The following is a 57472-nucleotide window of genomic DNA, read 5'->3' on the forward strand; positions in this document are numbered from 1 at the left end:
TTTTTGTTTTACTTTGCTTTGTGAGCGTCTGGGTTACCTTTACAGGTTCCATCACCACATTTACCGTATAGGTACAAACTGTGGTTAGTCAGAGTCACGTTGTACTTGGCCGCAATCTCACGTTGACGTTCTTCAATCACGTTGTCAGAAAACTCGATCACTTCGCCACAATCAAGACACACTAGGTGGTCATGATGATGTTGAGTTGATAGTTCAAAGACAGATTTACCGCCTTCAAAATGGTGGCGCGTTACGATTCCAGCATCATCAAATTGGTTTAATACTCGATAAACAGTCGCAAGACCAATCTCTTCACCAAGATCGATCAGTTTTTTGTACAACTCTTCAGCACTGATGTGTTGGCAGTCAGGTTGCTGTAGTACTTCTAATATTTTAAGTCTAGGTAGTGTTACCTTGAGACCAGCATCCTTGAGCGCTTGATTATTGTCTGACATATACTTTCCTGTTGATGATCTGCAGTGTTGAACAGAATTCAATATTGTCACCATTATAGGGCAGGTTACGATAACAATAAACCACGAACTTCAAAGGGTTACTCATATTTATTGTAAAGTTGTGGGGTGTCACGGATAAAACTGGTCTAATCAGTTACAATTCATTAACTTTAGTTGGTTGGGTATTAGCGTAGTTATATGAGTTCTTTATTTTCAAGGGTTTACAGGCCTGGTTTTGTTAAATTTGCTTTAAATGTTTGGCCGCCATTTTGGGGGGCTGGGATAAAAATCCTCTTTATTAGCGATGATTTCCGCCAAGTAAGGGTTCGATTGAAGCTACGCTGGTGGAATAAAAATGCCAATCGCAGCCAGTATGGCGGCAGCATATTTTCACTCACAGATCCTATCTATGCGTTGATGCTTATGGGGATTTTAGGCGAGCAGTATTTTGTATGGGATAAACAAGCAAGCATTGACTTCGTTCAGCCTGGACGAGGCGATCTGTTTGCCGACTTTGATCTATCGATGGGGCAACTTGATGATATTTATCGTCAGACTCATTTTGGTGATAAGAGTTTCCCTGAATTCGTCATCCATATAAAGGATGAGCAAGGCGAGGTTGTTGCGAAGGTACAGCGTAAGCTCTATGTGCGTAAAAAGCCGCAATACCGCCAAATGGAAGACAATGAGGTATAAAAAAACCTCCCGTAGGAGGTTTTTAGAAATTAGCCTTCTAGCTCAGCTAGGCACATTTCATCGTAAATCTGTTTACACCAGTTGTTTACACGCTCTTCGGTAAGTTCTGGTTGACGATCTTCGTCAATGCATAGACCAACAAATTGGCTGTCGTCGCCCTCAACAAGGGCTTTAGACGCTTCAAACTCGTAGCTTGCCGCTGCAGTGTAACCTAGGATTGTGCCGCCTTTTGCTTCAACGATGTCACGTACTGTGCCCATCGCATCACAGAAGTACTCTGCGTAATCTTCTTGATCACCACAACCAAAAATAGCAACAAGCTTGGTAGAGAAATCGACTTGCTCAAGTTCTGGGAAGAAGTCATCCCAATCACATTGCGCTTCACCGTAATACCACGTAGGGATACCGAGTAGAAGAAGATCAAAGTTATCAATGTCTTCTTTGCTGCTTTTCGCAATGTCTTGAACGTTAACTAGTTGTTTACCTAGTTGTTTTTGAATCATCTTTGCAACAGCTTCGGTGTTACCAGTGTCACTACCAAAGAAGATACCTACACTTGCCATAGAATCATTACCTTTACAATTGTCTACTTATTAGCATTTGGCTAAGAGTTAACCTAAGCCTGTTCCTTCCCAACTTAGCTGAATTAAACCTTTAACGATAAATCCAGCACAACCGAGAAACAGAACTAACCACACGATGCGACGCCCAAAAGGAGGAACATTACCTGCCTTCAATACATCTTTAATCGCCATACCAATTAAGAAAAAGATAGCGGCGAACAACAGGTCGAGACCAATAGACTCGATCATGTTCATGTAGTCGTAAAGCATGGTATCCCTTTATGCTAATTTACTTGCGCAGCACTATACCACTGTTATTCACCAAAGTTAATGCGATCGTCTCTCACTTTATGCTTATACCTTTATAAATCAGTATCGCTGCATTCTACGCGATTAAAATCGTTGTTAACCGTGTTATCGCATCGCTTTAAAGTTATCGGTTAGTGTTAAATCATTGCGTTATTGAGCAATAAATTTACGAATAGTACGCAAAACCTCTGCTGGCTTTTCCGCGTGCAACCAATGCCCTGTATTAGCAATGACGTGTGCTTTTACGTGCTGAAATTGCGCTTGGATCTGTGCTTGATGCGCGGGCAGCAGGTAATCAGAGTCGGCACCTTTAATGAACAAGGTAGCAGTGGCAATCTTGTTGATAGGCTGCCAGCCAATAATATTGTCGTAGTTGTCCCAGAGATTTGCGACATTAAAACGCCAAGCAAGGTGATCATCATGTTTATACAGGGATTTACTCAAAAATTGACGCACGCCTTCAATTTCAATGTGCTCAGCGAGAATAGCCATTGCCTGTTTACGGTCGGTTGGTTTATGCGCCTCGACCGCTTTTAGGCCGGCAAACACGTTAGTATGGCGATGTTGGGTGTATGCCACTGGGGCCATGTCGAGTACGATCAGTTGTTCAACTTGGCTCTCTAGCTGTTCAGCCACTTTGATCGCGACCTTACCACCCATAGAGTGGCCAATGAGCGTGAAGCGCTCTATGGCCAAATGTGTGATTAGTTGGGCAACGTCATGGGCTTGATCTGCATAAGAATGATCGCGCGAATGTGATGATTGGCCATGGTTACGGAGATCGATACTCAATACTTGGTGATCTTGTTTTAAGTCGCGCGCAAGAAGACCAAGGTTATCGAGATTACCGAATAAACCGTGGATCAAAACAATGGTGTGACCCTCACCTTCGAGTTTGTAGTTCAGCTGTTGTGACATTTTATCTTATTCGTGACTGGTTTAACGTAGAGTCTGAGAGAAGATCTCGCTATAATCGCCACAGAGTTTAAACATAGAGATTGTGAAAAGCGAATGAAAACAATTGAGGTTGATGAGGATCTATACCGTTACATCGCAGGTCAAACCCAACATATCGGTGAAAGTGCATCCGATATTTTGCGTCGATTGTTGAATGTAGATGGACAAGTTCAGGCCGCTCAACAGCAACCTATCATTGAGCCTATCGGCTTAGTGGTGAGTAAAGATGCTGTTAAAGAAGTTCAATTGGATGGCGTGAAAGAAATGCGTTCTCTGTTGATTTCAGATGAGTTTGCTGGCCTTAAAAAAGCCATTGACCGTTTTATGCTAGTTCTTTCAACGTTACATCGTATTGATTCAGAAAGCTTTTCGGAAGCGACTCAAGTTAAAGGTCGCAAGCGTGTTTACTTTGCTGATAACGAGCAGACTTTGCTTGCTAATGGCAACACCACCAAACCGAAAGCGATTCCAGCATCACCTTTCTGGGTGATTACTAATAACAATACCAGTCGTAAAAGACAAATGGTTGACCAACTCATGTCACGGATGAGTTTCCCTGCAGACTTAATTGAAAAAGTAACCCTCTCAATCTAGTTTGTAGCACAGAGCCTCATAATATTCGTTCACACAGTTATGAGGCTTTTTTGTATCTATAAAATTTAGAAAGGATGTCAAAATGGCTATGCACCCGAGAGCTGGACAAAAGGCTCAACAACAGGATTTACACAATATTCCTGCGTTAGTTTCAAATTACTTCTTATTGCAACCTGAACCAAGTAACCCAGCACACAAAGTTGAGTTTGGTACATCTGGTCACCGCGGCACGGCAGACAAAGCGACGTTTAATGAAAACCATATCTTGGCGATCGCACAAGCGATTGCTGAAGTACGTGCCGAGCAAGGCACTAAAGGTCCGCTGTTTGTGGGTAAAGATACTCACGCATTGTCTGAACCAGCATTTGCCAGCGTACTTGAAGTGTTGGTGGCGAATGGTGTCGAAGTAATTGTTCAGCAAGACAATGGCTACACGCCAACTCCGGGTGTATCTCATGCTATTTTGACCTACAACCTTGCACATCAAGATAAAGCGGATGGCATTGTGATTACGCCATCACACAACCCACCGCAAGATGGTGGTATTAAATACAACCCGACTCATGGTGGCCCTGCGGAAGATGCGCTGACTAAAGCGATTGAAAACCGTGCTAACGTTCTGATTGCTGAAGGTTTGCAAGGCGTGAAACGCATGCAGCTTGCCGAGGCGAAAGTATCACCACTGTTTAAGCAAGTGGATCTGGTTAAGCCTTATATTGATGATCTAGTGAATGTCATTGATATGGAAGCGATCCAAAAAGCCAACTTAAAGCTCGGTGTTGATCCATTGGGTGGTAGCGGTATCGATTACTGGCGTCAAATTGGTAAAGCGTACAATCTCGATCTGACTTTGGTGAGCGAAGCCATTGATCCTACGTTCCAATTTATGTCATTAGATAAAGATGGCGTGGTACGAATGGATTGCTCATCGCCATACGCAATGGCGGGTCTGTTGGCGCTTAAGGACGATTATGACTTGGCATTTGGTAATGATCCTGATTACGACCGCCATGGCATTGTGACCGCAAAAGGTTTGATGAATCCAAATCACTTCTTAGCGGTCTGTATCGATTACCTGTACCGTCATCGTCAAGGCTGGGGTAAAGAGGTTGCGGTAGGTAAAACACTGGTTTCTAGTGCTCTGATTGACCGTGTTGTTGCCGATCTTGGTCGTGAACTATGCGAAGTGCCAGTTGGTTTTAAGTGGTTTGTGGATGGCTTATACAGCGGCCAGTTTGGTTTTGGTGGCGAAGAGAGTGCAGGGGCATCGTTCCTGCGTAAAGACGGCACACCTTGGTCAACCGACAAAGATGGCATCATTCTATGCTTACTCGCGGCGGAAATTACGGCAGTAACCGGTAAAAACCCACAACAATATTACGAAGAGCTAGCGGCGAAGCATGGCGAATCGAAATACAACCGTATTCAAGCGGTGGCAAATGGGCCACAAAAAGACGTATTGAAGAAGCTTTCTCCAGAGATGGTCGCTGCCGATACGCTTGCTGGTGACGCGATCACTGCTCGTCTTACGCACGCACCAGGCAATGGCGCTGCAATCGGTGGCCTGAAAGTGACCACGGAAAATGGCTGGTTTGCCGCTCGTCCATCAGGGACTGAAGATATCTACAAGATCTATTGCGAAAGCTTTAAAGGTGAAGAGCACCTTAAGCAAATCGAGCAAGAAGCTCAAGAGATCGTAAACCAAGTGTTCAAGGACGCCGGTTTATAGCATCAAGTTTGATGTTGATAAAAAAGAGCTGACGAAAGTCGGCTCTTTTTTTGAGAATCGAGAGGCGAGAATAGAGCAAAAGCGTCGAGCGCAGCGTTCTGTTTTCGCTTCTCATATCTCGCTTCTCATATCTCGCTTCTCGTATTTTCTCGCTTCTCGAAGCGTAGCGTTCTGCTTTTCACCTCTCGTCTCTCGAAGCGTAGCGTTCTGCTTTTCACCTCTCGCTTCTCGAAGCGTAGCGTTCTGCTTTTCACCTCTCGCCTCTCGAAGCGCAGCGTTCTGCTTTTCACCTCTCGCTTCTCGAAGCGTAGCGTTCTGCTTTTCACCTCTCGTCTCTCGAAGCGCAGCGTTCTGCTTTTCACCTCTCGCCTCTCAAAGCGATGCGTTCTTCTTCGCTCACCCGTGCGGCCAGCGATCGGGCACTACAAACCAAAATTGACCGTCTTTGGTTTGGGCATGGATAAAGCGCTCAGGACTGGGGTTAATCGGCTCTAACTGCTCTCCTAAGCCAATCGCCCAGCGCTCTTTTGGCAGGTGAAACAGCGGTTGCTTGATTTGTTTAGATTGCGAGTAATAACACCAATAGCCATTGATGAGTTGGCCATTGAGCGGATAGCCAAGACAATGGGTTGGGATAGTTTCGTCACTAAACGGGTTGGTATAGAGTCGCCCTTGCATCAACAAATGATGAGATGCCACTTCAAGCTGTGGATACTGCTGGTGGAAGGTGTCAGAACAAGACATTGCCAATTGATGATTGAGCATGCGATCGAGCTTTTTATCAAGCTGATCATGGGCATTGGGGCCAAACCATGTTCCTTGATGCAGTAAGTAAAATTTGATCGCCACTTCCCAATGCTCAAGTTGATCGCGTTGCTGGTTATGCAATAACAGATCAATAGCACCGAGCGTTTTACCCGCTTGGTTTAGCTGTATTTCTTCCATCGCAACGTGGTAAATGTCACTGTGCTTGAAGGCTTCAGTACACAAGTGTTGATAAAGAAAACCTAAGCGGCGATTACCATGATACTGGCTGTTCTTAGCAAGAGGTTGTACCTGCAAATGGCTGATATCACTAAAGGGCTGATCGGCTGTAATCAGGTTAGGCTGGGTAAGAATCCAATCATAAAAATCAGTCAGGGCAGTCATGATAATCCGTTAGCAATTGTTCGCGTTTTTTTCGACATTAAGCAGTGAAGTTGCTATAACCACGACAATACACGTCGCTCAAGTCAGGATACTGGAAAGTAAGATGAATAATCTACAACTAGAAAAATTACTTAACGAAAAATTGTCCCCTCAATTGATCAAAGATTACAGCCCAAACGGTCTGCAAGTCGAAGGGGCGGCTGAGGTTAACGTCATCGTGACTGGCGTCACGGCGTCGCAAGCGTTAATTGATAAAGCGGTTGAGCTTAACGCCGATGCGCTGTTGGTGCATCACGGCTATTTTTGGAAAGGCGAACCAGACCCAATTAGAGGCATGAAAGGTAAGCGCATTCGTACCTTGATTAAAAATGACATCAATCTATTGGGTTATCACTTACCACTCGATATTCATCCTGAGCTGGGTAATAACGCGCAATTAGCCCGTTTGCTTGAGATTGAAGTAGAAGGTGGCCTTGAAGGTCATCCTCAATCAGTGGCAATGTTTGGTCGCTTAAAACAGCCTCTAACGGGTGCTCAGCTTGCGGAACGCATTAATCTAGTGCTCGATAGAGCCCCATTGCATATTGCGCCTGACAACGCTGACAAGTTGATTGAAACGATTGGTTGGTGCACAGGCGGTGGTCAAGATTACATTGAATTGGCGGCGCAACACGGCTTAGATGCGTTTATCTCTGGTGAGATTTCAGAGCGTACCACTTACAGTGCGCGTGAGCTTGATATTCATTACTTCGCTGCAGGCCATCATGCAACGGAGCGCTACGGTATTAAAGCGCTGGGTGAGTGGCTAGCCGCTGAGCACGGTTTGGATGTGACCTTTATTGATATCGATAATCCGGTTTAAGGGCGACTTTGTCTTGAAGAACGCTTTGCTTCGAGAGGCGAGAGTTTGAGAAGCGAGAATTTGAGAACCGAGAGCGGACTTCGTCCTTTGAGAGGCGAGAATAGAGAGCTTAAAAGCGAGATCCCCAACTCGCTTGTGCCTCGCTCTTGAGGATGACGATAAAGTTCAGGACTTAAACGATGTCATTCTCGATAGCGACGAAGGAGCGTAATCGGGAATCTCTCGAATCTCGCAGCGAAGCGTTCCTGAGAGCGCAGCTCGTTTTCGAATCTCTGTTCTCGCACCTCTAAAAAGAAAGGGTTGACGCTTTCACGCCAACCCTCACAATTATTCGCTTCTCGCTTCTCGCTTCTCGCTTCTCGCTTCTATTCGCGCTCGTGAATTGGTGCAAACTCGCGTTGTGTTTGACCAGTGTAAAGCTGACGAGGACGACCGATACGGTTAGCAGGATCACTGTGCATTTCATTCCAGTGTGCAATCCAACCGATGGTACGAGACATCGCGAAGATAACCGTAAACATAGAAACAGGAATACCAATCGCTTTAAGAATGATGCCTGAGTAGAAATCTACGTTCGGGTAAAGTTTCTTCGATACAAAGTACTCATCAGACAGTGCGATTCGCTCAAGTTCCATCGCAACATCCAGCAGTGGATCTTGGATATTAAGCTCTGTCAGTACTTCATGACACGCTTCACGCATTACCGTTGCACGAGGATCGTAGTTTTTGTAAACACGGTGACCAAAGCCCATTAGTCGGAATGGGTCATCTTTGTCTTTCGCGCGCTCAACAAACTCAGGAATGTTATCGACACTGCCGATCTCTTCCAACATCTTCAAGCAAGCTTCGTTTGCGCCACCGTGAGCAGGGCCCCAAAGCGATGCAATACCGGCTGCGATACAGGCAAATGGGTTAGCACCAGAAGAACCCGCTAGACGAACCGTTGAGGTTGATGCGTTTTGCTCGTGGTCTGCGTGCAGAGTGAAAATTTTATCCATCGCACGGGCTACAACAGGGTTCACTTCGTATTCTTCACATGGGTTAGCAAACATCATGTGTAGGAAGTTTTCCGCATAGTTAAGATCGTTGCGTGGGTAGATGAATGGCTGGCCAATGGAGTACTTGTAACACATAGCCGCCAATGTAGGCATTTTGGATAGTAGACGATATGCCGCAATTTCGCGGTGAACATCGTTATTGATATCAAGTGAATCGTGGTAGAAAGCTGCAAGTGCGCCAACCACACCACACATAACCGCCATTGGGTGTGCATCACGACGGAAACCATGGAAGAAGCTAGCGATTTGCTCATGCACCATAGTATGACGAGTGACGGTTGTTTTAAATTGTTCGTATTGCTCACGAGTAGGGGCTTCACCGTAAAGAAGAATGTAACAAACTTCTAAGTAGTCAGCATTATTCGCTAACTGATCGATAGGGAAGCCACGGTGTAGTAGGACACCTTTGCCGCCATCGATGTAGGTGATTTGAGATTCACAAGATGCAGTGGCAAGAAAACCTGGGTCAAAGGTAAAGTAGCCATTTGCTCCAAGTTTACGAACATCGATTACTTGAGGACCAATTGTCCCATCCATAATCGGCAGTTCGATTGGCGCTTTACCTTCAACGTGAAGGGTCGCTTTCTTATCCGCCATAACAATCTCCTTTGTTTATTATTTAATCCATCCAGGATGTTTATGTGCCATTTTTGTACGTCTCTTCACGTGCAAAGTCAATTATTCTCCTCTGATGTGTGCACTTGTTATTATTTTTTGCGCGTAATAAGTTAAAAATCTGGTCTGTGTAGCAAAAATTGTTACATCAATTGTATTAGAATGTTGCCAATCGTATAGTAACGATGTGAAATTTGAGAGAAACCTAATAAATTCAAGGGTCGAAAGTAATATTTTATAGATTCTCGGATGTTGTTGTTAACATTGTGTTTACAATTTTAGAGTCTTATTTGGTGGCTTTTTGTTAACTTAATGTTAAATTTTGTTGGGTTCAGCTCTCGATTTCTTTAATAACTATAAATGCTCTAGTGAGCTGAGTGAGCAAGCCCGTGAAAGAAAGAAAGTCAAGACCTGTAAACCTAGACTTGCAAACCATGCACTTTCCGATCACTGCTATCGCATCCATTGTCCATCGTGTGGCGGGTGTGATTACATTTGTAGCAGTCGGTATCCTGCTGTGGTTGCTGTCTCTATCTCTATCCTCCCCTGTAGGATTTATGAAAGCGGCTGACCTAATTGATGGTTGGTTCGTAACATTTATTCTGTGGGGCATACTAACCGCTTTAGCCTACCACATTGTTGGCGGTATCCGTCATCTGCTGATGGATATGGGCTATTTTGAAGAACTCGACACAGGTGCGTTAAGCGCTAAAGTCTCTTTTGCTGTGACTGGTGTGTTGTCGTTACTTGCGGGGATTTTGGTATGGTAAAACACGTTTCATCCTTTGGTCGTAACGGTGTACATGATTTCCTATTGATTCGTGTCACTGCCATTCTTATGACCTTATACACGATCTACTTGGTGAGCTTTTGCGCGTTCACCGATATTTCTTACGTTTCTTGGACCCAATTTTTCGCGGGAACCTTCACCAAAGCCTTTACCATGGTGACGCTGACTTGCGTATTGATCCATGCGTGGATAGGCCTCTGGCAAGTTCTGACTGACTATATCAAATGCGCCAAATTGCGTGGTGGATTGCAAGTTGGTGTGGTGGCATTGCTATTAGGTTACTTCTTCTCTGGTCTGTTTATTTTGTGGGGTGCGTAAGTGTCTATTCCAGTTCGTGAATTCGATGCCGTAGTAATCGGCGCAGGTGGTGCGGGCATGCGTGCTGCACTACAAATCTCTGAGCAGGGCCTTTCATGTGCGCTGCTGTCTAAAGTTTTCCCAACTCGTTCTCATACGGTTTCTGCTCAAGGTGGTATTACGGTTGCGCTTGGTAATGCGCACGAAGATCATTGGGAACAGCATATGTACGATACCGTGAAAGGCTCCGATTACATCGGTGACCAAGACGCGATCGAATACATGTGTAAAAACGGTCCTGAATCGGTGATTGAACTTGAGAAGATGGGCCTACCTTTTTCTCGTTTTGATAACGGTACAATCTATCAACGTCCGTTTGGTGGTCAGTCGAAAAACTTTGGTGGCGAACAAGCCGCTCGAACAGCTGCGGCGGCTGACCGTACAGGTCATGCGTTATTGCACACCTTGTATCAACAAAACATCAAACACAAAACCACGGTCTTTTCAGAGTGGTATGCGCTTGATTTAGTCAAAAATGAAGACGGCGCCATTCTCGGTTGTACCGCACTTTGCATGGAAACGGGTGAAGTGTGCTATTTCAAATCTAAAGCAACGATTCTGGCTACGGGTGGTGCAGGGCGTATTTACGCATCAACCACTAATGCGCACATCAACACCGGCGATGGTGTTGGTATGGCAATTCGTGCCGGTGTACCAATGCAAGATATCGAAATGTGGCAGTTCCACCCAACCGGTATCGCTGGCGCAGGTGTGCTGGTGACGGAAGGTTGTCGTGGTGAAGGTGGTTACCTTCTTAATAAAGATGGCGAACGTTTCATGGAACGTTACGCACCCAATGCCAAAGACCTAGCAGGTCGTGACGTGGTTGCTCGCTCAATGATGATTGAGATTCGTGAAGGTCGTGGCTGTGATGGTCCTTGGGGTCCACACATTAAATTGAAACTGGATCACTTAGGTAAAGAAACTCTTGAGTCGCGCCTACCAGGTGTATGTGAGTTATCACGCACCTTTGCTCACGTCGATCCAGTCAAAGAGCCAATTCCAGTTATACCGACTTGTCACTACATGATGGGCGGTGTGCCGACCCAAGTTTCTGGCCAAGCGATTAAACAAGATGACGCGGGTAATGATGTTGAAATCCAAGGCTTGTTTGCCTGCGGTGAAATTGCATCAGTATCGGTACACGGCGCAAACCGTTTGGGTGGCAACTCATTGCTTGACCTCGTGGTATTTGGCCGCGCAACGGGACTGCACCTTGGTGAAGTGCTGAATAAGCAAGCAGAGGCGAAACCTGCAACAGACGCTGATATTGAGCGTTCACTTGAGCGTTATAACCGTTGGGAAAACAGTACTGACGGTGAAGATCCTGCTCAAATTCGTAAAGACCTTCAGCAGTGCATGCAAAATAATTTCTCGGTATTCCGTGAAGGCGATGCAATGGCCAAAGGTCTTGAAGAGCTAAAAGTGATCCGTGAGCGTCTGAAGAATGCGCATCTTGCTGATAAATCGACGGAATTTAACACCCAGCGTATTGAGTGTCTTGAACTCGAAAACTTAATGGAAACAGCTTACGCGACAGCCGTTGCCGCTAACTTCCGTACTGAAAGCCGTGGCGCTCATGCTCGCTTTGACTTCCCTGATAGGGATGATGAGCAGTGGCTATGTCACTCCATATACAACCCTGAGACTGAAGCAATGTCGAAGCGTAATGTGAATATGGAGCCAATACATCGTGAAGCTTTCCCGCCGAAAGCTCGTACATACTAAGGGAGGATAAATGATGAAAATGAACTTCTCTTTGTATCGTTACAATCCAGATGTTGACGATAAACCATATATGAAAGACTACATTCTTGAGGTAGAAGAAGGCTCAGACATGATGCTTTTGGATGCGCTGATTCTACTCAAAGAACAAGACCCGACAATTTCATTCCGTCGCTCATGCCGTGAAGGTGTGTGTGGTTCCGATGGTTTGAATATGAACGGTAAAAATGGTCTTGCTTGTATTACACCGCTATCAGCGCTTGCTGGAGATAAGATTGTTATTCGTCCGTTACCGGGACTTCCGGTTGTTCGTGACCTTATCGTAGATATGACGCAGTTTTACGATAATTACGCGAAAGTGAAGCCGTTCTTGCACACCGAAGGGGCGTTGCCACCATCACGCGAGAATCTTCAAACGCCAGATGAGCGAGCACATCTTGATGGTTTGTATGAATGTATTATGTGTGCATGTTGTACAACTTCGTGCCCATCGTTCTGGTGGAATCCGGATAAATTTATCGGTCCAGCGGGTCTATTAGCGGCGTATCGTTGGCTAATTGACAGTCGTGATACTGCAACAGATGAAAGATTGTCCGATCTCGACGACGCTTTTAGCGTTTTTCGTTGCCATGGCATAATGAATTGTGTAAGTGTTTGTCCTAAGGGATTAAATCCGACCAAAGCAATTGGCCATATCAAGACAATGCTGGTCAATCGCTCAGTGTAGATAGAGATAAGATTGCCGCTGTTCATTGATGAACAGCGGCTTATTACAAGCTCGGGATAGACCGAAGCAAACGTGAAAACTACTGGTTAAGGGAAAATATGCACAACGGCGTGATGAAGGCATGGCTCGAGTCTTCACACTTGGCTGGCGCCAATGCAACGTATGTAGAGGATCTCTACGAACTGTATCTAAGTGATCCCGATCTGGTAAGTGAGGAGTGGATTCGTGTATTTGATGGGCTGCCTAAGCCTGATCAGGATGTAGTTGAACAACCGCATTCACGTGTCCGTGATTACTTCCGTCGACTCGCTCAAGAAACAAAGCATTACAATGTCCAAGTTAGTGACCCCGATGTCGATGCTAAACAAGTTAAAGTACTTCAGCTGATCAATGCGTACCGTTTCCGCGGCCATGAAGCAGCTGAACTTGATCCCCTCGGTCTATGGAACCGCCCTCCGGTGGTTGAACTAGATCCTTCATTCCATAATCTTACCGAAGACGACTTAGAAGAAAGCTTCAACGTAGGTTCATTTGCTATTGGTCAAGAGACCATGCGATTGAAAGATATTCTTGCTGCGTTGAAAAAAATCTACTGTGGTTCTATCGGCGCAGAATACATGCACATCATCGATACTGAGCAAAAGCGTTGGATTCAACAACGTTTAGAGCCAGTGGTTGGTGAACCTCAGTTTTCTGCAGAGGAAATGCGTGACTTCTTAGATGAATTGACTGCAGCGGAAGGCCTTGAGCGATACTTAGGCGCGAAATTCCCTGGTGCGAAGCGTTTCTCATTGGAAGGTGGCGACGCCATGATCCCAATGATGAAAGAGCTGATTCGTCATGCGGGTAAAAGTGGTATGCGCGAAGTCGTGATTGGTATGGCCCACCGTGGTCGTCTCAACATGCTGGTTAACGTTCTGGGTAAAAAGCCGCAAGATCTGTTTGATGAGTTTGCCGGTAAACACGGCGAATCATGGGGTACCGGTGATGTAAAATATCACCAAGGTTTCTCGGCTGATTTTGCTACACCGGGCGGCGATGTTCACTTAGCATTGGCATTTAACCCTTCTCACCTTGAGATCGTCAACCCAGTGGTTATGGGCTCGGTACGTGCACGTCAGGATCGCCTCGGCGATAAAGATGGCAGCACAGTACTGCCAATCACCATTCACGGTGACTCAGCAATCGCGGGTCAAGGTGTAGTGGCAGAAACATTCAATATGTCACAAGCACGTGGTTATCGCGTCGGCGGTACGGTGCGAGTCGTGGTCAACAACCAAGTTGGTTTTACCACCTCTAACCCACGCGATATGCGTTCAACCATGTACTGTACTGATATTGCAAAAATGGTGCAGGCTCCGATCTTCCACGTTAATGCTGATGATCCAGAAGCGGTGGCATTCGTGACGCGAATTGCGCTTGATTACCGTAATGAGTTTAAGCGTGATGTAGTGATTGATTTGGTTTGTTACCGTCGCCATGGTCACAACGAAGCGGATGAGCCGAATGCGACTCAGCCGCTGATGTATCAAAAAATCAAAAAGCACCCAACTCCTCGTAAACTTTACGCCGACGTTCTAATTGAACGTGGTGACTACGATATTGAAACCGCCACGCAGATGGTCAATGAGTATCGTGATGCGCTAGATCGTGGTGAAGTTGTGGTGAAAGAGTGGCGTCCAATGGCGTTACACTCGGTTGATTGGTCTCCGTACCTTGGTCACGAGTGGGACACTCAATGGGACAGCCAATATGGCAGAGAACGTTTGGTTGAACTTGGCCATCGCTTATGTCAAGTACCTGAAAGCCACAAGCTGCAAAGCCGTGTAAACAAGCTTTACAACGATCGTATCGCGATGATGAGCGGCGAGAAAGCGGTTGACTGGGGTATGGCTGAAACATTGGCTTACGCCACCTTAGTTGACGATGGCAAGCGTATCCGTATTTCGGGCCAAGATGCTGGCCGTGGCACCTTCTTCCACCGTCATTCCGTTTTGCACAATCAAACAGATGCTAGTACCTATATTCCACTGGCGAATGTGCATGACAAACAAGGTCCATTCCAAGTGATTGACTCGGTGTTGTCTGAAGAAGCGGTATTGGCCTTTGAGTATGGTTATGCAACCGCAGAGCCGAGTGGTTTAACCATTTGGGAAGCGCAATTTGGTGATTTTGCCAATGGTGCTCAAGTCGTGATTGACCAATTTATCTCATCGGGTGAGCAGAAATGGGCACGTCTATGTGGCCTGACAATGTTGTTACCTCATGGTTATGAAGGTCAAGGCCCTGAACACTCGTCAGCCCGTTTGGAGCGCTACCTACAATTGTGTGCAGAACAAAATATGCAGGTGGTCGTTCCTTCGACTCCGGCTCAGGTTTACCACATGATCCGCCGTCAGGTTGTGCGCCCAATGCGTCGTCCTCTGATCGTGATGTCTCCTAAATCTCTTTTACGTCACCCATTGTGTACGTCGAGTTTAGAAGATTTATCAGCAGGTACATTCCTTCCAGCGATCCCTGAAATTGATCAACTGGATGCGAAGAAAGTTAAGCGTGTTGTGTTCTGTTCGGGCAAGGTTTACTTCGACCTACTTGAGCAGCGTCGTAAAGATGAACAACAAGATGTTGCAATTGTACGTATCGAGCAGCTTTATCCATTCCCTCTGGAAGAAGTGAAAGCCGCGATTGAAGCGTACACCAATGTCGAAGACTTCGTTTGGTGTCAGGAAGAGCCTCAAAACCAAGGTGCTTGGTACTGTAGCCAGCATAACTTCCGCGCAGCGATTCCAGCAGGAACGGATCTGAAATACGCAGGTCGTCCAGCATCAGCATCGCCCGCTGTAGGTTATATGTCGGTTCACTTGAAACAACAAAAAGCGTTGGTTGAAGATGCTCTGACGATTAGTTCAAACACCTCAGATTCTAAAACCCCGAATAAAGAACTAGAAGTATAAGGAAGATAGAAATGACAATTGAAATTCTGGTTCCAGATCTACCTGAATCAGTCGCTGACGCAACCGTGGCTACTTGGCACAAACAACCGGGCGATATTATCGCTCGTGATGATGTTTTGGTTGATATTGAAACAGATAAAGTGGTTCTTGAAGTTCCAGCACCAGAAGCGGGCATACTTGAAGCCATTATTGAAGTTGAAGGTGCGACGGTTTTGTCGAAGCAGTTAATTGCCAAGATCAAACCAGGAGCGGTTGCTGGTGAACCAACAACCGACACGACGGAAGAGTCTCAAGCTTCCCCTGATAAGCGTCATAAAGCATCTCTAACGGAAGAGAGCAACGATGCACTAAGCCCTGCAGTTCGTCGTTTATTGGCTGAGCATGGTCTGGAAGCTCATCAGGTTAAAGGTACCGGTGTTGGTGGCCGTATTACTCGTGAAGACATTGATGCGCATTTGGCTAACGCGAAAGCGGTGCCAGCAGTGCAAGATGAAATCGCACCAGCGCCGGCTGCTGCTCGTAGCCAAAAGCGTGTACCAATGACACGTCTACGTAAGACGGTGGCAAATCGTCTGCTTGAAGCGAAGAATAGTACCGCGATGTTGACGACGTTTAATGAAGTCAACATGAAACCAATCATGGACTTGCGTGCACAGTACCAAGAGCAGTTTGAAAAGCGTCATGGCATTCGATTGGGCTTTATGTCGTTCTATGTAAAAGCGGTAACGGAAGCGCTAAAACGCTACCCAGAAGTGAATGCATCGATCGATGGAGAAGACATCGTTTACCACAACTATTTCGATATCAGCATGGCGGTTTCTACGCCACGTGGCCTAGTAACACCAGTGCTTAAAGACTGTGACACATTGGGTTTCGCCGATGTTGAAAAAGGCATTAAAGAGCTCGCAATCAAAGGCCGTGACGGTAAGTTAACGGTTGATGAATTGATGGGCGGTAACTTTACCATCACCAATGGTGGTGTGTTCGGTTCTCTGATGTCAACGCCAATCATCAATCCGCCACAATCGGCTATCTTGGGTATGCATAAGATCCAAGACCGTCCAATGGCCGTTGATGGCAAAGTTGAAATCTTGCCAATGATGTATTTGGCATTGTCTTATGACCACCGTTTAATCGATGGCCGTGAGTCAGTGGGCTTCCTTGTGACCATTAAAGAGTTACTTGAAGATCCAGCACGTCTCTTATTAGACGTTTAATATCGCTGAAACGTCGAGTTATCGCCGATAGCTCGACGCTTAAAGTGGCAGAGGCTAGACTCGCTCAACGGTCCGGCCTTCATTTGAATCGTATTGCGATTGATTTGAGAAGACCCTACAGACGTAAAAGCAGTGCTCAAACTGTGACGTTATGGAAATTATAAATCCCTTAAGGGAATAATAAACGGAATATCAAAATGAATTTGCATGAATACCAAGCCAAACAGCTGTTTGCAGAATTCGGTTTGCCTGTGCCAGAAGGCTACGCTTGTGACACCCCACAAGAAGCGTTTGAAGCGGCGGGCCGTATTAGTACTGAGAAGAAAGTCGTTAAGTGTCAAGTTCACGCTGGTGGCCGCGGTAAAGCGGGCGGCGTTGAATTGCACGATACGAAAGATGGCGTAAAAGAATTTGCGCAAAAGTGGCTAGGTAAAAATCTAGTAACTTACCAGACTGACGCCAATGGTCAGCCGGTATCGAAAATCCTAGTCGAAGAAGCGTCAAGCATTGCTAACGAACTTTACTTAGGCGCGGTTGTAGACCGCTCGACTCAACGTATTGTATTCATGGCTTCAACCGAAGGTGGCGTGGAAATTGAAAAAGTAGCGGAAGAAACGCCGGAACTTATTCATAAAGCGGCTATCGATCCACTCGTTGGCCCTCAGGCATATCAAGGCCGTGAGCTGGCGTTTAAACTGGGCCTTAAAGGCGACCAAATTAAACAGTTCGTTAAGATCTTTATTGGTCTTGGCGAGATGTTCGCGCAATACGATCTTGCGCTACTTGAAATTAACCCTCTGGTGATTACTGGCGATGACAATCTATTGTGTCTCGACGGTAAAATTAATATTGATTCAAATGCACTCTACCGTCAGCCAAAACTGCGTGAAATGCACGATCCTTCGCAAGAAGATGAGCGTGAAGCACATGCAGCTCAGTGGGAGCTAAACTACGTCGCACTGGATGGCAATATCGGCTGCATGGTGAATGGTGCCGGCCTTGCGATGGGTACGATGGACATCGTTAATTTGCACGGTGGTCAGCCAGCTAACTTCCTTGATGTTGGCGGCGGCGCAACCAAAGAGCGCGTAACAGAAGCCTTTAAGATCATCCTTTCTGACAGTAATGTCAAAGCGGTGTTCGTTAATATCTTTGGTGGTATTGTTCGTTGCGACCTAATTGCCGAAGGCATTATTGGCGCAGTTGAAGAAGTTGGTGTTGAAGTGCCAGTGGTTGTGCGCCTAGAAGGTAACAACGCACCACTTGGTTCGCAAAAATTGGCTGAAAGTGGCCTAAACATCATCGCTGCAAATTCTCTATCAGAAGCTGCAGAAAAAGTCGTAGCGGCAGCGGAGGGCAAATAATGTCAGTACTAATTAACAAAGATACCAAGGTTATTTGTCAAGGTTTCACGGGTGGTCAGGGGACTTTCCACTCTGAGCAAGCAATTGCTTACGGCACAAAAATGGTTGGCGGTGTGTCACCAGGTAAAGGTGGTCAAATGCACCTTGGCCTACCGGTATTTAATACTGTGCGTGACGCGGTTGAAGTAACGGGTGCAACCGCATCGGTTATTTATGTGCCTGCGCCATTTTGTAAAGATGCCATTCTTGAAGCTATCGATGCTGGTATCAAGCTCATTGTCACGATTACAGAAGGCATTCCAACGCTTGATCTGCTGGATGTAAAAGTACGTCTTGATGAAGCGGGTGTGGTGATGATCGGTCCAAACTGTCCGGGTGTGATTACGCCAGACGAATGTAAGATCGGCATTATGCCTGGTCACATTCATAAGAAAGGTAAAGTCGGTATCGTATCTCGTTCGGGCACCTTGACCTACGAAGCGGTTAAGCAAACTACAGACGAAGGCTTTGGCCAATCGACGTGTGTTGGTATCGGTGGTGACCCAATTCCGGGTTCAAACTTTATCGATATTTTGAAACTGTTCCAAGCCGATCCAGAAACCGAAGCGATTGTGATGATCGGTGAAATCGGTGGTACGGCAGAAGAAGAAGCAGCGGCATTTATCAAAGATAATGTCACTAAGCCGGTTGTGTCTTATATCGCTGGTGTAACAGCGCCTCCAGGCAAACGCATGGGCCACGCAGGTGCCATCATCTCAGGCGGTAAAGGTACGGCAGAAGATAAGTTTGCCGCGCTGGAAGAAGCGGGTGTTAAAACGGTGAAGTCGTTGGCTGATATCGGCAAAGCACTACGCGAGATTACCGGCTGGTAGTAGGTAACGGTTAATCAAACGACAAAGGCTCAGCATTGCTGAGCCTTTCTTTTTTAAGGCTGTATAGAATTGAGAATTGAGAATTGAGAATTGAGAGTTGAGAATTGAGAGGGAGGCCTTTCTTAACCTAACTTCGCTTCTAACTGGGCAAGCCGTTGCTGCAATTCTTGCACTTGTGCTTCCAATTGAGTGATGCGATCCGATTCCGGTTTTGCCTCAGCGGCTACTTCAATTTTTGGCACTCGGCTGCTACTTTTCCAACTTTTAATCGTACTAATGAGTGCAGGCATCGGCACGGATGTTTTTAGGCGTGCTTTGACCAATGCGACGGTTGGCTCTTTGCCTTCAGCAATTAAGGCGGTAATGATTTGCTCAAGTTCTAGGCTGACATCTTTAGTAAGCATTGACGGTTCCTTTTAGCGTTGTAACGTCATTGTTGGCTATTAGAGCATCATAGCGATTCGTCTTGTTGTTGGCGAATGGAAAAATAGGAAATCATCTGTGCGAGATCTCTTACATGCCGTGTAGGAAAAACAACTTAGTAAACCACTACATTTGTCGACTTAATGCTGTAACCTTATGACTTGTAAGGTAATGATGATTATATACTCACGGCAAGGTTGTGTAATTGTGACTTTGAGCAATTGTTTCTAGCTTAGATTCGCGTAAATTAGTCTTTGTCGAATGGAGTTTGACAAAGAAACACAACCACTAAGGATGTGGTTATCTTCAGGAAGAAGAATTTAAGTTCGTCCGGAGTGATGAACTAGCATGGAGCAAGGACTGACGAAGGATCTCACAGTGCAAAAGGCTTAGCACTGGCATGGAATGCGTAGGACATCTCTAGGATAGAGAAAGGACAGCATTAGGATGATGCAAGGGACACCGCTCAGGGATCAAGTGAAGTGCGCTAACGGGGATTGGTTAGCTAATAGGAATTAAAGGACACCGCTAGGATAGCGATGGACGGAAATTACTGAAGGATTCAGTAGCTATTAAGGATGATGCATGGAGCATCTATAGTGGCTGGATTGCTGCGAGTGAGACTATAGCCCCGATACTCACGTGTCGGGGCTTTTCTTATACAAAAAATAAATCTAACAACGTCAATTCTAAAAATAAACAAACATACCTATTAGATTAGAGAAGCTTAGCAACAAGGGTTCAGTCAAAGACAAGCGCCTGATTCGACAATCAGTGACGCTAGATAAATAAATCTCTGCACCTGCTAAAGACTCACCATTTAGGTATTTCAGTTTGGCTTAACATTCGGCTTAGACTCTAGCTTATAAAGATAGAGCGTCTTTTAAAAATATTGTTTATAAAGCAAGGAAGTGTTGTGACTATTGTAACTCGCCGAGCGTTATTGGTACCCTATAACGAGTCGTTACAGTCGGATTTTTTGGTTCTTAATTGTTGCGCAAAAAATCGCGCTTACCTGGATGGACCGCATACCGTTGCTACCGCTAAACTGCTATTTCAAAATATCTTAAATGATGAAACCTTATATGCTCGCGCAGTGCTCGATAGCCGTACTCGTGATTATATGGGGCATATATTTATTAGTCATCTCGATAGCGAGCCAGAACTGGGGTATATTTTTGATAAAGCATATTGGGGACAAGGGATAGGCTACGAAGCGCTTAAGGCATTTTTTAGTAAAGCGGTGAGAGATCTGCAATTACATAAGATCAAAGCGACGTCGAATATGGCTCATACGGCTTCAAATCGTCTGTTAGAAAAGTTGGGTTTTGAGCTAAAAGGCCAAAGCAACAATGACTTTGGCCCATACAATGAGTATCTATTTACATCCGATGAGGTGGCAAATGAAACTTTGCTACATGAAATCCTCGCATGATCAATTCGCCTTGGTAGCAATCATCACCCAGGGCTGAAAACTCAAATTGATAGACACTATGCCAACGCCAGACTCCGTCTGGCGTTTTGATTTTATGACTTTTCAATGCGGTGCTGATCAGTTGCAGTTCCAGTTGTTCACACTTACGTTGAATCGCTATTTTAGCCAGTTCAGATTGGCGACGTTGCTGCCAGAAAAGCATACACACAAAGCATAACGCCAAAATAGCCAATAGATCAGAAATCATAAGTCTCTCGTATTTATGCCTTAGTCGCTTGCTGCAGTTTTAGTAATGCATTTGCCAGTTCTGGCGAAGGTGAAGAATGCAATAGTGGTAATAGCACCATGCGCAATTCAGGTAGCATGACTAAATCAGCAAACAGCTGATTAAACAACGCTTGATTACCAGTCTGAGCTAAGCGCAGCAGAAATTGTTCTGCGGTTGAGGCATTGGTCAATAAATGCCAACATCGGCCGGCAATACCTATTAACACTTCTTGATGGCTCAAACGAGGATTCGCCAAAATTGCACCAATCAAGGGTGCAGAAACGTTGATCTCGGCACCGGCTAGGGCGCGCGCATAAGCGGACAATAAAAAGAGATCTGGATTTTGGCTGTCGATTTCAACTTGGGCTAAATCCGCGATGCGTGTCGCGAGCTTGTCTCTGATGTCGACATGCTCAAGCGCGCCCAAGGTGGCATAAAGTGGTTCGTTCGGCAACGATTTGAGCGCGTTACGGATCATCACGCCATTTTCTTCTTGGCCTAAGCGTGCGCACATATCCGTGATGCCCTGCAGACCAACCGTTTGCCATTTATCCCAGCCAAGACCGGCAGAGAAGTAGTGTTGAGCATGCTCATAGTATTGGCTGCAAGCAAGTCCCAAGTTCGCACGAATCTGGCTATGGAAAACCGCCATTTTTTCTTCAGTTGGTTTAAACGTATAGGGATTGTTCGCCAGTTTTTGTTGCTGATCTTCAGTCATTTCCTGGTTTAGGCGCGTACCCATGGCTTCGAGTACATACTTGATAAAGTTACCCACTTCAGTTTGTTTCAGTAAGCCGCGTTCGTCGAGTTCAAATTTAAGAAACCAAATCCAAGGTTGTTTTGCTTGGTTCCAATAGGCAATCGCAAGGTGCGCTTTACGTTGCAACGGATATGGGTAAGGTTGTTGACCTTGTTCAATATCAGCAAAGGTTTGGTTGGAAATGGTTTTAATTCGACGTCCCAAATCAAAAATTTGGTAATCACAGCCGCTGTTTTTTAGCAGTTCACTTAAGGTATGAATCGTATCCATGGAAGACTTTTCCTAACTTTCTTTACCTTATAGATGGTACTCTATGCGCTATTTTCAAGGTCCTCGATAAAGATAAATGAAACAAGATATTCCTCTGATCGCATTATTGGATGAGCTAGAGCGACAAATGCGCGCCCTAGATTGTTGGCAAAGTGATATGCCGCCTCCGCAAGCCCTAGCGAGTACCGAGCCTTTCGCTATTGATACGCTTGAACCACAACAATGGCTGCAGTGGGTGTTTTTGCCGAAAATTCGCGCCATGATCAATGCTCAACAAGCTTTGCCATCAGGCTTCTCTATGGCGGCGTATTTTGAACAGAGTTGGCAACAAGAAGCTCAATACATACCATTGCTAGCGGTGATCCGTCAGATCGATCAAGAGGTCGCTTAAATGTTAGAAATCGTTTATCAAGACGAGTATTTTATAGCAGTCAATAAACCGGCGGGTATGTTGGTACACCGTAGTTGGCTCGATAAGCATGAAACGCAATTTGCAATGCAGACTCTGCGTGATCAAATTGGTCAGCATGTATTCCCACTGCACCGGTTGGATCGCCCAACATCCGGTGTTTTGGTGTTTGGTCTATCGAGTGAGGTTGCGGCCAAAATGATGCCCGTTTTTGCCAACCATGAAATGAAAAAAACCTACTATGCGGTGGTGCGTGGCTGGATTGAAGAGGCGGGTCGTCTTGATTACGCCTTGAAAGTCGATCTGGATAAAATTGCGGATAAATTCGCCAAGCAAGATCAAGAAGCGCAAGAAGCGGTCACGGATTATATCCCATTAGCTAAAGTGGAAGTGCCTCATTCCACAGGCAAGTTTCCGACAACACGTTATAGCATGGTTGAATTGAGCCCACTGACGGGACGTAAGCATCAGTTGCGTCGCCATATGGCTCACCTGCGTCACCCAATAGTCGGAGATACGACCCATGGTGAAGGTCGTCATAATCGTTTGTTCAATAACGTTTACGATTCGCATCGATTGTTGTTGCACGCTGCATCGTTAGAATTTGTTCATCCGTATACGCAGCAGTTGGTCACCATCAACGCTGGCTTTGATGAAACTTGGCACAAGCTCTGTCATGAATTTGCATGGACGTTGCCGAATGTCAGCGTCTAAAAACAACGTATACAAAAAAGCCCTCTAGTGAGGGCTTTTTAGTCGCTATAGAATATGACGTTATTTTGTGATGTATTGACGAATCGACAGTTCAATACCTTGGCTATCTAAACCAAGTTCGGCATACAATTCTTCCTGCGTGCCTTGCGGTACAAAGTAGTCCGGTAAACCAAGGTTCAATACTGGTTTTAGGATCTTTTCGTGCATCATGTATTCAATAACACCTGCGCCAGCACCACCGGCAATCGCATTTTCTTCGATAGTCACCAGCACGTCGTGATCAGCGGCAAGCTGTTTAATCAAATCATGATCCAGTGGCTTAGCAAATCGCATGTCGGCAACGGTGGCATTGAGCTGTTCAGCGGCTTCTAGTGCGTTTGGCATGAAGGTTCCGAAGTTTAGAATCGCCACTTTTTCGCCCTGGCGTACCAAACGACCTTTACCAATTTCTAACGCACTAAATTCGGACTCGATTTCGGTGCCCATACCGCTACCGCGTGGGTAACGTACCGCACTTGGCCCAGTATGAGTATGACCGGTGTAGAGCATTTGACGACATTCGTTTTCATCACTTGGCGTCATGATCACCATATTCGGGATACAGCGCATAAAGCTAATATCAAACGCACCTTGGTGAGTTTGGCCATCAGCGCCAACCAAACCGGCACGATCAATGGCGAACATTACTGGTAAATCCATAATCGCTACATCGTGGATCAATTGATCATAACCACGTTGTAAGAAGGTCGAGTAGATCGCCACGATAGGTCGATTGCCCGCAATCGCCATACCCGTTGCTAATGTCACCGCGTGTTGTTCAGCAATGGCGACGTCAAAGTATTGCTCAGGGAACTCTTTAGAAAAGCGCACCATGCCTGAACCTTCACGCATTGCTGGCGTGATCGCCATCAATTTAGGATCTTGCTTGGCCATATCGCATAGGAAGTCACCAAAGATCTTTGAGAAGGTTGGTTTGCTGCTACTACTTTTCGGTAGGCTAGAATGGCTTGGGTCGAACTTAGGCACACCATGGTAACCAATCGGATCTTTCTCCGCTGGCTCATAGCCTTTGCCTTTTTTGGTCATGATGTGCAGGAATTGCGGGCCTTTCAGCTCACGCATATTCTTAAGGGTTTTTACCAGTTCATTGACATCATGGCCATCCACAGGGCCAATGTAGTTAAAACCAAGCTCTTCAAATAGCGTACCCGGAACCATCATACCTTTCAGATGTTCTTCCGTGCGTCGTACCAACTCTTTGATTGGCGGCACGCCGGAAAGTACGCGTTTGCCACCTTCACGAATAGAGGTATAAAAGTTACCAGACAGCAATTGAGCTAGGTGGTTATTCAGCGCGCCGACGTTCTCTGAAATAGACATTTCGTTGTCATTGAGAATCACCAACATGTCGGGATGAATATCACCCGCATGGTTCATTGCTTCAAACGCCATGCCTGCAGTGATGGCACCATCACCAATTACGCTGACAACTTTACGATTCTGCGCTTCTTTATGGGCACTGATTGCCATACCAAGTGCAGCGCTGATCGAGGTTGATGAGTGGCCAACAGAAAGCGTGTCGTATTCGCTTTCACCGCGCCAAGGGAACGGGTGTAGCCCGCCTTTTTGGCGAATGGTTGACATCTGTTCGCGACGACCAGTCAGAATTTTGTGTGGGTATGCTTGGTGGCCTACGTCCCAAATAAGTTGATCAAACGGGGTTTTATAGACGTAGTGAAGCGCCACGGTTAACTCAACCGTGCCTAACCCTGATGCCAAGTGACCACTTGACTGGCTAACAGAGTTCAAAAGATAGGTGCGTAGCTCATCACATAGCTTAGGCAGCACATCTTTCGGTAGGCTGCGCAGCTCATCAGGCGTATTTGCCAGTGCCAGTGTTGGATACTTAGATATATCAAGAGTCATAGTATTGCGCGCTTATAGTGTTAATTTTTGCGCTCGATGACGTATCGGGCGAACTCTTCTAGTAATCGTGTATTGTAGGGGATCGCTTGCAAAGCTTGAAGCGCTTCCTCTAATAGATTGTTAGCTTTATTTACAGCACCTTCTAATCCTAGCAGAGCCGGGTAGGTACTTTTATTTAGTTCTTGGTCTGAGCCTTGTGGCTTACCAAGGGTTTCAGTGTCGCCGATAATATCTAATATATCGTCTTGCACTTGGAACGCGAGCCCAATGGCATCAGCGTATTTATCCAGTAGTGGTAACACTTCTACGCCTTTTTCACCGGCAGCAAGTGCCCCTAAACGGATGGCGCATTTCATTAGCGCACCCGTTTTATTACGGTGAATCTCTTCTAATTCACTCAGACTTACTTGACGATTTTCTGCTTCAAGATCGAGTGACTGACCCATACACATGCCAGCCGCACCTGAGGCGTGTGCCAGCATCTGTATCATTTTAATACGTTGCGCTTCGGCAATCGGATTAAGTTGACCTTCGGCCAGAATAGTAAAGGCGAGAGTTTGTAGCGCGTCACCGGTCAAAATGGCGGTCGCTTCATCAAATTTGATGTGACAAGTTATTTGGCCACGGCGCAGTTCATCGTCGTCCATGGCTGGTAAGTCATCGTGGATCAACGAGTAAGCATGGATGCACTCAACGGCAGAGGCCGGAGTATCAAGATGTTCAGTGTCGCAGCCAAGCATTTGACCAGTGATATAAACCAAGAAAGGGCGTGCGCGTTTACCACCTAATAGTAGGCCATAGCGCATGGCTTCAATGAGTGTTTGGTTTTGGTGCGGATATTGCGCCAACCACCACTCTAATTGTTGGCTATTTCGTTGTTGAAACGATGTTAATGCTTCAAGCATAGAGTAATCTTCTAACGGTATTATTCAGGCTGAGAGGCAAAGTCAGATAGCGCTGCGTCATCGTCGTTTTGCAATAAGATACTAACGCGCTGTTCAGCGTCATTGAGTTTACTTTGGCCTGCACGAGCTAAAGAGATGCCGCGTTCAAATTTCTTTAACGCATCATCTAGAGCTAAATCCCCATTTTCTAAGTCTTCAACAATCGTATCTAACTCGTCAATGGTTGCCTCAAAGGTCATATTTTCAGGTTTCTTGCTCGCCATAATATTTCTAGATTAGGAAAGATGCACGAAAGTTACCTTAGCCGTTAATGATGGTCAAATTTAACCGTGGAAAATTGTGGTAAAAATCGAGCTTAAACCGAGTAAAACACAAATAAAAAAACATTTTTTGCGTAAGGTTTTCGCCCTCCATTTGTTGCTTATGCGTCTCCCGCGCAACAAAAGTAACCAGCCATTTAGGGAGAATGTGAGTGTGGTACCAATAAAAAGCTAAAGATTCACAAGCGCAGCCGATATAATTCCAGAGAAAGTTTAAAAGGTTAGCATGAGGAGTGCTTTGTGGATTTAGCAACGCTAATTGGACTCATTGGCGGTTTCGCATTCGTTATTATGGCGATGCTACTAGGCGGAAGCCTAGGGATGTTCGTCGACACTACGTCTATCTTAATCGTAATTGGCGGTTCTTCTTTTGTTGTGTTGATGAAGTTCACCGCGGGGCAATTCTTTGGCGCAGCAAAAATTGCTGGCAAAGCGTTCATGTTTAAAACCGACGAGCCAGAAGAGCTGATTGCTAAAATTGTTGAAATGGCGGATGCCGCTCGTAAAGGTGGTTTCCTTGCGCTTGAAGAGATGGAAATTACCAATACGTTTATGCAAAAAGGCATCGACTTATTGGTAGATGGCCATGATGCTGACGTTGTGCGTTCGGCATTGCAAAAAGACATTGCACTAACGGATGAGCGCCATGAGAAAGGCACCAGTGTGTTTAAGGCCTTTGGTGACGTAGCTCCAGCGATGGGGATGATCGGTACCTTGGTTGGTCTAGTGGCGATGCTATCAAACATGGATGATCCTAAGTCGATTGGTCCTGCAATGGCGGTGGCACTACTGACCACACTATACGGTGCGGTATTGTCGAACATGGTGTTTTTCCCGATAGCTGACAAATTATCGTTACGTCGTGAGCAAGAAAAACTTAACCGTCGCCTAATTATGGATGGTGTATTGGCAATTCAAGATGGCCAAAACCCACGCGTTATAGATAGCTACCTGAAGAATTACCTTAACGAAGGCAAACGAGCCATCGATGTAGACGGTTAGTAAGGAAGCGCTATGGATGATGAGAACGACTGCAAATGTCCACCACCCGGTGCGCCGATGTGGATGACGACATTTTCAGACTTAATGACGCTTCTAATGTGTTTCTTCGTATTGCTGCTTTCATTTTCTGAAATGGATGTACTGAAGTTTAAACAGATTGCGGGTTCGATGAAGTTTGCCTTTGGTGTGCAAAACCGTTTAGAAGTGAAAGATATCCCGAAAGGTACCAGCATCATTGCGCAAGAGTTTCGCCCAGGTCGCCCTGAGCCAACACCGATTGATGTGATCATGCAGCAAACCATCGACATTACCCAGCAAACCTTGGAGTTTCACGAAGGTGAATCAGACCGTGCTGGTGGTACGCAGCGTGAAAAAGGTAAGTTGACCGGTGGCCAATCGCCAGAAACGTCAACCAAAGATAATCAGAATACGGAATCGGACAAAGAGCAGTCACAAGCTTCTGAGATGTCTCAAGAGATGGAAACCTTAATGGAAGCCATCAAGAAAGCATTAGAGCGCGAGATCAAAGAGGGCGCGATTGAGGTTGAAAATCTGGGTCAACAGATTGTGATTCGAATTCGCGAGAAAGGCGCGTTCCCCGCAGGTTCTGCTTTCTTACAACCTAAGTTTCGACCATTGGTACGCCAAGTTGCTGAACTGGTGAAAGATGTGCCGGGGATCGTTAGAGTCTCAGGTCATACTGATAACCAGCGTTTGGATTCAGAACTATACCGTTCAAATTGGGACCTTTCCGCCCAGCGAGCAGTGTCCGTGGCGCAAGAGATGGAGAAAGTCCGCGGCTTCTCTCATCAAAGGTTACGGGTTCGCGGCATGGCTGATACGGAGCCGTTAGGGCCGAATGATACTGAACTGCAACGCTCTAAGAACCGCCGAGTCGAAATCAGTATTATGCAAGGGGAACCGATTTATAGTGAGGAAGTTCCTGCACTCAACAACTAATAAATGACTAAACTAAAAAGACGAGCAGCACGCTCGTCTTTTTTATGGTCTTTTCATCATGTATAATCCGCGCCCTTAGGATCTCTATACTGCGATGCTCGTTGATTTTACGGCCGGTATATTGATGATGATTGCGAATAACTGTTAACCAGTGAAGTGAAGTATGAAATTTATTGTAAAACCTCATCCAGAAATTTTTGTAAAAAGTGAATCGGTGCGAAAACGCTTCACAAAGATTCTTGAAGGGAATATTCGCAACATTATCAGAAACCGTACATCAGCGGTGGCGGTATTTAACCGTCGTGATCATATTGAAGTAACTTCAGAAAGTGATCAATTCCACGCAGAAGTATTGGAAATTCTGACTCACACTCCAGGTATTCACCACGTTCTAGAAGTGAAGCAATCGGAATTTACCGATTTGCACAATATCTATGAGCAAGTGCTGGAACTGAGTGGCTCGCTAGTTGAAAACAAAACGTTTGTGGTTCGCGCTAAGCGTCGTGGTAAGCATGACTTCACCTCTATCGAACTTGAACGTTATGTTGGTGGTGGCTTAAACCAAGCCGTCGCGAGTGCGAAAGTACAACTAAAATCTCCAGATGTAACAATCAAAGTTGAAGTTGACCATGACAAGCTGAACCAAATCCTTGCCCGTCATAAAGGCTTAGGTGGTTTCCCTCTTGGTACACAAGAAGATTTACTCAGCCTTATCTCTGGTGGTTTCGACTCTGGTGTATCGAGCTACTTGCACATTAAACGTGGTTCAAAAGTGCATTACTGCTTCTTCAATCTAGGTGGCCCTGCGCACGAGATTGGTGTAAAGCAAGTTGCGCACTATCTATGGAATAAGTACGGCTCATCAGCAAAAGTACGCTTTATTTCAGTAGACTTTGATCCTGTTGTAGCAGAGATTCTTGAGAAAGTTGATGACGGCCAAATGGGCGTAATCTTGAAGCGTATGTTTATGCGTGCTGCGGGTATGATCGCTGAGAAATATGATATTCAAGCGCTTGTAACCGGTGAAGCTTTAGGCCAAGTATCGAGCCAAACGCTGACGAACTTGCGCCATATCGATAACGTGACTGATACCTTGATCCTTCGTCCACTGATTAACTGGGATAAAGAAGACATCATCAACGTTGCACGCGATATCGGCACTGAAGACTTTGCTAAAACCATGCCTGAATACTGTGGCGTGATTTCGAAGAAGCCAACAGTTAAAGCGGTGAAATCGAAGTTAGAAGTTGAAGAAGCGAAGTTTGACTTTGATATCCTAGAGCGTGTTGTACTTGAAGCGCGCAGCATGGACATTCGTGAAATTGCTAAGCAGACGGAAGAAGCTGTTCCTGAAGTTGAGCAAGTTCAAGCGGTTGAAGAGCATGCGATTGTTCTCGATATCCGTAGTCCAGATGAAGAAGACGAGAAGCCACTTGAGATTGAGGGTGTAGAAGTGAAGCACCTACCATTTTACAAGCTGGGTACTCAGTTTGGTGATCTTGACCAGAGCAAAACTTACCTTCTTTACTGTGAACGAGGCGTTATGAGCCGCCTACAAGCGCTATACCTGCAAGAGCAAGGCTTTGCGAACGTAAAAGTATACCGTCCATAGTCTTGAAACTAATAACATTAGTGTTGGTGCATAGTAATCGCATCAATGGCTGAGAATAAAAGCGCAAATCGTTGATTCGGTTTGCGCTTTTTTTGTGGGAATTGAAAAAGCGAGAAGAGAGAGGCGAGAGCGGAGAAGGCGAGAGAGGAGAAGGCGAGATACGAGAAAAGCGAGATTCCCTATCACGCACGTGCCTTGCTGTAGGGCATGACGAGACGGGTTTTGTTTGGTGATTGGAAATAACATACGACGTAGTTATTCCCTAGACTGACGAAGGAAGGGTCGGGAATCTTTATGTTGAGAGGTATTGAGAAAAGTGGGGCGGGAATCAAAATTCGAGAAGCGAGAAAAAGCGAGATTCCCTATTACTCTCGTGCCTCGCTGTAGGGAATGACGAGGCGGGGTTTTGTTAGGCCAATTACTTGTTGTGTTCATCTCTGTCATTCCCGATAGCCCGAAGGGCGTAGTCGGGAATCTATATGTTGAACGAGAGAAGCAAGAAAATCGAGTTGGGATTTGAGAGCGATTTTCGGGCATAAAAAAACACCGCCTATAGGCGGTGCTAAAAAATTTGACAGACAGGTCAAAAAAATACAGGAAGTATACGTTCTGTCTCTGGGATTGATGAGACAAAACCATGGTAGAAATTCTACCCAACTCGAAATACGAGTTTGCAAACACAACATCGCAACAACAAAGCCAATTGATTTCAAAGAAACCAAGCCGTTCAGGCTTGTATTGCGGAACGAAATATAGAATTTCTCTGGTCGTCAGGCAATGGACATTTTATAATGTTTCAGATTAAAAAAACTAATCCAATTTATTGAAGGCGCCTATGTCCAGAAGATTACCCCCTTTGAACTCGTTGAAGGTATTTGAAGCCGCGGCTCGCCACTTGAGTTTTACTCGTGCGGCAGAGGAATTATTTGTGACGCAGGCCGCTGTTAGCCATCAAATCAAGGCGTTAGAAGAGTTTCTGAGTTTGAAACTATTTCGTCGTCGCAACCGCTCACTGCTGTTGACCGAAGAAGGGCAAAGCTACTTTCTCGATATCAAAGATATCTTCACTTCATTAGCTGAAGCGACAGATAAAGTGCTAGAACGCAGTGAAAAAGGTGCATTAACCATTAGTTTGCCTCCAAGCTTTGCGATTCAATGGCTGGTGCCACGTCTGGCGGACTTTAATCAGCAAGAGCCGGATATCGATGTACGAATCAAAGCGGTAGATATGGATGAAGGTTCGTTGACCGATGATGTTGATGTGGCGATTTATTATGGTCGGGGTAATTGGCCGGGGTTGCGTGCCGATAAACTTTATCAAGAATTTCTAATTCCCCTTTGCTCACCGTCACTATTATTGGGCGTCAAGCCATTAGAAGAATTAGGTGATCTGAAAAACCATACCTTATTGCATGATACGTCACGTAAAGATTGGAAGCATTTTGCTAAATTTCATGGTGTAGAGGGTGTGAACTTAAATCACGGGCCTATTTTCAGTCACTCGACCATGGTGCTGCAAGCTGCGGCGCATGGCCAAGGGGTCGCATTAGGCAATAACGTACTTGCTCAACCAGAGCTAGAAGCGGGCCGTCTAATTGCGCCATTTGATGAAGTGCTGGTATCTAAAAATGCGTTTTACGTCGTGTGCCATGAGAAACAAGCGGATATGGGGAGAATTGCCACTTTCCGCGATTGGATGTTAGCGAAGGCACACAGTGAGCAAGAGGAATTATTGGAAGATGACGAATAGCGTAATCATTGACGGCGCTAATAACGCGCCGCTGTTTATTTTTGCTCATGGTGCTGGGGCTGGGATGGATCATGCCTTTATGCAGCAAGTCGCGACAGGGTTGGCCGCCAAAGGTATTCAAGTGGTACGTTTTAATTTTCCTTATATGGTTGAACGTGCTGAAAATGGTACTAAACGTCCACCGGATCGCGCGCCAAAATTGCTGGAAGCTTTTGAACAGATCATTGCTCAGTATGCAGATAGCCCCGTGGTGATTGGTGGGAAATCAATGGGTGGTCGTATGGCAAGTTTATTGAGTGATCATCCTCAAGTTGCCGCTATCGCGTGTTTAGGTTTTCCTTTCCATCCTCCTGGTAAACCTGAAAAATTTAAAGGCGCACATTTAGCTACTTTGACTAAGCCTTGTCTTATTCTGCAAGGCGAGCGTGATACCTTCGGGCAACGAGAAGAGTTCGATGAGTTTGACTTAGCGCCGTGCGTACGTAGCAGTTTTATCCCAGATGGTGACCATGGCTTTAAGCCACGTAAACGCTCTGGCTTTACTGAGCAGGGCAATATTGATTTAGCGGTTGAAAGGCTAAGTCAGTATATTTTCGAGCTCTACGATGTGGCCGAGGAGTAGCATGAAAGCCAATAAATTGCTCGCAGCAGGAGGCGCCTTCGCAGGTTTTGCCGTGGCGTTAGGTGCATTTGCTTCGCATGGATTAAAAGCCATGCTATCTCCCTATCTACTTGAAGTGTTTAACATTGGTGTCCAATATCAATTTATTCACGCTCTTGCCATTATCGCCTGTGCTATCTTGATGATGAACAAAGTCAGTGTAAAAGCGCAAAAGTATTTTTTCCTCGCTGCGATTTGCTTTATTATCGGCATCTTTTGTTTTAGCGGCAGCCTTTATGCCTTAGCGCTAAGTGGAATAAAATGGTTTGGACCAATTACTCCTCTTGGTGGCATGACCTTTATGATAGGTTGGGTTTTGTTCGTCTATGCAGCACTACAGAACAACAGAGGTGAGTAAGTGAAACAACTAATGCTCTATTGCCGTCCGGGCTTTGAGAAAGAGTGTGCGGGTGAAATTCAAGATCGAGCGAGTTCGCTGGAAGTGTTCGGTTTTCCGCGCGTACAAAAAAACTCTGGATTCGTGTTGTTTAAGTGTTACCAACAAGGTGATGCGACAAAGTTAGTGAAATCGTTGGATTTCAAATCGCTGATTTTTGCTCGCCAAATGTTTGCCGTTGCTGTTGAACTGACCGACTTGCCACGTGAAGATCGTATTTCACCAATTCTGCAAGAGTTGAGTGAGACTGATGGCATGCCAATGTGTGGTGATCTACGCATTGAAACGCCAGATACCAATGAAGCGAAAGAACTATTGAAGTTCTGTCGTAAGTTCACCGTGCCAATGCGCCAAGCATTGCGTGGTAAAGGACTGTTGTTCAACAAAGATAACCCGAAGAAGCCGGTATTGCATATCTGCTTTGTGGAACCAGGCCATTGCTACATTGGTTATTCATTGCCGATCAACAACTCTCAGTTCTTCATGGGTATTCCACGCTTAAAATTCCCAGTAGACGCACCAAGCCGCTCAACTTTGAAGTTGGAAGAAGCATTTCACGTGTTTATTCCTCGTGAAGAGTGGGATGAGCGTTTGGCATCGGGCATGTGGGGTGTCGATCTTGGGGCTTGCCCTGGTGGTTGGACATACCAATTGGTTAAGCGTTCGATGTTTGTTCACTCGGTGGATAACGGCCTGATGGCACAGAGTCTAATGGATACTGGTCAAGTAAAACACCATCAAGAAGATGGCTTTAAGTTTGAGCCGCCGCGTAAGAACGTAACTTGGCTAGTGTGTGACATGATCGAAAAACCTTCACGTGTCGCGCAATTGATGGGCGAATGGATCATCAGTGGTTGGGCAAAAGAGGCGATTTTTAACCTTAAATTGCCAATGAAAGGTCGTTATGACGAAGTATTGCAAGATATCGAAAACCTAAAAGTATTCCTTATCAAAAACGACGTGAAGTTTAAGCTACAAGCTAAACACCTGTACCATGACCGTGAAGAAATCACCGTGCATGTACAAAGTCTGTCGAATATCTCGCCATACTAAGCTCTGTAGTCAGACCGTTAAATCATACTGTGTGATTGTAATGGCTAATAAAAAAGCTCCCGATGGGAGCTTTTTTCGTTTTAATTATGGTATTTAGGCCATGCTCGCAAGTGAATCAAGAGATGATTAGGCTTGGTTTGGCCCATCGTAGCGAAGGTCTTGTAAGTTAAAACCCAATTCAATATCGGTTTTCAATTGCGCGACTTGGCGGCATGTTCGCGCCATCTCAATATGCTCATCGAACTTTTTGCGGTATTTTTTGACCAGATCCTCAGAGGCATGGGCCTGCTCGATGGTTTCAAACTGCGTTAAGATCTCTTTAGCCGCTTTTGGCCCCACGCCCGGAATGCCGGGTACTTGGCTTGAGCTGACGCCAGTCAACCCCCAATAGTCTGCCAGTTGGCTTGGTTTCACGCCAAATTCTTTTTCAATGAAAGGCGCATCTAACCAGCGATGTTGAAAATAGTCACGGATCTGCAGGGTCGGTGAGAGCAATTGGCAATAGCCTTTATCGGTGGAGATGATGGTCACTTTTTCGTTGTGGCTGGCCACTTTGATAGCCAGTGTCGCGACTAAATCATCCGCTTCATCACCGTCAGACAGTAAAGAGTCGATCCCCATTTTCCACCATGCATCTTGAATGGCATCTAACCCATTAAGCAGCGGTTCAGGCATCGGTTTTCGGTTTTGTTTGTATTCAGGCAGAATCTCCGCTCGCCAACCTCGTTCTTGTAGATGGTGATCAAACACCGCGACAATATGGGTGGGTTGCGCTTCGTTGATAATGCGAGTAAGGGTGCGCCCAGTGGTCTCTATTGTTCTTGCAATGTCGGTGGGATCGGGCTGCACGGAGTGCACGCGACGGATCAGGTTTAGAGCATCGATAATCACAAGATGAATAGACATAAGCATATAAAAAGTAAGGGCCTTGGGCCCTTATTGTAAATGAAGTGAGGGATAAAGCTAGCCAATGGCGGCGATATCCCTAAGCCCTAGAGGCTATTTTGAATCGGTTGCGATTCGGTAGCATGGTTCATACGCGGTATTACCCGGGAGTTTCATGCGGTGTTGGGTGACGAAATCTTTCAGTAGTAAGTCCATTTTTTTCATCAAATCACGATCGCCGTCTAGCATGAACGGTCCATGACGTTCAATTTCACGGATACCTTCTGCTTTGACGTTACCTGCAACGATTCCTGAAAAAGCTTGGCGCAGCGCGGCTGCAAGATTTTCAGGACGTTGGTTGAGATGGAGATCGAGGCTTGCCATATTCTCGTGGGTTGGGTCGAACGGCAGTTGGAATTCTGGTTCGATCTTTAACGACCAGTTAAAGCTATAAGCATCACCGGTGTCTTTACGGTGCTGACGAACTAAATCCATGCTCTGCTTCATTATCTTGGCGACTTTCGCTGGGTCGTCGATAACGATTTGATAATGTTTCTGCGCCGCTTCGCCTAAGGTATCGCCAATAAATTGGTCAATAGAACGGAAGTAAGCTTCACTCTCTTTTGGCCCGGTTAAAACTATCGGCAGTGGTTGATCGGCATTCTCGGGGTGCATCATGATACCCAAAATATAGAGCAGCTCTTCTGCGGTTCCCGGTCCCCCTGGGAAAATGACGATGCCGTGCGCCATACGAACAAACGCCTCAAGACGTTTTTCAATATCAGGCATGATCACCAGTTCATTCACGATAGGGTTAGGCGGCTCAGCGGCAATGATTGATGGTTCTGTTAAACCAAGATAACGTTGGGATGTATAGCGCTGTTTAGCATGACCAATGGCTGCGCCTTTCATTGGGCCTTCCATTGCGCCTGGCCCACAGCCAGTACAAATGTTGAGTTCACGTAGCCCCATCTCATTACCGACTTCGCGAGTGTATTGATACTCGATCGGATTAATTGAGTGGCCACCCCAGCACACGATCATATTTGGCTCGATACCTGGAGTTAATGTGCCTGCATTACGTAAAATACCAAACACTAAGTTAGTAATGTGAGTGGCGTTAGTCAGGTTCAAACGCTGGTTATCAGCTAAGTGCATGTTGACGTAAACGATGTCACGCAGTACCGAAAATAGGTGTTCTTGAATGCCTTTGATGATTTGCCCATCGACAAAAGCATGCTCAGGCGGATTCGTGAGTTCAAGTTTGATTCCCCGCTCACGTCGCATGACCGTAACATCAAAAGATTTGTGTTTATCGAGCAATTCTTTGGAGTTGTCGGTGTGGCTACCTGAGTTAAGAACAGCCAGTGTGCAATTGCGATAAAGTTGGTAAAGATCACTGGATGCTGTTTTTTTAAGGCGCTCAACTTCAAGTTGAGAAAGTAAATCCATACTGCCCGCAGGGCTGATGTGGGTGATCATAGTGACCTCCTTGGAATAATGATCGATCGCGACGGTATGGTTCGCGAGTCTTTAGCAAGCCAGAGTGGCGCAATACATTGGTGAATGTTTAGACTCAGTAAACCTGACCGTATTTTTGAGCTTAGCACTGTTAACGTAAGAATAAAGACTAACCAATTGATATCAATACATCTATCACGCTTAGATGGTGATAATTTATCTATCGCCAATGATAAGCAATAAAAAAGCCGCTTAGTGCTATCACTAAGCGGCTCACATTTAATGCTGGTGCAAAAAAATATGGTTAACGATGACGGTTAAACCTTACTTCCAAACCAGTTGATTAGCGCCGACTTTTTTGCTTTCTTGTAACTGCACTCGCAATCGTTCAAGCACTTCTTCTGGCGTATCAGACTCTTTGAACACCGTGCTTACTGCGGTCAGAGTTATGCTTAAGCTCTGTTCACGGAACTTAAATGGTAATCGAGCCACTTGTGATTGAATCGCTTTCACCAGTTCTAAGCTTTCAGGATCGGCGCGCTCAGGCATAATAACCAAGAATTCCTCACCAGAATAACGGGCGATAATATCGGCATCACTTAGCTCCGCTTTGATGCAACGGGCGATAATTTTTAGCGCCTTGTCACCTGCGGTGTAGCCGAAGCTATCGTTAACGGCTTTGAAACCATCAATATCAAAATGAACCAGACGCAAATTGTGTTGATTGCGAATCCAGCGTCGGTACTCGATTTCCATTTTTTCATTGAATGCAGAGCGGTTAAGCACTCGTGTTAGTGGATCTTGTTGGATGCGAGCTGCTTGATCTTCGAGGCGGCGACGATAGTCTTGCGCCGTTTCAGCAAGTGATTCAAGTTGGCCGTGGCCGAATTGCATTCGTTCAAGTAACGCTTTCTCACGGCTTTCTGCATGTTTTAGACGTTCTGATAATGAAGAAAGTTGATCAAACAAAGGCGAGAGATTTTGCTGTGCAGTTTCAAGTGACTGAGATTGCTGTAACACCGTATAGCCGTTGGTAATGAGTGTTTGCAACTCCTTACCATGTGCCACTCGCTGATCAAAATAGCTCACACTTTGATCGGTAATTTGTGCAGAACTTTTCAATGAACTGGAGATTGATTCGTTTACTTGAGTGAGAAATTGTTGCGAAGTTTTTCGCTCAAAGTCGGTGCCTTGAATCACTAACTTTAGTATGTGTAACGTTTCTTCAAGTAAGGCTTGAGTATTAACCCCGAGTAGTAATTTCGCACGAATGTCGTTCAGTAATTCGCCCGACTCCCCGGTAAAATCGAGCTCAGTAATGAGATTTTGCAGTTCATCATTCAGCTTGTTGAGTAGTGCCTTATCGCTATCACTATTTGGTAGCAAAGCAGCGCTCTCAGGATGAGTTGATAAGATTTTTAGTGAACGTTCATAAATGGTGAGCAGTTGCATTGCTTGCTCGGAACGAGAGGTTTTATTACTAGCACAGAAGCTCAATAAATCACGAAGGTCTCGTTTGATTTTCGGGGGGATACCAGCGACCCTGAGTAGGGTTTCACCAGCATGTTTCACTTGTGAATCAAGCTGTTTTTTCTGTTTATCCATAGCCACTGTGTGTTGTTTTAGTAGTCGTTCCAATATCACCAATTTTGGAATTAGCGAACTAATGTCTTTCTTTTTTTCTATCGCTACTTTGAGTTCTAGTAAGCCTGCAAGTAGACGAGGATCGTCAGAGATGCACGCATCACTCAAGGAGCTGACGACGCGCTGTAGCACCAGTTGTTCTCGTTTGTGTTTGAACGAGCTATCTCTTTGTGTCAATCGAACTTGTTCCAATTGAGACTTCAGATTATGTAACTGCGACTGAATATCTTGTTCGAGTGCACCCATGTAGATCTAAACTTTATTATTACGCGATCAAAAAAGATCTTATTTATTAATTTATTGATAATAACAAATAAAATTTATTCGTCACGGCTTGTTGGGCTTTAAAGCGGTGCTTTTACTCATATTTTAATATTTTTTTGAGGCTCTCCTCATTATTGTAAGAAGAGTGTACTTTTATTAGCCCTTGGTTGATTGCGTGCTTACAGGCTTTACGCACGTTGCCGGTCGCCAGACTGGCAGCAGGAGCATTCTCAATCGCTTTCAAATAGACCCATTGGCTGGTTTGTTCTTGCATACTTAATGTGCGCGCGGCCCCTGTCGCCATGAGTAAGATATCGAGCAATTCTTTGTCGTTTAATGCGGTGTAAGCGCGCGGGAGAAATGGGTAATCCACCATACCAACGCGCACAATACGATTTAAGCTGCTCTGTACCTGAAACTCATCAACCCACATTTGGATTCTTTGCACCAATTCTGTTGGGTCACTATTGCGATCATTATTCGGTTCAATATACAGCAGGTTGGCATCTGAAAAGTGGTAGATGCGTGCTGGCGAACTGATTTTTTCGCGCAGGTAGCGGCCAAACTCTTTTTCGAGTTTTAAGCCTTCGGTGTAGCCATGTTGCATGTGCAAGTTGCGCAGAAACGGTACGTCTATCATGACAAAGCGTAACCGATCATTGAGCGGCTCATGAATGAGCTCACCAATGTGCCATTTTTCAAACTGGCCACTGCTCGCTTCTAAGGAGGCGGCGAGTTTTGCGTTGAGCATGCGTAGGTTACGTAGCCCTGAGCGAGAATGGGTAAAGAGATTTTGATTTAGTCGATCGATTTCGTCTTTTTGTAATTTGAGGATATGCCCTCTACGTAGCAGGAAGGTAAATAAAATCGAGCTGATGATAAACAAGCCAAAGGCAATTTTTTGAAATTTGCGATATTCCGTTTCGGTTCGTTCTAACTCTTGCTGCTGGCCACTCATGTGAATGGATCGCTCAACAAACTCTTTTTGCTGGCGGAAAGCATCTTCACTGATAATGTCTAGCTGCTGCTGCTCAAGGGTGGCAAATTTATTGTATTTTTTAAGGTACTTCAGTGCTGTTTGGAACTGCTTGTTGATCTCATAACCATGATAAATGAGGCTGTAGGCATTTTTTTGCAGTGTAATGTCATTGAGTTTTACACCGATTTCTAATGCCTTTTCGGCATTATTGATGGTTGCTTGGCCTAATCGTTGGTGCGAGGCTAATCCTGATTTCAATAAGTAAGCATAGGCTTGCAGCTTAGGCGCTTCAGTGCCTACGAGCAGCTCTTCTGCACGCTCTAAATATTGCTCTGCCAGTGTGAAGTTGACTAGCTTGAGGTAAGTGGCCGCCAGCGAAATGCGAATATCAATTTCATTGACGATGTTGTTTTGCGTGCGTTCATGATCCATCGCATTAAACAGCTGTACCAAGGCAAGGTTGTATTTTCCTTGCTGGTAATAAATGTCACCCATCAGTTTTAAAATGGAAGGCAATACTGGTGATTGTTGGTAATTGTCGTAAAAATCAGCGGCTTGCGAGAGGTGGACGATCGCTTTATCAAGTACGCGGCGGTCATAAAACAGCACGCCTAGGCGGTAATTTACTTTACCAAGTTGCGCGCTTGAATCTTCTTCAATGGCTTTCCAATAGGCGATCAAAAATTCAGATAAAGCCTTATTGTATTGTTGGTGGGACAGGTAGTGTTCGCCAACAGTAATATGGTAATTGATCAGCGTGTAAGAGGATTTGATTTGATTGACGTAGGGTCTTACTTGCTCAAAGAGTTGATTTGCTAAAGCTTGTTCGCCTTCTTGTGACGCGATCTCAGCTTTAAGCATGATCATTTGGTATTTCAACCCTTTTGCCAACTGCTCTGGTCTTTTTATTGCTTCGTAAGCGTCTCCGACAAGATGAAGTTGCTCACGGGCTTTGATGCCATCGCCAGAAAACTGCCATTGCAATCGAATCTGCTGCAATTCAACATCAAGACCAAGATAAGGTAGGTGATAACTACTGGCCAAGGCTTTGGCTTCGTCGAGATGGCTTAACGCAATCTCGGGATTGCCAAGATTAAATTCAGCATCGGCCAATATTTTTAGTGCATCAATTGACGCGCCAGGCGAACGGACTCGATTGTCCGCTTCATCTCGAGAAATTGCTGACGGACTTTTTTCTGCGTTGTTTGTCAGTGTGCGCTGGGTAAGAAAATCCAAAGCTAAGTGGCGAGCCTGATTTGGCACAATGTCAATCAGACTATTGGCTTCGTTTAACGTTGGTGACGTGTATACCGGAGCGCTCAGGGCAAACGGTGACACCAATAGAGTAAATAAGCAGAGCCAACGCTCCCAGCGCAATTTATACATCCTACAAACGATCCTTTATTGACGAGCCATACGCTGATTGTGGCTTGGCTGTGTTTGCTCTGTTGAACGGTAAGGGTTGATATCCAAACCACCTCGGCGAGTGTAACGTGCGTAAACAGTCAAATGTTCTGGCTGACAATAAGTCATGATGTCAGTAAAGATGCGTTCAACACACTGCTCGTGAAACTCGTTATGCTCACGAAACGAAACGATGTATCGTAACAGAGCTTCACGATTGATTTTTTGACCGTGATATTGAATTTCAACACTACCCCAGTCTGGTTGGTTAGTAATTAGGCAGTTAGACTTAAGTAAATGGCTATGCAGTGATTCTGTTACGATTTCTTGTTCGGCGGCACCGTCAAGTAAGGTGGCATCAAATTCATAATGTGAGATTTCGATATCTTGATGATCAATGCATTCTCCGGCCATCGTCACGATGACACTATCGGTATAATCTTCAACAGAGCGTAGCGTTACTGACACGGTTTCACCTGCACACGCAGACAAATCTTTGATCAAGGTTGCTTCAACATCATCCCAGCACGCAAAGCGAGTTTGGTTCAAGCTATTGAGGTAAAGCTTGAATGATTTAGATTCGATTAAGTTTGCGCTGGTGGCTGGAATCGCAACATCACCTACGGCAACTTGAGGTAATCCCTTGTCATTTAACCAAGACAGTTCATACAAAGTCCAAATATCACAACCGTGAAAAGGCAATGTTTCACCTAGCTCAAGATCGTCGCGATTCAAGCTGCGCGGCACCGGTTGCAGTAGCGAAGGATTGTAAAGGCTTGCGTACTCAGTCTTTTGACCTAGCGTTAATCCGGCTAGCTCTTTTGCGTTGGAATATTTACTCATACTTTGAATCGATTTGGATTAGAATGACGGGAATTTTACGCAATCTCGCACCCAGTGTCATTAAATTGGAGATCCGAATGGCTGACAACGTCTTGCAAGCCTTACGCACATTCAGTGAAAAATACCGTTCAGCTTATCAAGCGCAACATGGCTCTTTGCCAATTAGTGAAGAGTTGGCCGATCTGGTTTCACCTTGTATTGAACAAAAGCGAGAAGATAGCGTGGAGTGGCAAGCCTATCCGCGCGAGGCGTTTGCAGACTTTAGTAATGTTGAACAAGGCATTGAATTAACCTTACATGATGATATTAAGCACTTCTACGGTACGCAATATAGCGCTGACATGGAAGCAAGTTGGAACGGCAATGGCTTGTCATTGTTACAGGTGTGGAATGATGAAGATTTTGTTCGCCTGCAAGAGAATATTTTGGGTCATTTGGTAACTCAGCGTCGTTTGAAGCTCAAACCGACGGTATTTATTGCCGCGACAGAGGCTGAATTAGATGTCATTTCTATTTGTAACCTAACTGGCAACGTAGTGCTCGAACGTTTAGGCACCGATAAGCGTGATGTATTGGCAGACAATGTCGCTGAGTTTTTGAATAATTTAGAGCCTGCGGTGTAACCATGTACGTTGTTGAACTTCAATTTGAGTGTTTTGATAACACCACCATCAGTGCGGTAGATAAAGCGATCAATGGCTTGATGGATGCTCTACGTTACAATGGCCAAGTATTAGGTCGCGAGTTTCCGATTGTGATGGGCGACGGCGAGTTTTATGTTCGCGTCGTTTGTCCTGAAAAACAAAGTTTGCATCCCAATAACCACTCTGATTTTGTCAAAGTGTGTATGAATCGCTTGGCAGAGGCGAGTTTACTGGCGCCAAAAATGCGCATGTTGGGACGCGATTTAAACTCAGAAGAAGCCGCGGAAGAAGAGACGCCAAGCTGGCAAGTTCTTTATACCACGTACGTGCATACGTGTTCACCGCTGCGCAGTGGTGAAACATTATTGCCTATTCCACTGTATCGTAATGGTCCAACACTAAATGGTGATCATAAAGCGGTGGTGAAATGGCAGACCGAATGGCAAGCCTGTGATGAATTGCAAATGGCAGGTGGTTGCCGCGCTGAGCATGCCGCGCTGCATGAAATTTGTGATACCGACAGCGTATTGTTCCGACGTGGTTGGGATTTGCGTGGTCGAATTGAATTCTTAACCACCATTCCGACTTATTACTATCAATACCGTGTCGGTGGTGAAAGCCTTGCCCAAGAAAAGGGACGTAAATGCCCTAAATGTGATGGTGAATGGTTACTAGATGAACCATTGCACGATATCTTTTATTTTAAATGTGATGATTGCCGAATTGTGTCCAACATTTCATGGGATCACATTAAGTAATCCGCCAGCGCACATTTTACTGAATTATAAAGCTCGACCTTGTTTATGACTCACCATTAGGTGGGTCTTTACGTTCTGCTTCATCGCTGTCTGCCGATGCCTGTTTTTCCTGCGGGTCTCTCTTTTTTACCTGCCCCATCTTCATATTAGCGGTGTATTTTAGCGCCGCAATATTTCCAATGATGACACACAAAACGATGGTTATGATGACCCAAGGGTTGGTCAGTAGATCCATCATGCTTCTCCACTAATATTGGCAATAAACTGAGTGTAGATCTTATCGAGCTGGCTTAACACCTCATCCATCGCCAATATGGGATCTAGAAGCAATTGTTGCTCAAGCATGGCAGGAGAGAGCTGCGCTAAACAATATTGTGCGGTATTGCGGTGGCTAATGTGCCACGGTTCCGGAGCGACGCCACCAAGATCTTGAGCATACGGAAAGAAAAAACCAAATTCAGCTAAGTGTTGTTGCAACCATGCATAGAACGGTGCTTGGTGACCTTGTAGATACTCCCAAGGTTCAAGCTGTAGTTGCACGCCTTGTGGCAACAAGTCCCGATCAAACAGATCAAACTCGCTTCCCCAGTGATGACGGCTTGCTCCCGGTAAAGCCGACCAACGCAGAATCGCCATCACTTTTTCATTGGTAGTGAGGGCTGAGCTATCGATCGCTTGGCTCTCACTATCAAGAATAGGGGTGTAACCTAATAGCTTGTTATTCCAAATGGTTTTTTGCCGCTCAAAATCACGAAAACCGCTAGCAATATTGAGATTAAAACCGGCCTGAGTTGCCGCTTGTTTAAGGCGTAACAAATCGTTGGCTACCTCGAGGTGAACCAAGAAAGCTTTCTGGCCAATCACCACCTCAGAAAGGTGGCTCTGGCTTTGGCCGGTGAGCTGCTCAGGCGTCATGATCACGCGAGAATATTCTCCAAAACTTTTTGATACATATCGGTCAGTTTTTCTAGGTCGGCAATGCTGACACACTCATTCACTTTATGGATGGTGGCATTGACCGGGCCGAGCTCAACCACTTGCGTCCCCATTTGTGCAATAAAGCGTCCATCTGAAGTACCGCCTGTCGTGAGTAACTGTGGCTCTTTATGGTTCACATCCGCGACGCCTTTCACCACGGCACTGAGTAATGTACCCGTGTCGGTTAAAAACGGCTGGCCGCTAAGTGTCCACTTTAGATCATAGTCTAAACCATGCGCATCGAGGGTTGAGTGTACACGGCGTTTGATTTCACTATCGGTTAGTTCGGTACTAAAACGGAAGTTAAACTGCACGTCAAATTCGCCTGGAATGACATTTGATGCGCCAGTACCAGCAGCAAGATTCGGGATCTGGAAGCTCGTTGGCGGGAAGTAGTCATTACCATTATCCCATTGGGTCGCCGCCAGTTCTGCTAAGGCTGGTAGTGCTTGATGAATCGGGTTCTTGGCGAGATGAGGATAGGCCACATGGCCTTGGATGCCATTGATGCGTAGATCACCAGTAATTGAACCACGACGACCGTTTTTCACCACATCTCCTACAGCGAGGGTGCTCGATGGTTCACCGACAATACACATATCGATGATTTCATCACGGGCCATCAAGGTATCGACGACGCGAGTCGTACCATTAATAAATGGGCCTTCTTCATCGGAAGTGATTAAAAACGCAATCGAGCCTTTGTGAGCGGGATTTTCTTCAATGAAACGTTCGACAGCCACAACCATACAGGCGAGTGAGCCTTTCATATCAGCAGCGCCGCGGCCATGTAGGTAGCCATCAATCACTGTTGGCTCAAAGGGAGGAGTATGCCATTGCTCAACAGGACCTGCGGGTACAACATCGGTGTGACCAGCAAACGCAAACAGCGGGGCTTCGGCACCACGGCGCGCCCAGAAGTTGGTGGTATCTTCAAAGACCATCACTTCAATTTCAAACCCAAGTGACTTGAGGCGATCTATCATCACTTGTTGGCAGCCCGCATCCTCTGGGGTTACGGATTGTCGGCCAATTAAATCTTTTGCCAGAGCTAATACAGGGCTATCGCTCATCCTTGAAATCCTTTTATTAATAGTTTGCTACGAAAAAATTGTGGCGTATTGATCGGCTTTGAAACCGAGATGGAATTGTCCATCAACCTCTAAAATAGGTCGCTTAATCATTGCTGGTTGTTCGATTAGTAATGAAATCGCGCTTTGCTCATCTAAGCCCTCTTTTTGCTCTTGGCTAAGTTGGCGAAAAGTAGTGCCGCGTTTATTGATGACATTTTCCCAACCTAGCGCTTGGCAAAACTGAGTAATCATTTCTGAATCAACACCTTGCTTACGATAGTCGTGAAAGTCAAATTCAACACTTTCCTCAGTAAGCCATTTTTTGGCTTTTTTTATCGTATCGCAGTTTGGAATACCATACATAGTGACTTTCATACTTATCCTTTGAAGTGACTTTTTTGTTATTTATGAATCCTATCAGGAAGTTGGTAATGAGACAAAAGTGTGACGGATATATTTTGATGAGTAAAAAATACCCCTTGATGGGGTAGGGGAATGGCCAGTTATTGATCAAACGCAACAAACTATTTGGATAAAAGGAAATAATGTTGGTTGAAGTTTATAGGAGGTATCAATGGAACTGAGTCCTGTGTTTGCAAGGCGTTTGTATTTAGCTCTGCTAGTTGAAAGTCTAGAGAGACCAAATGTTCCTAAATTAATTGAGCAGACTGGCTGGCCACGTCGCACAATCCAAGATGTAATTAAAGCTTTACCAGGTATTGGTATTGAACTCGCTTTTGTTCAAGACGGTCGACGTCATAATGATGGCTATTATCAGCTATCGGATTGGGGCCCTTTTGATAGTCAGTGGGTGACCGATCGTGAACCTGATATTGCGGCGAGCTTGGGTTTTAGAGCCTAGTTGAAATTGGGCTTTTAGAACATTGGTTTTCGAGCAGAAAATCGCACTCAAAAATCACATGCAAATGATTGATTTCCGTATTCTGGCCGTCGTTTCTATTTCGCTATGATTTCATAGCATTGATATGCATTGCCAACGACGGTGAACGAGGTTGAAAAATCTTGTGGAGTGATCATGAACACCGTATCCGCGCCAAGTTGTTTGGCGCGGTTTTTTATGTCATGCAGTGCACCTTGCACCAGCACATCATTGGGGAAAAACAGGTAGGAATACCAATGTCCTTCACTGCCCGTTACCTCGCCTAACCATTCACAATTATCCGCATTAAAACCCCCGTCCATTCTAAGATGAACCATCTTGGCTGGTTCGTTGATCGTTGTCGTCGGTGTTGTGCATCCCAGCAGAGTTGCCGGGAGTGCTATTACGACAAATAATTTACATAGCTTGTGAAGCATAAACAAAGAACCCTACCCAACTGATGACCAATAGCATCCAAGGCAGTATAGAGCTTTTTGCGCTTGGTGAGGGTGATAGCGTCTTTGGTTGTTGATTTTCATCACTGTTTTCGTTGGCTATTTGTTTACTACGTTGTACTTTTTTCTTTGCTTTATCCGCTTGACGGGCTTTTTCTTTTTGCTGCTTTTTATACAGCGCAATGCCTTTCTCTATGCCTTGAGCAATCAGTTTTGTTTGCTCTTTAGATTGGCCTTGTTTTTGTGTCGCTTTGGCAATGCCCAACGCTTCTTGTTGAGTTTTTTCTGAGGGTGGGGTGGTTTTTTTCATTGTTTTTTGACGTTAGTTGTTTAGCAGCAATCGTATCATGTTGATCGTAAGAGATCTGTCATTCTGTCTGCGATGTGAGCTAACCGATGTTCAAAATTGGCCGATAAATTTCATGGTATGTTTCAATTTTTGGGGTAGAGTGGACCCATAAATTAAATAGGTAGGCAAAGACGATGAGATACGCCATTGATGCATATGATAAAAATGGTTTTCTGAATGCCCCTAGATTGCTTTGGTTAGGCTGGATGTTACTGGCTAAAGCATGGGTAGTGTTCGTGGTTGCAGGTGCTAGCCGTGATAGTGGTAGTGAGATATTGACTTATGTCTATCCTGACCATGACATGCTCTATTTGGGGTTGATGATGGGTGTCCCAAGTATTGCCCTAATGTGGTTAGTCAGTTTGCGTACACCAGAGCGTGGGTGGGTGAGTAGGCTTGTTTCTTGGGGAAAACCGATTACCTTGATAACCGCAGTCAGTCAGCTAGCGCAAAGTGTGTACCATGTTTACTTGCAAGCAGGTGCTTTTAGTTGGACCAACGGTTTAATTATGTTGTTACTGTTGTGGTTTTGTATTTATGTTTACCAGAGCAAAACGGTAAGAGATTGCTTTATGATTCCAGCAACGAACAACTGATCCCAATCAAAACGCCGAACCAAATAATCATTACACTGAGCAAAAATAAAATAACAAGGAGCTCTAAATGTCACAGTCTCAAACGGCCATCCTTCCAGAAGCGGAGCCATTTGCACAGTACATTCAGATAAAAGTACGTCAAAACAACGAGCAAGTTTTAGCTCAGCTACAAGCACTTCCAACCTTAATTGAAGAGTTAAATCAGCAACAGGTGAACGCTAATTTAACCCTGTCGATTGCTTTTACTCATGGCTTTTGGCAGCAGTTAAATCAAGCGATGCCAGCGGAGTTGATCGCATTTCCTCAGCTAGGTGAAGGTGATGTTGTTGCGCCAAGCAGCGATATTGATGTGCTTATTCATCTGCATTCCACTCGTCCTGATTTACACTTTTATGTGGTACGCAAACTTCTCTCTGAGATTGCAGATGATGTTTTGGTTGTGGATGAAACGGCGGGTTTCCGTTACTTAGACGCACGTGACATGACGATGTTTATTGATGGCACAGAGAATCCGAAAGAAGCGATGCGTGAAGAAGTGGCGATCATTCCTCAAGGAGAGTTCGCTGGTGGCAGTTACGTCATGGTTCAACGTTTCATTCATGACTTGCCAGCGTGGAATCGCCTTAGCGTAAAAGCACAAGAAAAAGTGATTGGCCGCACTAAGCCTGATTCAATTGAGCTCGACGACGTACCTGCAGCCTCGCACGTTGGTCGTGTTGATATTAAAGAAGAAGGCAAAGGCCTCAAAATTGTCCGCCATAGCCTGCCATACGGCAGTGCGAGTGGTGAGCACGGTCTATTGTTTATTGCGTACTGTAATACTCTGCACAACTTTAAAGTAATGTTAGAGAGTATGTATGGCGTGACGGATGGTAAAACTGACCAGATGTTGCGTTTTACTCATGCGGTTACCGGCGCGTATTTCTTCGCACCAAGCCAAGAAATGCTGCAGAGTCTTCGCGTTAAGTCGTAGCCCATTCCCTTGCGTGACAGATTGATTAACCGAGCCGCTGCGCTCGGTTTTTTTATGCTTGCTCTCCCATCAGTAAAAAAGCTAAAGATCTCTGAGATTTGCCGATAAAAAGACAATACCGGTAAAAGGCTAGCCATTTTATGACGATCACTGTTAATACCAATGTCTCGGCAATGACCGCGCAACGCCATTTAGGCAATGCGACGCAATTGCTGAATCAATCCTTGGAGAGGCTCTCTTCAGGGAGTCGCATTAATAGTGCCAAAGATGATGCGGCCGGTTTGCAAATCTCCAATCGCTTGGAAGCCCAAATGAGCGGACTTGATGTTGCAATGCGCAATGCCAATGATGGTATTTCAATCATGCAGACTGCTGAAGGTGCGATGAGTGAATCGACTAATCTCTTACAGCGCATGCGTGATCTTTCTTTGCAATCTTCGAATGGTGCGAATAGCGCTTCTGAGCGACAAGCCCTTCAGGAAGAAATGACGGCTTTGAACGATGAATTGAACCGAATTGCTGAAACTACCTCTTTCGGTGGTCGAAAATTGCTCAACGGTTCCTTTAAAAGCTCGGCTTTTCAGATTGGCGCTAGCTCTGGTGAAGCGGTACAAGTATCGCTCAACAATATGCGTACAGACACCCTAGCAATGGGTGGCTTTAGTTATGTTGCCGGTACAAAGGTAAACAGTGAATGGCAAGTTGGTGTCGATAACCGCCAATTAAATCTATCTTTCACTAACGCGAAAGGCGTGCAAGAGAGCATTAAGATAGAGGCTAAAGCAGGTGACGATATTGAAGAGTTGGCTACCTATATCAATGGTCAAACCGATAAAGTCTCAGCATCGGTTAATGAAGATGGCCAGTTGCAGATCTATATGGCCGGTAAAGAAACATCCGGTACGATTGCTTTCTCAGGCAGCCTTGCCAATCAATTGCAAATGAATCTCTCTGGCTATGAGTCGGTGGATAGTCTCGATATCACTCAAGCGGGTGGCGCGCAGCGCGCGGTCTCGGTGATTGATACGGCATTGCAATTTGTTGATAGCCATCGTGCTGAGCTTGGCGCGCTACAAAACCGCTTTGATCATTCAATCAATAATCTCAGCAATATAAATGAAAATCTCGCGGCGTCGAATAGCCGGATTAAAGATACTGATTACGCCAAAGAAACCACGCAAATGGTTAAGCAGCAGATACTGCAGCAGGTGAGTACTTCTATTCTCGCGCAGGCTAAACAGCAACCTAATCTTGCTTTAACACTATTGAATTAAGCTCGCTAAGCCAATCTAGCCGTGTGATCGCGCACTTATGTCGATGTGAATAGGGCGTTTGTCTTAAAAAAGAGAACGCTATCGACCAGTGATAATAAACCTTTAGTAAATAAATCGACTTTTGATTGTTTTTATCCTGTTCATCACACTCTTCTGGCTAAAGCATCTTTTTTCAAAAAAAACTTAAAAAAATTCTAAAGGTTTTCAAAACCACGCCGTTAATAAAAGTAACTTTGAGAGAACTACTTGGTTTTCCGAGACGTCGGAAACCGGAAACATCGGAAAATCAATTGGAGATAACACCATGGCAGTGAATGTAAATACTAACGTTTCAGCAATGACAGCTCAGCGTTACCTTAACCAAGCAACTAGCGCACAACAAACTTCAATGGAGCGTCTATCGTCTGGTTCTAAAATCAACAGCGCAAAAGATGACGCTGCTGGTCTACAAATTTCAAACCGCTTGAATGTACAAAGCCGCGGTCTAGATGTTGCAGTACGTAACGCGAACGATGGTATCTCTATCGCTCAGACTGCTGAAGGCGCGATGAACGAAACAACGAACATCCTGCAACGTATGCGTGACCTATCGCTACAATCTTCAAACGGTTCTAACTCTGATTCAGAGCGTGTAGCAATCCAGGAAGAAGTAACATCTCTAAACGATGAGCTTAACCGTATTGCTGAAACAACCTCTTTTGGTGGTAACAAGCTTCTTAACGGTACGTTCAGCACTAAATCAATGCAGATTGGTGCGGACAACGGTGAAGCAGTAATGCTAACGCTAAACGACATGCGCAGTGACAATGCTGGCATGGGCGGCACGGCTTACAAAGCAGCTGCTGAAAACGCTAAAGATAAAGATTGGGGTGTAGAAGCGGGTAAAAACACGCTAGAAATCACTCTAACTGCTAAAGATGGTGCAGCGCCTGAAACTATCGCTATCAACGCGAAAGAAGGCGACGATATCGAAGAGCTAGCAACTTACATCAACGGTCAAACAGATAAAGTAAAAGCATCTGTTGACGAAGATGGTCGTCTACAAGTATTCGCTGGTAGCAACAAAGTTGACGGCGCGGTTTCATTCGGTGGTTCACTAGCGGGTGAACTAGGCATGAGCGCTGGTAAAGCTGAAACGGTAGATACTATTGACGTAACTTCAGTTGGTGGCGCACAGCAATCTGTAGCGGTAATCGACGCAGCACTAAACTATGTTGATAGCCACCGTGCAGAACTAGGTGCATTCCAAAACCGTTTTGACCATGCAATCAGTAACTTAGATAACATCAACGAAAACGTGAACGCATCTAAGAGCCGCATCAAAGATACTGACTTCGCGAAAGAAACAACGGCGCTTACTAAGTCGCAAATTCTTTCTCAAGCATCAAGCTCAGTACTTGCGCAAGCAAAACAAGCTCCAAACTCAGCACTAAGCCTACTAGGCTAATTGTTAGAGTGAAGAAAAACCCAGCCTAGGCTGGGTTTTTTTGTATCTTAAAAAGCTAGGTCGACAAAAGATTTAGATTGATTTCACGCTTTTGTTATCAATTTGGCTCAACTAAAAAAAAAGATAATTTTTCTCTAAAGGTTACATTTTACTCGCCGTTAAAGGACTGAGAGAAATGATATGCGTCAAAGTGAGGTGAGAGACACTGCGGCGCATGCCCCTATGCCAAAGGAGATCAATTATGGCGATCAATGTAAACACGAACGTGTCTGCAATGACAGCACAGCGCTACGTAAACAATGCAGCCGACGGGATGCAGAAGTCGATGGAGCGCTTGTCGTCAGGTTACAAAATCAACAGTGCAAAAGATGATGCTGCTGGTCTGCAAATTTCAAACCGCTTAACATCTCAAAGTCGTGGTTTGGATATGGCAGTAAAAAATGCCAATGATGGTATTTCGATTGCGCAAACCGCAGAAGGTGCGATGAATGAAACCACCAATATTCTGCAACGTATGCGTGATCTATCATTGCAATCATCGAACGGTTCAAACTCAAGTTCTGAGCGCGTTGCGATCCAAGAAGAGGTAACGGCATTAAACGATGAACTCAATCGTATTGCCGAAACGACCTCTTTTGGTGGTAACAAGCTGTTGAATAGCCAGTACGGTAGTCAATCTTTTCAGATTGGTTCAAGTTCGGGCGAAGCGGTAAAATTGACCATGGGTGACATGCGTTCTGATACTGCAGCCATGGGCGGAAAATCGTACCAAGTAGCAACCGGAAAAACGCCTGATTGGCGAGTACAAGCAGACAGCACCGACATCACATTTGACTATTCAGATGCGAATGGTGAAGCGAAGTCATTGACGATCAACGCGAAAGCAGGCGATGATATCGAGCAGCTGGCCACTTACATTAATGGTCAAAGCAACGATATTAAAGCTTCGGTTGGCGAAGATGGGAAAATGCAGTTATTTGCGGCAACAAACCAAGTAAGCAGTGAAGTCACCGTTGCGGGTGCTTTAGGCAGTGAGCTGGGTTTTGAAGCAGCAAAAGACGTAACAGTCGCTGACGTGGATGTGAGTACGGTAGCAGGGTCGCAAATGGCGGTTTCTGTTATTGATAGCGCACTCAAATCCGTTGATAGCCAACGTGCATCATTAGGTGCATTCCAAAATCGTTTTGATCATGCGATCAGCAATTTAGACAATATCAATGAAAACGTAAACGCATCGCGTGGACGTATTCGTGATACTGACTATGCAAAAGAAACAACTCAAATGACTAAGTCGCAGATCCTGCAGCAAGCCAGTACTTCAGTTTTGGCCCAAGCAAAACAGAGTCCTACTGCGGCATTAAGCTTATTGGGTTAAGGATAAGTAATACCGAGCTGACTAGGCCGATTACCCTAAACGGCGGATCGGTCTATGAGGTGGAAGGGAGATTGTTATGGAGATACCGTCCTACGCATCGAACATCCAGTCCCATGGCTCACAAAGTGGCACTAAAATTGCTTCGGAATATGATAATTCGCAAAGCTCCGCCTCAGTTTCAAAGACGGCCGTAGCATCAGAATTAAGCCAGTTAACCTCGCGCGGGATTGAACAAGCGATGGAAGCAACGCAGTCCAGACTGAAGCTTTCAGAGCAAGAACGTGAGAAAGTAGTGGAACAGATGAATGAGTTCATCTCAACCATTCAAACCGGCTTATCGTTTCGGGTTGATGAAGAATCCGGACGAGATGTTGTGACCATCTATGAAGAAAGTACTGGCGAAATCATTCGTCAGATACCCGATGAGGAGATGTTAGAAGTGATGCGACGTCTTAGAGAGCAAACAGCACGTTATTCGTCTGGGCTGTTGATTGATAAGGTGTAATTGTATTTTTGAGGTGATTAGATGAGTTTTGGCCCTGTAGGGATGAATTCTGGCATGGATATCAATGCCATGGTCGGCAAAATTGTTGAGGCGGAGCGTGCACCCAAGCAGCAACGTATCAATAATGAGCAGACTAAAATTGAATCCAGTGTCAGTGCCTACGGTCGACTCAGAGAGTCGCTGGATACGATGAAAAACTTGATGGCGAGTTTTCGCCAAGAAAAGGCGTTTGCGGCAAGAAAGGTAGACACTACTGATGATGCCGTCGTGTCGGCAACCGCCTCAACTGAAGCGATCGCAGGCCGTTATGCTGTTGATGTGTTGCAACTTGCTCAAAGCCACAAAATTGCGTCGGATGTTTTTCCTGAAGACGCAAAATTTGGCGAAGGTAAGTTGCGCATTTCGATGGGTAGCAAATCGTTCGAAGTAGACGTAAAACCGCACTCCAAGCTAAGCGATGTTGTCCGAGGCATCAACGGCAGCAAAAGTAACCCTGGAGTGCGCGCTTCGGTTATCAACGATACCAATGGCCCTCGTTTGATTGTCGCCTCAGACCTCTCTGGTCAAGATCATGCCGTTAGCATGAAAGTTGAAACCAACCAGCCCAATAATCTACTTAAGCAACTTGAGTATAAAACACTTGAGCAGCGTGTTTCTGATCTTGAAAAAGCTCGCGCAACAGCGCAAGATCTGCTCAGTCCTTTAACGCCCCAAGAACAATTAGTGGCTGACCGAATTGCTCAACGTAACATCGATGCGGCAAAAATTGTCGACGGTGAAATTGCCGATGCGAGCCGACAAGCGGCAACGGTTGTCGACCCTAATGCGGCAAAAGACATCACGCCAGTCAATCAGATTTCCGAAAAAGCGGTTGCAGCGGCAGCGGGCGCTGGGCAAGCTGCAAATAAATACATTAAGCCAGAAGATCGTATCCCAGGTTGGACGCCCACTGCCTCCGGGACGTTATTGGATTCTTACTGGGAACCCGAGCCACAGCTGGATGATAAGGCGCGTGAAAAATCGGGTGATATACCGGGGTGGAACAACACCGCTTCGGGCACGTTGACGGATTCTTATGTCACACCAAAAGAAGCGCAAGCAGCACTCGACAAAAAATTGGCTGCCGAGCAGGCAGTGATTAAAGCGGCGCATCAGGATGAAATTGATCAGATTGATGCGGCATTGGCAGCCGGCGATATGGATGATGCGCAAGCCAAGCAAGCTAAATTAGATATGTTGCCACCGGAGCAGCGCGAATATCTACAACGAATTGAGCAGGCTCAACAAGCACTGAAAGCGGCACAAGGTTCGTTTGATACTTATAGTGGCATGAGCCAAGTACAAGCGGCACAAGATTCAAAAGTGATGCTTGATGGTGTCGCTCAGCTATCAAGCAATAACAACATCATCGAAAACGCCATTGATGGGGTTGATTTAACCCTCAAAGGACGCACCCAACCGGGGAAACAAGCCTCGGAAATTGATATTGAGTATGACCGTCAAGGTGTACGAGAAGATATTGAACAGTTCGTTTCAGCCTACAACCAGTTCTATCAATTATCAAAAGATCTCGCCACCGTCGATCCGATGACGGGTCAAGCTGGACCACTGTCGGGAGACAGTATCGTGCGTAGTGCGGATTCGCGCTTAAAAGCGGTTTTCTCTCAATCGGTTGAGCCGGCACCACAGGAGCTAAAATCACTGACTGAGTTTGGTATCACCACCACTCGTCAAGGCTCGTTAGAAATTAATTATGAAATGCTTGATCGTCAACTGAACAATAACTTCAACAAATTAGAAGATTTTTTCGGTGGCAATCAGGGGTTCGCGAAAAAGGTCGAAGACGCAATCCATGGTTTAACGGGGGTGACAGGCTCATTGCGAACGCGTGAACAAAGCCTAGTTGAGCGAAATTATCGATTGCAAGATGATCAGGTCAAACTGGATCGTCGCATGGAAGGCTTACAAGAGCGCACCCATGCAAAATTTAGCGCCATGCAAGATTCAACCAGTAATATGCAAGCGCAGTTAGCGGGGATGATGAGTGCTCTCAACCGATAAATTCACAGATCAGTTAAAGCAGTTAAGTGATCTGGATCACACAATAAAGAATGAGCTTTCAGTGGATGACATTAACACTGAAGAAATTTCTGAGTTGGTCGATAAAAGAGAACAATTGTTGCAGAGACTGCTCTGCACGATAGACGAGCTGCCACAATTATCTCAAACTGAGCAGTGGCAACAAGCGATCAAAGAGACACAGAATGTGGTCATGCTGATGCAAAGCAAAACCACGTTACTTGGTCAAACATTATATAAATATCGTCACGGCAATAAGTCCGTGCAGCAATATAAAAAGTTTTTGTAGAAGAGGAATGCTATGCGCGGTTCATTACAGGCTTATAAGAAGGTATCGGTAGATAGCCAGCTCACCGCGGCCTCCCCGCATAAAATCGTTCAGATGTTGATGGCTGGGGCTATTGAGCGTTTGATTCAAGGTAAAGCTGCAATGCAGCAGGGTAATATCCCAGCGAAAGGTGAGCGCTTAGGCAAAGCTCTCGACATTATTATCAGTTTACGTAGCTGTTTATCGATGGATGATGGCGGAGATATTGCGCAAAACTTGGATCAACTCTACGAATTTATGATCACACAAATCACGGCAGCGAATCACAAAAATGACCCTCAACCATTAGATGATGTGATTGATATTATTCGTGAGATCAAATCAGCGTGGGATCAGATACCAGCTGAGTTTCATAACCTAACAGCTCAAGAGGTTGGGTTGTAATAAATAGATTAAAAAAGGTTAAATTATTTAGATATTTAATAGAAATAGCCTTGGCTTAATATCACACCTCCTAATTGCTTGGTTGCCTTATTTTTTTTATCAAATAAAATAGAAGCCACTAACTAGCCTAGTGGCTTATTTTGTTGCCGAATTTTGTAAATTGACTATCGTTAATAATTACTCGAACTAAGAGATACGATTTTCATCACTTTGGCAGATTCAAGTATTTAATGAAGGCAATCATTCACACCTATGCAAGGCTTAGCAAAACTACTTGTTATTGAAGACGACGCCCAGGCGCAAACGAATCTAGCATCTATCCTAGATTTCGTTGGTGAGCCATGCGAAGTCGTCAATGCAGCACAAATTGATACGTTAGATTTTTCAGGCGTTTGGTCCGGTTGCATCATTGGTTCTATTCTTCAAACAGAACAAGCAATCAAACTAAACCAAAAATTATCGCGCGCGAGTCATATCCCACTTCTTATCGCCAACAAGCAGTTTATGTTTGCCGAGGAACTCACCAACTACGTTGGGGACCTCGCTTATCCGCTGAATTACCCGCAACTGAGTGAAGCTTTACGTCACTGTAAAGATTTTCTTGGTCGCAAAGGTGTTAATGTTGTTTCTTCTTCACGCAAAAACACGCTGTTTCGCAGCTTGGTTGGGCAAAGTCGTGGCATCAAAGATGTCCGCCACCTGATTGAGCAAGTCTCGTCTACGGAAGCCAATGTCCTGATTCTTGGAGAATCTGGCACGGGTAAAGAAGTCGTGGCACGCAACATTCATTACCATTCTTCTCGCCGTGGTGGCCCATTTGTACCAATTAACTGTGGTGCTATTCCTCCTGATTTGTTGGAAAGTGAGCTCTTTGGTCATGAGAAAGGGGCGTTCACCGGCGCGATTACCGCGCGTAAAGGCCGTTTTGAGTTAGCGGAAGGCGGAACGCTGTTCTTAGACGAAATTGGTGATATGCCAATGCCGATGCAAGTCAAACTGCTGCGTGTGTTACAAGAGCGCTGCTTTGAACGCGTTGGGGGTAACAATACCATTCGTGCTGATGTTCGCGTGATTGCGGCGACACATCGAAACTTAGATACCATGATTAGTGACGAGTCTTTCCGTGAAGATTTGTACTACCGTATCAATGTGTTTCCAATTGAAATGCCGGCCCTGCGTGAGCGGAAAGAAGACATTCCGTTGTTGTTGCAAGAGTTAATGACACGCATGCAAGCAGAGGGGGCACAGCCTATCTGTTTCACACCGCGTGCCATCAATTCTTTAATGGAACATGATTGGCCAGGCAACGTGCGTGAGTTGGCAAACTTAGTTGAGCGAATGATTATCCTCTATCCGAGTAGCTTGGTTGATGTGAATCATTTACCAACTAAATATCGTTATAGTGATATTCCAGAGTTTCAGCCAGAATCCAATCCATTGGTTTCTGTTGAAGAGCAAGAACGCGATGTGCTACATAACATTTTTTCTGATGATTTTAGCATCGATGATCTTGATGTCTTCGCCAATAGCGAGCATGCCCCACAAGCGCTGCCACCGGAAGGATTGAACCTTAAAGAGATGTTGGCAGAGCTTGAAGTTAATATGATTAACCAAGCTCTTGACGCTCAGGGTGGTGTAGTCGCTCGAGCTGCGGATATGCTGGGCATGCGCCGTACGACCTTAGTTGAAAAAATGCGCAAGTATAACCTTCAACGCTAGTTTATTGTGGTGTCAATAAAATGGCGCCGTATTAACTAATTGAAATTTAAAGTAAATGGCTTGGCTTGCAATTTGCATGTCAGGCCATTGTAGTATTTAAGGCAAAAAAACGGTACGCAGGCGAACAAAGAATGGATAACCACTTAGGCTCATTAGAAGAGCAAGTTGAACGTTACAAGCAGGTTTTAGACGTGATGCCTGCTGGGGTTATCTTGCTCGACACCCAAGGTGTGGTGCGTGAAGTCAACCCAGAAGCCGAACGTTTGCTAGAAGTTCCCTTGGTTGGCTATAAATGGTTCGAAGTGATTCAATGGGCC

Annotated in this window: 59 protein-coding genes (1 of these 59 cut by a window edge); 36 read left to right on the forward strand and 23 right to left on the reverse strand. The window is 45.3% G+C overall.

The genetic code is table 11. The annotated features are described in order from the left end of the window. Positions 1 to 8: 8 nt before the first annotated feature. Positions 9 to 455: a ferric iron uptake transcriptional regulator FcrX gene (fcrX, locus tag RH85_RS01765; protein WP_006710465.1), complete on the reverse strand. Its 447-nt coding sequence runs from the start codon at positions 453 to 455 to the stop codon at positions 9 to 11. A gap of 198 nt (positions 456 to 653) precedes the next feature. Between fcrX and RH85_RS01770 the strand changes: the two genes are divergently transcribed. Next, complete coding sequence (locus RH85_RS01770) at positions 654 to 1151, forward strand: DUF4442 domain-containing protein (RefSeq protein ID WP_006710466.1); 498 nt, start codon at positions 654 to 656, stop codon at positions 1149 to 1151. A 29-nt stretch (positions 1152 to 1180) separates the two neighbouring features. Here RH85_RS01770 and fldA read toward each other — a convergent pair whose 3' ends face one another. The 3 genes from fldA to RH85_RS01785 all read right to left on the reverse strand — a co-directional run bounded on the left by fldA (position 1181) and on the right by RH85_RS01785 (position 2941). Then, positions 1181 to 1714 (reverse strand): flavodoxin FldA, encoded by a 534-nt coding sequence (gene fldA / locus RH85_RS01775; RefSeq protein WP_006710467.1) that lies wholly within the window; start codon positions 1712 to 1714, stop codon positions 1181 to 1183. Positions 1715 to 1762: 48 nt separating this feature from the next. Beyond that, entirely contained in the window at positions 1763 to 1984 is a 222-nt protein-coding gene (locus RH85_RS01780) for a DUF2788 domain-containing protein (RefSeq protein ID WP_006710468.1), read from the reverse strand. A 189-nt stretch (positions 1985 to 2173) separates the two neighbouring features. Beyond that, complete coding sequence (locus tag RH85_RS01785) at positions 2174 to 2941, reverse strand: alpha/beta fold hydrolase (RefSeq protein WP_006710469.1); 768 nt, start codon at positions 2939 to 2941, stop codon at positions 2174 to 2176. A gap of 93 nt (positions 2942 to 3034) precedes the next feature. Here RH85_RS01785 and seqA point away from each other — a divergent pair, with 93 nt between their 5' ends. Beyond that, positions 3035 to 3574: a replication initiation negative regulator SeqA gene (seqA, locus tag RH85_RS01790; RefSeq protein WP_006710470.1), complete on the forward strand. Its 540-nt coding sequence runs from the start codon at positions 3035 to 3037 to the stop codon at positions 3572 to 3574. An 82-nt stretch (positions 3575 to 3656) separates the two neighbouring features. Then, positions 3657 to 5303, forward strand: a complete 1647-nt coding sequence (gene pgm / locus RH85_RS01795; RefSeq protein ID WP_006710471.1) for a phosphoglucomutase (alpha-D-glucose-1,6-bisphosphate-dependent) — start codon at positions 3657 to 3659, stop codon at positions 5301 to 5303. Between the two features lie 396 nt (positions 5304 to 5699). Here pgm and RH85_RS01800 read toward each other — a convergent pair whose 3' ends face one another. Further along, a complete protein-coding gene (locus RH85_RS01800; RefSeq protein ID WP_006710472.1) occupies positions 5700 to 6452 on the reverse strand; it encodes a DUF1853 family protein in 753 nt (250 codons plus the stop codon). A gap of 103 nt (positions 6453 to 6555) precedes the next feature. Between RH85_RS01800 and RH85_RS01805 the strand changes: the two genes are divergently transcribed. Next, positions 6556 to 7314 (forward strand): Nif3-like dinuclear metal center hexameric protein, encoded by a 759-nt coding sequence (locus RH85_RS01805; protein ID WP_006710473.1) that lies wholly within the window; start codon positions 6556 to 6558, stop codon positions 7312 to 7314. 365 nt (positions 7315 to 7679) lie between these two features. Here RH85_RS01805 and RH85_RS01810 read toward each other — a convergent pair whose 3' ends face one another. Then, the gene (locus tag RH85_RS01810) at positions 7680 to 8969 is read right to left on the reverse strand and encodes a citrate synthase (protein ID WP_006710474.1); all 1290 of its coding nucleotides are present in this window, start codon (positions 8967 to 8969) and stop codon (positions 7680 to 7682) included. 395 nt (positions 8970 to 9364) lie between these two features. On the opposite strand from RH85_RS01810, the gene sdhC reads away from it, so the two are divergent. From sdhC to sucD, 8 genes are all read left to right on the forward strand, one after another. Beyond that, entirely contained in the window at positions 9365 to 9757 is a 393-nt protein-coding gene (gene sdhC, locus RH85_RS01815) for a succinate dehydrogenase cytochrome b556 subunit (RefSeq protein ID WP_006710475.1), read from the forward strand. Then, positions 9751 to 10095: a succinate dehydrogenase, hydrophobic membrane anchor protein gene (gene sdhD, locus RH85_RS01820; protein ID WP_006710476.1), complete on the forward strand. Its 345-nt coding sequence runs from the start codon at positions 9751 to 9753 to the stop codon at positions 10093 to 10095. Before sdhC ends, sdhD begins: the two co-directional genes overlap by 7 nt. Next, entirely contained in the window at positions 10096 to 11862 is a 1767-nt protein-coding gene (gene sdhA / locus RH85_RS01825; RefSeq protein ID WP_006710477.1) for a succinate dehydrogenase flavoprotein subunit, read from the forward strand. It begins immediately after the preceding gene. 13 nt (positions 11863 to 11875) lie between these two features. Then, positions 11876 to 12586 carry a succinate dehydrogenase iron-sulfur subunit gene (locus tag RH85_RS01830; RefSeq protein ID WP_006710478.1) on the forward strand — a complete coding sequence of 237 codons (711 nt, stop codon included), beginning with the start codon at positions 11876 to 11878 and terminating at the stop codon, positions 12584 to 12586. 98 nt (positions 12587 to 12684) lie between these two features. Continuing rightward, the gene (sucA, locus tag RH85_RS01835; RefSeq protein WP_006710479.1) at positions 12685 to 15540 is read left to right on the forward strand and encodes a 2-oxoglutarate dehydrogenase E1 component; all 2856 of its coding nucleotides are present in this window, start codon (positions 12685 to 12687) and stop codon (positions 15538 to 15540) included. An 11-nt stretch (positions 15541 to 15551) separates the two neighbouring features. Continuing rightward, complete coding sequence (odhB, locus tag RH85_RS01840; protein ID WP_006710480.1) at positions 15552 to 16757, forward strand: 2-oxoglutarate dehydrogenase complex dihydrolipoyllysine-residue succinyltransferase; 1206 nt, start codon at positions 15552 to 15554, stop codon at positions 16755 to 16757. Positions 16758 to 16954: 197 nt separating this feature from the next. After that, positions 16955 to 18121 (forward strand): ADP-forming succinate--CoA ligase subunit beta, encoded by a 1167-nt coding sequence (gene sucC / locus RH85_RS01845; RefSeq protein ID WP_005599007.1) that lies wholly within the window; start codon positions 16955 to 16957, stop codon positions 18119 to 18121. After that, positions 18121 to 18993, forward strand: a complete 873-nt coding sequence (gene sucD, locus RH85_RS01850; RefSeq protein ID WP_005599004.1) for a succinate--CoA ligase subunit alpha — start codon at positions 18121 to 18123, stop codon at positions 18991 to 18993. The genes sucC and sucD overlap by 1 nt, the downstream gene beginning before the upstream one ends. A gap of 122 nt (positions 18994 to 19115) precedes the next feature. On the opposite strand, the gene RH85_RS01855 is transcribed toward sucD, so the two are convergent. After that, positions 19116 to 19397: a hypothetical protein gene (locus tag RH85_RS01855; RefSeq protein WP_006710481.1), complete on the reverse strand. Its 282-nt coding sequence runs from the start codon at positions 19395 to 19397 to the stop codon at positions 19116 to 19118. A 935-nt stretch (positions 19398 to 20332) separates the two neighbouring features. Here RH85_RS01855 and RH85_RS01860 point away from each other — a divergent pair. Next, complete coding sequence (locus RH85_RS01860) at positions 20333 to 20851, forward strand: GNAT family N-acetyltransferase (protein ID WP_006710482.1); 519 nt, start codon at positions 20333 to 20335, stop codon at positions 20849 to 20851. On the opposite strand, the gene RH85_RS01865 is transcribed toward RH85_RS01860, so the two are convergent. Continuing rightward, the gene (locus RH85_RS01865; protein WP_039948394.1) at positions 20799 to 21098 is read right to left on the reverse strand and encodes a DUF3301 domain-containing protein; all 300 of its coding nucleotides are present in this window, start codon (positions 21096 to 21098) and stop codon (positions 20799 to 20801) included. The two genes, RH85_RS01860 and RH85_RS01865, sit on opposite strands and share 53 nt — an antisense overlap. 13 nt (positions 21099 to 21111) lie before the next feature. After that, positions 21112 to 22149, reverse strand: coding sequence for a DUF3549 family protein (locus tag RH85_RS01870; RefSeq protein WP_006710484.1), 1038 nt, complete (start codon positions 22147 to 22149; stop codon positions 21112 to 21114). 76 nt (positions 22150 to 22225) lie between these two features. Here RH85_RS01870 and RH85_RS01875 point away from each other — a divergent pair, with 76 nt between their 5' ends. Together RH85_RS01875 and truC are read left to right on the forward strand one after the other, a co-directional pair. Then, positions 22226 to 22540, forward strand: coding sequence for a YqcC family protein (locus RH85_RS01875; protein WP_006710485.1), 315 nt, complete (start codon positions 22226 to 22228; stop codon positions 22538 to 22540). Next, positions 22541 to 23272, forward strand: a complete 732-nt coding sequence (gene truC, locus RH85_RS01880; RefSeq protein ID WP_006710486.1) for a tRNA pseudouridine(65) synthase TruC — start codon at positions 22541 to 22543, stop codon at positions 23270 to 23272. It abuts the gene before it with no gap. Between the two features lie 60 nt (positions 23273 to 23332). Here the strand turns inward: truC and dxs are convergent, their stop codons facing one another. Genes dxs through xseB form a run of 3 tightly spaced genes read right to left on the reverse strand, consistent with a single transcriptional unit; the run spans position 23333 to position 26366 of the window. Further along, positions 23333 to 25198 (reverse strand): 1-deoxy-D-xylulose-5-phosphate synthase, encoded by a 1866-nt coding sequence (gene dxs, locus RH85_RS01885; protein WP_006710487.1) that lies wholly within the window; start codon positions 25196 to 25198, stop codon positions 23333 to 23335. A 20-nt stretch (positions 25199 to 25218) separates the two neighbouring features. Next, positions 25219 to 26103 carry a (2E,6E)-farnesyl diphosphate synthase gene (gene ispA, locus RH85_RS01890; protein ID WP_006710488.1) on the reverse strand — a complete coding sequence of 295 codons (885 nt, stop codon included), beginning with the start codon at positions 26101 to 26103 and terminating at the stop codon, positions 25219 to 25221. A gap of 20 nt (positions 26104 to 26123) precedes the next feature. Further along, entirely contained in the window at positions 26124 to 26366 is a 243-nt protein-coding gene (xseB, locus tag RH85_RS01895) for an exodeoxyribonuclease VII small subunit (RefSeq protein ID WP_006710489.1), read from the reverse strand. 297 nt (positions 26367 to 26663) lie between these two features. On the opposite strand from xseB, the gene pomA reads away from it, so the two are divergent. The 7 genes from pomA (at position 26664) to rlmM (ending at position 33858) form a co-directional block, all read left to right on the forward strand. After that, complete coding sequence (gene pomA / locus RH85_RS01900; RefSeq protein WP_006710490.1) at positions 26664 to 27425, forward strand: flagellar motor protein PomA; 762 nt, start codon at positions 26664 to 26666, stop codon at positions 27423 to 27425. 12 nt (positions 27426 to 27437) lie between these two features. Continuing rightward, positions 27438 to 28385 carry a flagellar motor protein MotB gene (locus RH85_RS01905; protein ID WP_006710491.1) on the forward strand — a complete coding sequence of 316 codons (948 nt, stop codon included), beginning with the start codon at positions 27438 to 27440 and terminating at the stop codon, positions 28383 to 28385. 163 nt (positions 28386 to 28548) lie between these two features. Then, entirely contained in the window at positions 28549 to 29997 is a 1449-nt protein-coding gene (thiI, locus tag RH85_RS01910) for a tRNA uracil 4-sulfurtransferase ThiI (protein WP_006710492.1), read from the forward strand. Between the two features lie 835 nt (positions 29998 to 30832). After that, positions 30833 to 31747 (forward strand): transcriptional regulator GcvA, encoded by a 915-nt coding sequence (locus RH85_RS01920; RefSeq protein WP_006710494.1) that lies wholly within the window; start codon positions 30833 to 30835, stop codon positions 31745 to 31747. Continuing rightward, a complete protein-coding gene (locus RH85_RS01925) occupies positions 31737 to 32369 on the forward strand; it encodes an alpha/beta family hydrolase (RefSeq protein WP_006710495.1) in 633 nt (210 codons plus the stop codon). The genes RH85_RS01920 and RH85_RS01925 overlap by 11 nt, the downstream gene beginning before the upstream one ends. Position 32370: 1 nt before the next feature. After that, positions 32371 to 32766, forward strand: coding sequence for a DUF423 domain-containing protein (locus RH85_RS01930; protein ID WP_006710496.1), 396 nt, complete (start codon positions 32371 to 32373; stop codon positions 32764 to 32766). After that, positions 32767 to 33858, forward strand: a complete 1092-nt coding sequence (gene rlmM / locus RH85_RS01935; RefSeq protein WP_006710497.1) for a 23S rRNA (cytidine(2498)-2'-O)-methyltransferase RlmM — start codon at positions 32767 to 32769, stop codon at positions 33856 to 33858. 126 nt (positions 33859 to 33984) lie between these two features. Here the strand turns inward: rlmM and xni are convergent, their stop codons facing one another. The 5 genes from xni to queF form a co-directional block, all read right to left on the reverse strand. Continuing rightward, positions 33985 to 34764, reverse strand: coding sequence for a flap endonuclease Xni (gene xni, locus RH85_RS01940; protein WP_006710498.1), 780 nt, complete (start codon positions 34762 to 34764; stop codon positions 33985 to 33987). A gap of 93 nt (positions 34765 to 34857) precedes the next feature. After that, the gene (gene ppnN, locus RH85_RS01945) at positions 34858 to 36225 is read right to left on the reverse strand and encodes a nucleotide 5'-monophosphate nucleosidase PpnN (protein WP_006710499.1); all 1368 of its coding nucleotides are present in this window, start codon (positions 36223 to 36225) and stop codon (positions 34858 to 34860) included. Between the two features lie 303 nt (positions 36226 to 36528). Further along, complete coding sequence (locus RH85_RS01950) at positions 36529 to 38094, reverse strand: GGDEF domain-containing protein (protein ID WP_006710500.1); 1566 nt, start codon at positions 38092 to 38094, stop codon at positions 36529 to 36531. Between the two features lie 112 nt (positions 38095 to 38206). Beyond that, positions 38207 to 40477, reverse strand: coding sequence for a tetratricopeptide repeat protein (locus tag RH85_RS01955; protein ID WP_006710501.1), 2271 nt, complete (start codon positions 40475 to 40477; stop codon positions 38207 to 38209). A gap of 15 nt (positions 40478 to 40492) precedes the next feature. Continuing rightward, entirely contained in the window at positions 40493 to 41338 is an 846-nt protein-coding gene (gene queF / locus RH85_RS01960; protein WP_006710502.1) for an NADPH-dependent 7-cyano-7-deazaguanine reductase QueF, read from the reverse strand. Positions 41339 to 41415: 77 nt separating this feature from the next. Here queF and syd point away from each other — a divergent pair, with 77 nt between their 5' ends. Both syd and RH85_RS01970 read left to right on the forward strand, forming a co-directional pair. Next, complete coding sequence (gene syd, locus RH85_RS01965) at positions 41416 to 41961, forward strand: SecY-interacting protein (protein ID WP_006710503.1); 546 nt, start codon at positions 41416 to 41418, stop codon at positions 41959 to 41961. Between the two features lie 2 nt (positions 41962 to 41963). Further along, positions 41964 to 42740, forward strand: a complete 777-nt coding sequence (locus RH85_RS01970; RefSeq protein WP_006710504.1) for a Zn-ribbon-containing protein — start codon at positions 41964 to 41966, stop codon at positions 42738 to 42740. A gap of 43 nt (positions 42741 to 42783) precedes the next feature. On the opposite strand, the gene RH85_RS01975 is transcribed toward RH85_RS01970, so the two are convergent. Genes RH85_RS01975 through RH85_RS01990 form a run of 4 tightly spaced genes read right to left on the reverse strand, consistent with a single transcriptional unit; the run spans position 42784 to position 45166 of the window. Next, the gene (locus RH85_RS01975) at positions 42784 to 42975 is read right to left on the reverse strand and encodes a DUF2897 family protein (protein ID WP_006710505.1); all 192 of its coding nucleotides are present in this window, start codon (positions 42973 to 42975) and stop codon (positions 42784 to 42786) included. After that, on the reverse strand, positions 42975 to 43655 hold the full coding sequence (locus RH85_RS01980; protein ID WP_039948398.1) for a M15 family metallopeptidase: 681 nt from the start codon (positions 43653 to 43655) through the stop codon (positions 42975 to 42977). The genes RH85_RS01975 and RH85_RS01980 overlap by 1 nt, the downstream gene beginning before the upstream one ends. Positions 43656 to 43657: 2 nt before the next feature. After that, entirely contained in the window at positions 43658 to 44791 is a 1134-nt protein-coding gene (dapE, locus tag RH85_RS01985) for a succinyl-diaminopimelate desuccinylase (protein WP_006710507.1), read from the reverse strand. A gap of 27 nt (positions 44792 to 44818) precedes the next feature. Further along, positions 44819 to 45166: an ArsC family reductase gene (locus tag RH85_RS01990; RefSeq protein ID WP_006710508.1), complete on the reverse strand. Its 348-nt coding sequence runs from the start codon at positions 45164 to 45166 to the stop codon at positions 44819 to 44821. A 199-nt stretch (positions 45167 to 45365) separates the two neighbouring features. Between RH85_RS01990 and RH85_RS01995 the strand changes: the two genes are divergently transcribed. After that, positions 45366 to 45653 (forward strand): winged helix-turn-helix domain-containing protein, encoded by a 288-nt coding sequence (locus tag RH85_RS01995; RefSeq protein ID WP_005598943.1) that lies wholly within the window; start codon positions 45366 to 45368, stop codon positions 45651 to 45653. Between the two features lie 95 nt (positions 45654 to 45748). On the opposite strand, the gene RH85_RS02000 is transcribed toward RH85_RS01995, so the two are convergent. Then, the gene (locus tag RH85_RS02000) at positions 45749 to 46108 is read right to left on the reverse strand and encodes a DUF4156 domain-containing protein (protein ID WP_039948400.1); all 360 of its coding nucleotides are present in this window, start codon (positions 46106 to 46108) and stop codon (positions 45749 to 45751) included. Beyond that, positions 46089 to 46436, reverse strand: a complete 348-nt coding sequence (locus RH85_RS02005) for a DUF2956 domain-containing protein (protein WP_006710510.1) — start codon at positions 46434 to 46436, stop codon at positions 46089 to 46091. The genes RH85_RS02000 and RH85_RS02005 overlap by 20 nt, the downstream gene beginning before the upstream one ends. A gap of 173 nt (positions 46437 to 46609) precedes the next feature. Here RH85_RS02005 and RH85_RS02010 point away from each other — a divergent pair, with 173 nt between their 5' ends. The 11 genes from RH85_RS02010 to RH85_RS02060 form a co-directional block, all read left to right on the forward strand. Then, positions 46610 to 47071, forward strand: a complete 462-nt coding sequence (locus RH85_RS02010) for a DUF2919 domain-containing protein (RefSeq protein ID WP_006710511.1) — start codon at positions 46610 to 46612, stop codon at positions 47069 to 47071. 67 nt (positions 47072 to 47138) lie between these two features. Next, a complete protein-coding gene (locus RH85_RS02015) occupies positions 47139 to 48044 on the forward strand; it encodes a Dyp-type peroxidase (protein WP_006710512.1) in 906 nt (301 codons plus the stop codon). Between the two features lie 140 nt (positions 48045 to 48184). Continuing rightward, positions 48185 to 49318, forward strand: a complete 1134-nt coding sequence (locus tag RH85_RS02020) for a flagellin (RefSeq protein WP_006710513.1) — start codon at positions 48185 to 48187, stop codon at positions 49316 to 49318. Between the two features lie 304 nt (positions 49319 to 49622). Further along, positions 49623 to 50765 (forward strand): flagellin, encoded by a 1143-nt coding sequence (locus RH85_RS02025; RefSeq protein WP_006710514.1) that lies wholly within the window; start codon positions 49623 to 49625, stop codon positions 50763 to 50765. A 241-nt stretch (positions 50766 to 51006) separates the two neighbouring features. Next, positions 51007 to 52140, forward strand: coding sequence for a flagellin (locus RH85_RS02030; protein ID WP_006710515.1), 1134 nt, complete (start codon positions 51007 to 51009; stop codon positions 52138 to 52140). A 76-nt stretch (positions 52141 to 52216) separates the two neighbouring features. Continuing rightward, positions 52217 to 52645: a flagellar protein FlaG gene (gene flaG, locus RH85_RS02035; RefSeq protein WP_006710516.1), complete on the forward strand. Its 429-nt coding sequence runs from the start codon at positions 52217 to 52219 to the stop codon at positions 52643 to 52645. Positions 52646 to 52666: 21 nt separating this feature from the next. Next, complete coding sequence (fliD, locus tag RH85_RS02040; protein ID WP_006710517.1) at positions 52667 to 54706, forward strand: flagellar filament capping protein FliD; 2040 nt, start codon at positions 52667 to 52669, stop codon at positions 54704 to 54706. Beyond that, entirely contained in the window at positions 54690 to 55013 is a 324-nt protein-coding gene (gene fliT, locus RH85_RS02045; protein ID WP_006710518.1) for a flagellar protein FliT, read from the forward strand. The genes fliD and fliT overlap by 17 nt, the downstream gene beginning before the upstream one ends. A 12-nt stretch (positions 55014 to 55025) precedes the next feature. After that, positions 55026 to 55436, forward strand: coding sequence for a flagellar export chaperone FliS (gene fliS / locus RH85_RS02050; RefSeq protein ID WP_006710519.1), 411 nt, complete (start codon positions 55026 to 55028; stop codon positions 55434 to 55436). A 252-nt stretch (positions 55437 to 55688) separates the two neighbouring features. Further along, positions 55689 to 57155: a sigma-54 dependent transcriptional regulator gene (locus RH85_RS02055; protein ID WP_006710520.1), complete on the forward strand. Its 1467-nt coding sequence runs from the start codon at positions 55689 to 55691 to the stop codon at positions 57153 to 57155. Between the two features lie 131 nt (positions 57156 to 57286). Beyond that, positions 57287 to 57472 carry the start of a sensor histidine kinase gene (locus tag RH85_RS02060; protein ID WP_006710521.1) on the forward strand. 849 nt of this gene lie beyond the right edge of the window, so the window shows 186 of its 1035 coding nt (coding positions 1-186); the start codon lies at positions 57287 to 57289; the stop codon falls past the right edge of the window.

Origin of the sequence: Vibrio ichthyoenteri ATCC 700023, assembly GCF_000222605.1 — a bacterium.
GTDB lineage: Bacteria > Pseudomonadota > Gammaproteobacteria > Enterobacterales > Vibrionaceae > Vibrio > Vibrio ichthyoenteri.

Excerpts from the sequence above, each read along its gene's own strand:
- fcrX (WP_006710465.1), bottom strand. The coding sequence starts at position 455 with ATGTCAGACAATAATCAAGCGCTCAAGGATGCTGGTCTCAAGGTAACA.
- RH85_RS01770 (WP_006710466.1), top strand. The coding sequence starts at position 654 with ATGAGTTCTTTATTTTCAAGGGTTTACAGGCCTGGTTTTGTTAAATTT.
- fldA (WP_006710467.1), bottom strand. The coding sequence starts at position 1,714 with ATGGCAAGTGTAGGTATCTTCTTTGGTAGTGACACTGGTAACACCGAA.
- RH85_RS01780 (WP_006710468.1), bottom strand. The coding sequence starts at position 1,984 with ATGCTTTACGACTACATGAACATGATCGAGTCTATTGGTCTCGACCTG.
- RH85_RS01785 (WP_006710469.1), bottom strand. The coding sequence starts at position 2,941 with ATGTCACAACAGCTGAACTACAAACTCGAAGGTGAGGGTCACACCATT.
- seqA (WP_006710470.1), top strand. The coding sequence starts at position 3,035 with ATGAAAACAATTGAGGTTGATGAGGATCTATACCGTTACATCGCAGGT.
- pgm (WP_006710471.1), top strand. The coding sequence starts at position 3,657 with ATGGCTATGCACCCGAGAGCTGGACAAAAGGCTCAACAACAGGATTTA.
- RH85_RS01800 (WP_006710472.1), bottom strand. The coding sequence starts at position 6,452 with ATGACTGCCCTGACTGATTTTTATGATTGGATTCTTACCCAGCCTAAC.
- RH85_RS01805 (WP_006710473.1), top strand. The coding sequence starts at position 6,556 with ATGAATAATCTACAACTAGAAAAATTACTTAACGAAAAATTGTCCCCT.
- RH85_RS01810 (WP_006710474.1), bottom strand. The coding sequence starts at position 8,969 with ATGGCGGATAAGAAAGCGACCCTTCACGTTGAAGGTAAAGCGCCAATC.
- sdhD (WP_006710476.1), top strand. The coding sequence starts at position 9,751 with ATGGTAAAACACGTTTCATCCTTTGGTCGTAACGGTGTACATGATTTC.
- RH85_RS01830 (WP_006710478.1), top strand. The coding sequence starts at position 11,876 with ATGAAAATGAACTTCTCTTTGTATCGTTACAATCCAGATGTTGACGAT.
- sucA (WP_006710479.1), top strand. The coding sequence starts at position 12,685 with ATGCACAACGGCGTGATGAAGGCATGGCTCGAGTCTTCACACTTGGCT.
- odhB (WP_006710480.1), top strand. The coding sequence starts at position 15,552 with ATGACAATTGAAATTCTGGTTCCAGATCTACCTGAATCAGTCGCTGAC.
- sucC (WP_005599007.1), top strand. The coding sequence starts at position 16,955 with ATGAATTTGCATGAATACCAAGCCAAACAGCTGTTTGCAGAATTCGGT.
- sucD (WP_005599004.1), top strand. The coding sequence starts at position 18,121 with ATGTCAGTACTAATTAACAAAGATACCAAGGTTATTTGTCAAGGTTTC.
- RH85_RS01855 (WP_006710481.1), bottom strand. The coding sequence starts at position 19,397 with ATGCTTACTAAAGATGTCAGCCTAGAACTTGAGCAAATCATTACCGCC.
- RH85_RS01865 (WP_039948394.1), bottom strand. The coding sequence starts at position 21,098 with ATGATTTCTGATCTATTGGCTATTTTGGCGTTATGCTTTGTGTGTATG.
- RH85_RS01870 (WP_006710484.1), bottom strand. The coding sequence starts at position 22,149 with ATGGATACGATTCATACCTTAAGTGAACTGCTAAAAAACAGCGGCTGT.
- RH85_RS01875 (WP_006710485.1), top strand. The coding sequence starts at position 22,226 with ATGAAACAAGATATTCCTCTGATCGCATTATTGGATGAGCTAGAGCGA.
- truC (WP_006710486.1), top strand. The coding sequence starts at position 22,541 with ATGTTAGAAATCGTTTATCAAGACGAGTATTTTATAGCAGTCAATAAA.
- dxs (WP_006710487.1), bottom strand. The coding sequence starts at position 25,198 with ATGACTCTTGATATATCTAAGTATCCAACACTGGCACTGGCAAATACG.
- ispA (WP_006710488.1), bottom strand. The coding sequence starts at position 26,103 with ATGCTTGAAGCATTAACATCGTTTCAACAACGAAATAGCCAACAATTA.
- xseB (WP_006710489.1), bottom strand. The coding sequence starts at position 26,366 with ATGGCGAGCAAGAAACCTGAAAATATGACCTTTGAGGCAACCATTGAC.
- RH85_RS01905 (WP_006710491.1), top strand. The coding sequence starts at position 27,438 with ATGGATGATGAGAACGACTGCAAATGTCCACCACCCGGTGCGCCGATG.
- thiI (WP_006710492.1), top strand. The coding sequence starts at position 28,549 with ATGAAATTTATTGTAAAACCTCATCCAGAAATTTTTGTAAAAAGTGAA.
- RH85_RS01920 (WP_006710494.1), top strand. The coding sequence starts at position 30,833 with ATGTCCAGAAGATTACCCCCTTTGAACTCGTTGAAGGTATTTGAAGCC.
- RH85_RS01925 (WP_006710495.1), top strand. The coding sequence starts at position 31,737 with ATGACGAATAGCGTAATCATTGACGGCGCTAATAACGCGCCGCTGTTT.
- RH85_RS01930 (WP_006710496.1), top strand. The coding sequence starts at position 32,371 with ATGAAAGCCAATAAATTGCTCGCAGCAGGAGGCGCCTTCGCAGGTTTT.
- xni (WP_006710498.1), bottom strand. The coding sequence starts at position 34,764 with ATGTCTATTCATCTTGTGATTATCGATGCTCTAAACCTGATCCGTCGC.
- ppnN (WP_006710499.1), bottom strand. The coding sequence starts at position 36,225 with ATGATCACCCACATCAGCCCTGCGGGCAGTATGGATTTACTTTCTCAA.
- RH85_RS01950 (WP_006710500.1), bottom strand. The coding sequence starts at position 38,094 with ATGGGTGCACTCGAACAAGATATTCAGTCGCAGTTACATAATCTGAAG.
- RH85_RS01955 (WP_006710501.1), bottom strand. The coding sequence starts at position 40,477 with ATGTATAAATTGCGCTGGGAGCGTTGGCTCTGCTTATTTACTCTATTG.
- queF (WP_006710502.1), bottom strand. The coding sequence starts at position 41,338 with ATGAGTAAATATTCCAACGCAAAAGAGCTAGCCGGATTAACGCTAGGT.
- syd (WP_006710503.1), top strand. The coding sequence starts at position 41,416 with ATGGCTGACAACGTCTTGCAAGCCTTACGCACATTCAGTGAAAAATAC.
- RH85_RS01970 (WP_006710504.1), top strand. The coding sequence starts at position 41,964 with ATGTACGTTGTTGAACTTCAATTTGAGTGTTTTGATAACACCACCATC.
- RH85_RS01975 (WP_006710505.1), bottom strand. The coding sequence starts at position 42,975 with ATGGATCTACTGACCAACCCTTGGGTCATCATAACCATCGTTTTGTGT.
- RH85_RS01980 (WP_039948398.1), bottom strand. The coding sequence starts at position 43,655 with ATGACGCCTGAGCAGCTCACCGGCCAAAGCCAGAGCCACCTTTCTGAG.
- dapE (WP_006710507.1), bottom strand. The coding sequence starts at position 44,791 with ATGAGCGATAGCCCTGTATTAGCTCTGGCAAAAGATTTAATTGGCCGA.
- RH85_RS01990 (WP_006710508.1), bottom strand. The coding sequence starts at position 45,166 with ATGAAAGTCACTATGTATGGTATTCCAAACTGCGATACGATAAAAAAA.
- RH85_RS01995 (WP_005598943.1), top strand. The coding sequence starts at position 45,366 with ATGGAACTGAGTCCTGTGTTTGCAAGGCGTTTGTATTTAGCTCTGCTA.
- RH85_RS02000 (WP_039948400.1), bottom strand. The coding sequence starts at position 46,108 with ATGCTTCACAAGCTATGTAAATTATTTGTCGTAATAGCACTCCCGGCA.
- RH85_RS02005 (WP_006710510.1), bottom strand. The coding sequence starts at position 46,436 with ATGAAAAAAACCACCCCACCCTCAGAAAAAACTCAACAAGAAGCGTTG.
- RH85_RS02010 (WP_006710511.1), top strand. The coding sequence starts at position 46,610 with ATGAGATACGCCATTGATGCATATGATAAAAATGGTTTTCTGAATGCC.
- RH85_RS02015 (WP_006710512.1), top strand. The coding sequence starts at position 47,139 with ATGTCACAGTCTCAAACGGCCATCCTTCCAGAAGCGGAGCCATTTGCA.
- RH85_RS02020 (WP_006710513.1), top strand. The coding sequence starts at position 48,185 with ATGACGATCACTGTTAATACCAATGTCTCGGCAATGACCGCGCAACGC.
- RH85_RS02025 (WP_006710514.1), top strand. The coding sequence starts at position 49,623 with ATGGCAGTGAATGTAAATACTAACGTTTCAGCAATGACAGCTCAGCGT.
- RH85_RS02030 (WP_006710515.1), top strand. The coding sequence starts at position 51,007 with ATGGCGATCAATGTAAACACGAACGTGTCTGCAATGACAGCACAGCGC.
- flaG (WP_006710516.1), top strand. The coding sequence starts at position 52,217 with ATGGAGATACCGTCCTACGCATCGAACATCCAGTCCCATGGCTCACAA.
- fliD (WP_006710517.1), top strand. The coding sequence starts at position 52,667 with ATGAGTTTTGGCCCTGTAGGGATGAATTCTGGCATGGATATCAATGCC.
- fliS (WP_006710519.1), top strand. The coding sequence starts at position 55,026 with ATGCGCGGTTCATTACAGGCTTATAAGAAGGTATCGGTAGATAGCCAG.
- RH85_RS02055 (WP_006710520.1), top strand. The coding sequence starts at position 55,689 with ATGCAAGGCTTAGCAAAACTACTTGTTATTGAAGACGACGCCCAGGCG.